This window comes from Methylovulum psychrotolerans (assembly GCF_002923755.1).
Lineage (GTDB): Bacteria > Pseudomonadota > Gammaproteobacteria > Methylococcales > Methylomonadaceae > Methylovulum > Methylovulum psychrotolerans.
In genome coordinates this window covers 382,350-427,264 of the sequence record NZ_PGFZ01000004.1, presented here as the reverse complement: position 1 = coordinate 427,264, position 44,915 = coordinate 382,350, and the positions used below count along the sequence as shown (strand labels likewise).

Annotated in this window: 39 protein-coding genes; 8 read left to right on the top strand and 31 right to left on the bottom strand. The window is 48.5% G+C overall.

Going from position 1 to position 44,915, the window contains the following annotated elements; genetic code table 11:
• Positions 1 to 213, top strand: a 213-nt coding sequence (locus tag AADEFJLK_RS11795; RefSeq protein ID WP_146054568.1) for a transposase, incomplete at its 5' end; no start/stop codon positions are given.
• Between the two features lie 202 nt (positions 214 to 415).
• Here the strand turns inward: AADEFJLK_RS11795 and AADEFJLK_RS11785 are convergent.
• The 3 genes from AADEFJLK_RS11785 to AADEFJLK_RS11775 all read right to left on the bottom strand — a co-directional run bounded on the left by AADEFJLK_RS11785 (position 416) and on the right by AADEFJLK_RS11775 (position 3,915).
• Complete coding sequence (locus AADEFJLK_RS11785) at positions 416 to 1,627, bottom strand: SpoIIE family protein phosphatase (protein WP_103974399.1); 1,212 nt, start codon at positions 1,625 to 1,627, stop codon at positions 416 to 418.
• A 40-nt stretch (positions 1,628 to 1,667) separates the two neighbouring features.
• Positions 1,668 to 2,006, bottom strand: coding sequence for an STAS domain-containing protein (locus AADEFJLK_RS11780; protein ID WP_170065096.1), 339 nt, complete (start codon positions 2,004 to 2,006; stop codon positions 1,668 to 1,670).
• Between the two features lie 343 nt (positions 2,007 to 2,349).
• On the bottom strand, positions 2,350 to 3,915 hold the full coding sequence (locus AADEFJLK_RS11775; RefSeq protein ID WP_249028030.1) for a TolC family protein: 1,566 nt from the start codon (positions 3,913 to 3,915) through the stop codon (positions 2,350 to 2,352).
• Between the two features lie 184 nt (positions 3,916 to 4,099).
• Between AADEFJLK_RS11775 and AADEFJLK_RS11770 the strand changes: the two genes are divergently transcribed.
• The 4 genes from AADEFJLK_RS11770 to AADEFJLK_RS11755 all read left to right on the top strand — a co-directional run bounded on the left by AADEFJLK_RS11770 (position 4,100) and on the right by AADEFJLK_RS11755 (position 8,242).
• Complete coding sequence (locus AADEFJLK_RS11770) at positions 4,100 to 4,369, top strand: YtcA family lipoprotein (RefSeq protein WP_103974397.1); 270 nt, start codon at positions 4,100 to 4,102, stop codon at positions 4,367 to 4,369.
• A 33-nt stretch (positions 4,370 to 4,402) separates the two neighbouring features.
• Positions 4,403 to 5,560, top strand: a complete 1,158-nt coding sequence (locus tag AADEFJLK_RS11765) for an efflux RND transporter periplasmic adaptor subunit (RefSeq protein ID WP_249028029.1) — start codon at positions 4,403 to 4,405, stop codon at positions 5,558 to 5,560.
• Positions 5,557 to 7,794, top strand: a complete 2,238-nt coding sequence (locus AADEFJLK_RS11760; RefSeq protein WP_088618600.1) for an FUSC family protein — start codon at positions 5,557 to 5,559, stop codon at positions 7,792 to 7,794. The genes AADEFJLK_RS11765 and AADEFJLK_RS11760 overlap by 4 nt, the downstream gene beginning before the upstream one ends.
• A gap of 163 nt (positions 7,795 to 7,957) precedes the next feature.
• Positions 7,958 to 8,242 (top strand): hypothetical protein, encoded by a 285-nt coding sequence (locus AADEFJLK_RS11755; protein WP_088618599.1) that lies wholly within the window; start codon positions 7,958 to 7,960, stop codon positions 8,240 to 8,242.
• A 136-nt stretch (positions 8,243 to 8,378) separates the two neighbouring features.
• Here AADEFJLK_RS11755 and AADEFJLK_RS11750 read toward each other — a convergent pair whose 3' ends face one another.
• The 16 genes from AADEFJLK_RS11750 to AADEFJLK_RS11675 form a co-directional block, all read right to left on the bottom strand.
• The gene (locus AADEFJLK_RS11750; protein WP_103974396.1) at positions 8,379 to 9,719 is read right to left on the bottom strand and encodes a L,D-transpeptidase family protein; all 1,341 of its coding nucleotides are present in this window, start codon (positions 9,717 to 9,719) and stop codon (positions 8,379 to 8,381) included.
• Between the two features lie 120 nt (positions 9,720 to 9,839).
• Positions 9,840 to 10,790, bottom strand: coding sequence for a glycosyltransferase family 2 protein (locus tag AADEFJLK_RS11745; protein WP_103974395.1), 951 nt, complete (start codon positions 10,788 to 10,790; stop codon positions 9,840 to 9,842).
• Complete coding sequence (locus AADEFJLK_RS11740; RefSeq protein WP_103974394.1) at positions 10,783 to 11,982, bottom strand: glycosyltransferase family 4 protein; 1,200 nt, start codon at positions 11,980 to 11,982, stop codon at positions 10,783 to 10,785. The genes AADEFJLK_RS11745 and AADEFJLK_RS11740 overlap by 8 nt, the downstream gene beginning before the upstream one ends.
• Before the next feature lie 55 nt (positions 11,983 to 12,037).
• Positions 12,038 to 12,892 carry a glycosyltransferase family 2 protein gene (locus AADEFJLK_RS11735; RefSeq protein WP_088618596.1) on the bottom strand — a complete coding sequence of 285 codons (855 nt, stop codon included), beginning with the start codon at positions 12,890 to 12,892 and terminating at the stop codon, positions 12,038 to 12,040.
• A 2-nt stretch (positions 12,893 to 12,894) separates the two neighbouring features.
• The gene (locus AADEFJLK_RS11730; protein ID WP_103974393.1) at positions 12,895 to 13,680 is read right to left on the bottom strand and encodes a glycosyltransferase family 2 protein; all 786 of its coding nucleotides are present in this window, start codon (positions 13,678 to 13,680) and stop codon (positions 12,895 to 12,897) included.
• Between the two features lie 41 nt (positions 13,681 to 13,721).
• Positions 13,722 to 14,666 (bottom strand): class I SAM-dependent methyltransferase, encoded by a 945-nt coding sequence (locus tag AADEFJLK_RS11725; RefSeq protein WP_103974392.1) that lies wholly within the window; start codon positions 14,664 to 14,666, stop codon positions 13,722 to 13,724.
• Between the two features lie 16 nt (positions 14,667 to 14,682).
• Positions 14,683 to 16,038 (bottom strand): lipopolysaccharide biosynthesis protein, encoded by a 1,356-nt coding sequence (locus AADEFJLK_RS11720; protein ID WP_146054567.1) that lies wholly within the window; start codon positions 16,036 to 16,038, stop codon positions 14,683 to 14,685.
• A gap of 12 nt (positions 16,039 to 16,050) precedes the next feature.
• A complete protein-coding gene (locus AADEFJLK_RS11715) occupies positions 16,051 to 17,310 on the bottom strand; it encodes an O-antigen ligase family protein (protein WP_103974391.1) in 1,260 nt (419 codons plus the stop codon).
• A 3-nt stretch (positions 17,311 to 17,313) separates the two neighbouring features.
• Positions 17,314 to 19,671 carry a polysaccharide biosynthesis tyrosine autokinase gene (locus AADEFJLK_RS11710; protein WP_103974390.1) on the bottom strand — a complete coding sequence of 786 codons (2,358 nt, stop codon included), beginning with the start codon at positions 19,669 to 19,671 and terminating at the stop codon, positions 17,314 to 17,316.
• Between the two features lie 37 nt (positions 19,672 to 19,708).
• Positions 19,709 to 20,818, bottom strand: coding sequence for a polysaccharide biosynthesis/export family protein (locus tag AADEFJLK_RS11705; protein WP_249028028.1), 1,110 nt, complete (start codon positions 20,816 to 20,818; stop codon positions 19,709 to 19,711).
• 12 nt (positions 20,819 to 20,830) lie between these two features.
• Positions 20,831 to 22,252 (bottom strand): undecaprenyl-phosphate glucose phosphotransferase, encoded by a 1,422-nt coding sequence (locus tag AADEFJLK_RS11700; RefSeq protein ID WP_103974389.1) that lies wholly within the window; start codon positions 22,250 to 22,252, stop codon positions 20,831 to 20,833.
• Between the two features lie 368 nt (positions 22,253 to 22,620).
• Entirely contained in the window at positions 22,621 to 24,222 is a 1,602-nt protein-coding gene (locus tag AADEFJLK_RS11695; RefSeq protein WP_088618590.1) for a metallophosphoesterase, read from the bottom strand.
• 29 nt (positions 24,223 to 24,251) lie between these two features.
• A complete protein-coding gene (locus tag AADEFJLK_RS11690; RefSeq protein WP_103974388.1) occupies positions 24,252 to 25,976 on the bottom strand; it encodes a GMC family oxidoreductase N-terminal domain-containing protein in 1,725 nt (574 codons plus the stop codon).
• 125 nt (positions 25,977 to 26,101) lie between these two features.
• Positions 26,102 to 26,710, bottom strand: coding sequence for a hypothetical protein (locus AADEFJLK_RS11685; protein WP_146054566.1), 609 nt, complete (start codon positions 26,708 to 26,710; stop codon positions 26,102 to 26,104).
• A gap of 69 nt (positions 26,711 to 26,779) precedes the next feature.
• Positions 26,780 to 27,652, bottom strand: a complete 873-nt coding sequence (locus AADEFJLK_RS11680; protein ID WP_103974386.1) for an acetoacetate decarboxylase family protein — start codon at positions 27,650 to 27,652, stop codon at positions 26,780 to 26,782.
• 20 nt (positions 27,653 to 27,672) lie between these two features.
• Entirely contained in the window at positions 27,673 to 28,722 is a 1,050-nt protein-coding gene (locus AADEFJLK_RS11675) for an esterase (protein WP_088618586.1), read from the bottom strand.
• A 670-nt stretch (positions 28,723 to 29,392) separates the two neighbouring features.
• Here AADEFJLK_RS11675 and AADEFJLK_RS11670 point away from each other — a divergent pair.
• The 3 genes from AADEFJLK_RS11670 (at position 29,393) to AADEFJLK_RS11660 (ending at position 31,822) form a co-directional block, all read left to right on the top strand.
• Entirely contained in the window at positions 29,393 to 30,118 is a 726-nt protein-coding gene (locus tag AADEFJLK_RS11670; protein ID WP_103974385.1) for a proteasome-type protease, read from the top strand.
• 5 nt (positions 30,119 to 30,123) lie between these two features.
• On the top strand, positions 30,124 to 30,897 hold the full coding sequence (locus tag AADEFJLK_RS11665) for an N-formylglutamate amidohydrolase (RefSeq protein ID WP_249028027.1): 774 nt from the start codon (positions 30,124 to 30,126) through the stop codon (positions 30,895 to 30,897).
• Positions 30,898 to 30,958: 61 nt separating this feature from the next.
• Complete coding sequence (locus tag AADEFJLK_RS11660) at positions 30,959 to 31,822, top strand: transglutaminase-like domain-containing protein (protein WP_103974384.1); 864 nt, start codon at positions 30,959 to 30,961, stop codon at positions 31,820 to 31,822.
• A 226-nt stretch (positions 31,823 to 32,048) separates the two neighbouring features.
• Here AADEFJLK_RS11660 and AADEFJLK_RS11655 read toward each other — a convergent pair whose 3' ends face one another.
• From AADEFJLK_RS11655 to AADEFJLK_RS11600, 12 genes are all read right to left on the bottom strand, one after another.
• Positions 32,049 to 32,801, bottom strand: coding sequence for a glycosyltransferase family 2 protein (locus AADEFJLK_RS11655; protein ID WP_103974383.1), 753 nt, complete (start codon positions 32,799 to 32,801; stop codon positions 32,049 to 32,051).
• Positions 32,802 to 32,955: 154 nt separating this feature from the next.
• A complete protein-coding gene (locus AADEFJLK_RS11650; protein ID WP_103974382.1) occupies positions 32,956 to 33,501 on the bottom strand; it encodes a WcaF family extracellular polysaccharide biosynthesis acetyltransferase in 546 nt (181 codons plus the stop codon).
• Positions 33,502 to 33,829: 328 nt separating this feature from the next.
• Positions 33,830 to 34,903, bottom strand: a complete 1,074-nt coding sequence (locus tag AADEFJLK_RS11645) for a glycosyltransferase (protein ID WP_103974381.1) — start codon at positions 34,901 to 34,903, stop codon at positions 33,830 to 33,832.
• Entirely contained in the window at positions 34,896 to 35,615 is a 720-nt protein-coding gene (locus AADEFJLK_RS11640) for a class I SAM-dependent methyltransferase (RefSeq protein ID WP_211299204.1), read from the bottom strand. The genes AADEFJLK_RS11645 and AADEFJLK_RS11640 overlap by 8 nt, the downstream gene beginning before the upstream one ends.
• A gap of 10 nt (positions 35,616 to 35,625) precedes the next feature.
• Complete coding sequence (locus tag AADEFJLK_RS11635) at positions 35,626 to 36,720, bottom strand: glycosyltransferase family 4 protein (RefSeq protein WP_103974379.1); 1,095 nt, start codon at positions 36,718 to 36,720, stop codon at positions 35,626 to 35,628.
• 120 nt (positions 36,721 to 36,840) lie between these two features.
• Entirely contained in the window at positions 36,841 to 38,214 is a 1,374-nt protein-coding gene (locus AADEFJLK_RS11630) for a hypothetical protein (RefSeq protein ID WP_103974378.1), read from the bottom strand.
• A complete protein-coding gene (locus AADEFJLK_RS11625) occupies positions 38,207 to 39,520 on the bottom strand; it encodes a glycosyltransferase family 4 protein (RefSeq protein ID WP_103974377.1) in 1,314 nt (437 codons plus the stop codon). The genes AADEFJLK_RS11630 and AADEFJLK_RS11625 overlap by 8 nt, the downstream gene beginning before the upstream one ends.
• A 6-nt stretch (positions 39,521 to 39,526) precedes the next feature.
• Complete coding sequence (locus AADEFJLK_RS11620) at positions 39,527 to 40,627, bottom strand: acyltransferase family protein (protein ID WP_170065095.1); 1,101 nt, start codon at positions 40,625 to 40,627, stop codon at positions 39,527 to 39,529.
• A gap of 43 nt (positions 40,628 to 40,670) precedes the next feature.
• Positions 40,671 to 41,900 (bottom strand): glycosyltransferase family 4 protein, encoded by a 1,230-nt coding sequence (locus AADEFJLK_RS11615; protein WP_103974375.1) that lies wholly within the window; start codon positions 41,898 to 41,900, stop codon positions 40,671 to 40,673.
• 6 nt (positions 41,901 to 41,906) lie between these two features.
• Positions 41,907 to 43,055: a glycosyltransferase family 4 protein gene (locus tag AADEFJLK_RS11610; RefSeq protein WP_103974374.1), complete on the bottom strand. Its 1,149-nt coding sequence runs from the start codon at positions 43,053 to 43,055 to the stop codon at positions 41,907 to 41,909.
• A complete protein-coding gene (locus AADEFJLK_RS11605; RefSeq protein WP_170065094.1) occupies positions 43,052 to 43,990 on the bottom strand; it encodes a glycosyltransferase family 2 protein in 939 nt (312 codons plus the stop codon). The genes AADEFJLK_RS11610 and AADEFJLK_RS11605 overlap by 4 nt, the downstream gene beginning before the upstream one ends.
• Positions 43,977 to 44,843, bottom strand: a complete 867-nt coding sequence (locus tag AADEFJLK_RS11600; protein WP_170065093.1) for a polysaccharide pyruvyl transferase family protein — start codon at positions 44,841 to 44,843, stop codon at positions 43,977 to 43,979. The genes AADEFJLK_RS11605 and AADEFJLK_RS11600 overlap by 14 nt, the downstream gene beginning before the upstream one ends.
• Positions 44,844 to 44,915 lie beyond the last annotated feature (72 nt).

Here is a 44,915-nt window from a genome sequence, read left to right as displayed (position 1 = left end):
AATACCATACTGGGCAACCTTAAGACCAGCCTTGGTGGTGCTTACCATGCGTTTGGGTTCGCAAAATATGCCTCGCGTTATCTGGGGGCGTTCGCCTATCGCTTCAACCGCAGGTTCCAGCTCGATAAGCTTCCCATGCGCCTGCTTGTTGCCGCCATCGCCGTTGGGCCTCGCCCAGAGGTTTGGATCCGCTCGGCTGAAGCATCTTGCTAATCAGGAAGTCCTTTCAAAACGGCGTGTTTTGATTGAGCATGTCAACCGCCGCTGCGAGATTTTTAGGATCGTCAAGGACGTTTACCGGGGAAAACACAAAAACTACTCCCTGACATGGAGCCTGGTGGCCGCACTGGTTAACCTGAGGTATGGCAACATTTAGGAAAGATGTCTAATAAAAGCAGTGAACTAAGCCGCTACCTTACATTTCTAAAACTAACAAAGAAATATCATCTTCAAAATCGGCTCCGCCGCGCCATAAATGGATGTCGCTATCTAACAAACGGATCGCTTCTGCTACAGGTAGCCCCCGGGTTTTTTCCACGGCTATCCGCAAACGCTCGCTACCGAACATTTCTCCGGCAGGTGATTCGCATTCGGTTATGCCGTCAGAATACAAAACCAGCCTATCACCAGAACAGTAGTTGAGTACGATGGATTCATAATGGACATCGGCAATAATGCCGACTGCTAAGCCGCCATTAACAATCAATTCTGTCGGTTGTTGTTGGTGCAGATACAGTGCGGGGGGGTGTCCGGCTTGGCATAGTTCGATAGTTTTGGCTTTAGTATCAATCACGCCATAAGTCATCGTAAAGTAGAGGATATTATTGATGTCAGTCTGGAATTGGTGGTTCAACGCAGAGACAACAGCAGGCGCAGTCTGTACAACTTGGCGGTACGGTGCGTTTGGCAGGCTATGTTTTAGATAATTGCTGCCTTGGTGGGTGTCGGGAGACAATAAGCGGCTGAGGGTAAACGAGTGCATGGCGGAAGCAATACCATGTCCCGCCACGTCGATGATATAAAATCCACAATGGTGGTCATCCAACGGAAAAAAATTGAAAATGTCGCCCGATAAATGGGTTGAGGGATGGAATAGCCAGTCGATGGCGATGCCTTGGTTTTGGGTTGCGGCATCGGGCAGTAAGCTACGCTGCATGGCCGCCGCCATTTTCAAATCCCGGTTGATAATATCATTCGCCGCCAATAATTTTTTGCTGGTTTCAGTCAGGCGCAAATTGTTTTCTTGGAGTTCTTGCTCCAGAAGCAAAATTCTCTCCCCGGCGCGGATGCGGGCGTGCAATTCGTCAAACTGGATGGGTTTGCGTATGAAATCATCCGCCCCCGCATCCATGCCCTGTACCACCGACTGGGCATCCTCAAGAGCGGTGATTAAAATAATATAGATATAGAACGGCAATGCCAAGGCGCGTATTTGCTCACACAGCTCTGTACCGTTACCGCCTGGCATCAACCAATCAGTAATGACGAATTGGATATTCCCCTCTAAAACCAAGCTTATTGCCGTATTGATGTTATTGGTGGCAATAATATCGTAGCCACATTTTTTCAAGCTACCTTGGATCATGAGCCGCGTGATCGGGTCATCTTCGACAACTAGAATATGCATAGATTAGGGTTGTGGTTTTTAAAAAAGTGCGTTAGCCAATTCAATCGCCCAGCAATGCCGATAAGGCCGCCACTTGGGTCGGCAGAATTTCAAAAACGGTATGCAGGCGGGTCAGTTCAATTAATGATTGCACCATCGGACTGGTGACCAATATTAAGCGCCCAGATTTTATTTGCATGGCTTTAAATGCCGAAATCAGTACGGCACAAGCACTGGAATCTATAAACGTGACTTGCTCCATGTCAATCACCAGTAGCCCCTGCCCTTCATCAATGAGCGTTTTTAAGCGCTCGCGTACTTCGGATGCCTCCACCATCACAAAGCGGCCAGATAAAGCCACAATATCTATGTCACCCTGTTTTTGTTCGTTGATAATCATATTAAGCATTCCTTTTTTGCCAATTGTTATTGTATCGGTTCACTTCTGAGAGTGTCATTAATGTTAAGCTTTTTAATGTGTTGCCGGGCTATCTGTCCGTGCGCACTGTTGCGGCAGGCGCCAGGGACGCACAGCCGCCTTATTATCCTTAAGTATGCAACGTATTGACGTTGATGTCCAGATACAGAGCCGCCCAAAATTGGCGCATAAAAAATCATTTCCACTTCGGCTTAGGCCGGATGGTGTCTGAGCAGCCGAGGGAGCTTCCGCCCCGCCTATGTTTTACGGTATTGTCCAGCCGTAATTGACTGAACCCGCCTTTCCGTACGGCATGTTACCTTCACTATGGCAGACGGTGGCCAAACGTTTCACTACCCGCATTGCGTTCTTCCTTACCTTGATTGCCGGTCGCATAAACCAAGGTGGCAGCGGACTGTAGCAAGGTGGCGCGGCTGTCGATTTCGGTATAACGCGCATGTGCCAAATCTTTTTGCGCGGACAACAGTTCTATCACCGTGGAAAAGCCATGGTTATAAGATTCTTGGGTGGCGGCGTATGATTCTTCAGCGGCTTTCAACAAGGCTAGCGCAAATTCGCGTTTTTCCAACATAGTCTTGGTGTTGGCGTAAGCTTTCCAGATATCACGGATGATTTCCAGGCGCAAGGCCTCAAGTTCGGCTTTGGAGGCTTGTTTCTTGGCCTCGGCTTCATGGACGGCATTGCTGCGCTCAAAGCCATCGAACAACGTCCATTCTATCGTCAGCAATGCCGTGCCGACCAGATTGCTGGCCGAATAACTCCCATAACCGGGCGGTGTCGTATGCACATCGCCCCAGTATTGATTACCTAAGCTACCGCCGAGAGAGACCTTCGGCCAAAATTCGGCTCTGGCCTTCTTTACTTCCGCTTCGCGGGCACGCAATTGTGCAAGCCGTGCCATCAGATCGGGGCGTTGTTCCAAAGCCTGATCGGCAATTTTTTCAACCGACTGCACCAATTCTGCGGGTAACGGCAATTTGCTCAGGTCTATTAGCCGCAAGGAATAAGAGGGCGAGATGCCCAGGCCCGTTGTCAGATCGGCTTTTGCCTGAATGACCGAACCGCGGGCATCTTGGAGGTCATAGTTGGCTTTGGCTTGCTCCTGGACCGCCAACAGCACGTCGGGGCGCGTCGCCAGACCTTGGTCAAGCTTCGCCCGGACTGACGCGGTACCGGCATTTGCTGCCGCCAATGTTTGCTGCGCCGCCGTTACTTTAGCCAGGACGGCCTGATAAGCAAAAAAACTGTTGGCGACCCGATAGGCAATTTCTTGATGTTTGCGGTTGAAGGTAAAATTAGCGGCGCTCAAACGTTGTACGTCCGCGTCGATCACCGCCTCCCTGCGTCCGAAATCGAACAATGTCCATGCCAAATTTAAACTGCCCAAAGAAGAATAGCCATAGCTAGTCAGCGCCCCGCCGGGGATAGGGAAACTGGTTTTGAAATATTGCCCGAACGCCATTGCCGTTAGAGTCGGGTACCAAGCAGCGCGATTCCTCTCTAGCTTAGCGGCGGCGGCTTTTGCCTCTTCCCAACTAATCCGGGTTTCCGGGTTGCAATTCAGGGCAAGATCGACCAGCGCAGGCAGATCGTAAGTTAGCTTGGTATCGACCGGACTTTCTTCAGGCGGATGGCTGGATATAGCGGTTTGTTGCATACCGGCGGTACTCTCGCCCTGCCAATAAGCGGCAGGGTCAGCCGGAGCCGCCCCATAAGGGTTGCTAAACGGCAGGGGGCCTGGCGACATACAGGCTGTTAATGCCACCGCCAAAGCCATTGCCAAAAACTGGCCGCCCCGTAGCAAGTAGGCTAGGCATAATGGTAAATTGCTGCTTCGGTAACCCAGTAATGCCGCAAAACGTGAAACCATTTTTTCAAATGCCAGATCTGTTGTGGGATAAATAACTGCTTGTCCGCTTAATTGAGTGGCTCAACAGAAAAATTACGCCCATAATATAACAATAAGCATCCGAGTGATACACGACCCAAATCAAAACCAAGCAAATGTTGTTATTAAGATCATCGAAATTGAGTTTTTCGTTTAGTTACAGCTTATGATGTCCAAAGCGATATTGCAAAAATCAGGGGTTCTGGCGGTTTTGGCGGTTTTTTTGCCGGCTTGCGACCCGATACTGAGTATTGAGGGTTCATTCTGGCCCGCTTGGATTATCTGCATCCTTGCTGGCTTGGCGACAAGTATGGTGCTGATGTGGCAATTGGTGCGATACCGGCTGGCCGCGCATCTGGGATCGCCGCTGTTGATTGTGCCGAGCTTATGGGCGTTATGCACTTTTTCCATCTGGTTGTTATTTTACTCGACCTAAATGCCGGAGCCGCCCAATATGGAAAACAAGCCAATGGATAACCATGTTATCAATCTTAAGCGCCGCATCTTGCTAGGACGGCTCATTGGTATCTTAATCGTACTCGGCGCTCTGGTAACTGGGGCTTTGGCGTGGCGCATCAACTATCAGCATCCCCGTACTAACGACGCGATGGTGCGGGCCGACATCGTCGGCATTGCACCGGAAGTGAGTGGCCGTATCGTCGAACTGCATGTTGAAGACAATCAGTATGTTAAACAGGGCGATCTGCTGTACGTTATCGATCCGCGCCCGTACCAGGCCAAACTGGACCAGGCCAAGGCAGAATTGCTGTTGGCGGAAAAAGACGTGGATTCACGGCGTGCCTCCAGCAGATCCGCAGAAATCGCCATCGGACGGCTGGAACACCAACGCACGGCTGCCGAAGCGGAAGTTAAAGGGATTGAGGCGGAAGATGAGTATCTGCATAGCTATTTGGAACGCCTTGAGCCATTAGCGGAGAAGCAATACGTCACGGCAGACCAACTCAAGCAAGCGCGTTCCAAGTACGCCGCTTCACGCGCTGAGTTGGCGGATGCCCGCGCCAAAGTGCTGTCGGCTCAAAGTGCCATTGCCGAGGCCAAAAGCGAGAGCCGTGGCGCGGTATCGTTGATTGCCCAGTCCGGCAACGTCAATGCGCGTACCGAAGTGGCTAAGGCGATTGTCGCTGCCGCCGAACTTGATGTGGAATACTGTTCAGTACGCGCACCTTTCAATGGCTATGTCACAAACCTGAATACCCGTGAGGGCGAATACGCCAAAGCCGGAACGCAAATGTTTGCTCTGGTTGATGACCGCCATTGGTATGCCATTGCCAACTTTAAAGAAACCTATTTGCAATCTATCCACCCAGGCCAGGAAGCGGAAGTATTCTTGGTCGGTTATCCGGGCAAACGCTACCGGGGTGTCGTGACCGGCATAGGCTGGGCGAATTCTCCTGATAATATCAAGCAGCAAGGCGTACTGCCGGAGGTTCAGCGCACGTTGAACTGGGTTATTCTGGCATCCCGTTTCCAAGTTCGGATTGAGATACCCGAACGGGATCCCGATCATCCTTTACGCATGGGTATGACCGCCTTTGTCACCGTTCTAGGTCGCCTCTCCGAACTGCCGGAGCTTACGCCAGTCAGTAAAACCCCTGTTTCGCGATGAGCAACGGCGGCCCGCAGCCCGCTTCGGTGCCGAACGAAAGGCGCGGCGGCCTCTGGTTCGGCACCAGCCTGACACAATTCCTGATAGCTGAACTTAGGGATTTTCCGGGGCGGCGGGTTGCCGCATTGCGTTTGTTCATCGTTTCGCTAATCATTGCTTTGGTCAGCCAAACCCTGCATGTGCCGCCATTGGGGGCGATTGCGTTGCTGATCTGCCTGAGTTACGACGCGTATGCGAATGCCGGCCAATCCCTGGCGTTCGGGATGCGCCAACTGGGATATATTAGCGTCACTACCTTAATATCGGTAGTGACGCTGATGTTTGCCGGTAATGATGCTTGGCTGTTGCTGCCCCTGTCTTTTATCATCTTAGCGGTAGCCCTGTTTCATGCCCGCTTGATCGCTTGGCCTACCGGTATCGCGCTATGGTATTCAGTAGCGGTGTTGTATGGCCCAAGCACGCCCGAACAAGGCATTTACAATGCGTTGTGGAATATCCCTATTATCGGCGTATTGGCTATCGGTTCATGGACAGTGGTGCATCTGACCATTAAACCGCAAGACCCGCTCAAACAACTGAAGGCAAGTATCGCGGCGCAATTGGCGGCCGTGGAAACTATTTTAAGTACACGTCTGGCCGACAGCGGTGTGACGCTTCAGACACAGGCTATGCCAAAGCATACCATCCCAGACAGCTTGGGTAAGATTTTGGTATTGCTGGCCAACACGGAACTGCTACATCCCTCCACACATCAGCAGCACGACACTTATCTTGCCTTATTGCTGGAAATTGATGGCCTGCGGCAGATCGCCATCTGGCTGGATCAGACCTTGACACCAGCGTTTCGTAGGCAACCGATGGATCAGGAGAAGTTAAATGTCTATCTGGCCTTACAAAGTGCCTGCGCAATGTTACGGCAAGGCGTGGAGGAATCACGCGATGTGTCCGGGCAAATCGGTACGCTGCTGACCGACGCGGTGCTGCATAGTTATGCGCCGCAAACCAACCCCTCGATATTAACGGCTATGTGGCGGGCACTGCAACGGATTACCGGACTGCTGCATGACTTGCATCAGCCCGATACGGACGTGCCAACTTTGGCTGGCGAAACGGACGATGACGAAACAGAGGGCCGTTGGTTTCCGGCTTGGTTTGGCTATGCATTTTGGGCCACCCATGCAGATAGCTTACAATTTGGCATTAAATTTTCTTTAGGGGCGATAGTTTGTGCATTGATCGTGGAAAGTTTAGGTTGGCCAGCTATCAATACCGCCATCCCGACTTGTCTGGTTGCCGCGCAGACCAGTCTTGGCGCCGACTACCGTTTATCGCTATTGCGTTTGTCGGGTGCGGTTGTAGGTGGCTTGTGCGCCTATTTTTACGTGCTGGTTTTCCAGTCCCAGCTTGACACGGTAGCGGGCTTTGCGCTGGCAACGGCGCCGTTTTGGGCTTTGGCTGCTTGGATTTCCTCGGGTAGTGAGCGTATCGCTTATCTGGGCAGGCAACTGGGGTTTTCGTTCGCCATGTTCGTGTTACATGATTTTGGCCCGGTTTCCGATCTTTATTTGCCGCGTGACCGCGTTGCCGGCATTTTTCTGGGCATTATCGTGATGGGCGTGCTCGATTACGCGCTATGGCCGCGGCGTTCGATTGTGCTTGCCCGCCACCATAGCATAGCCGCATTGCACACCATAGCCAAGCTGACTGCCCGATTGCCGGATTTAGGCGTGTTACTCACGCATACCCTGCCATTACGTTTGTCGGCAGATAAAGATTTGGCCGCGGCTCAGGATTTGGTGGTTCACGCGATACTGGAACCGGATGCCAAATTAAGCCACAAAATCTATGAAAGGACAACGCTGAGTGCGTTGATTGAAGCCGCCGGAAAGTTGTCTGGCCTGCTACAGATTCGGCGCCGCTATCGTTTGTTGAGCGGGCAGCAATTTAGCCATTTTCCTGATGAGTTGCAACAATATAGCCGCGCTTTCGATAAGGCTTTGGCAAGCGAGTTGGAGAATGCGGCATTGATGCTGCAAGGCGGGCAACAAGAAACTTGGACTGAGGTTGCCGATATCCACGAGTTGCTGAAACAAAGTTATACCAAACATCACCGTATCGACAGCTTACCTGCTGATTTGGCTTTGGAATGGGAACTGCGCTTTAGGCTAGACCAGCAAATCATGGAACTTGTGGAGAAAATCCAAATAACGGCTCGGGATTCTGTTGATCTTTGACAGGCATCTTGGAAAATGCAACTTATCGCCATTTTTGTTATGGGGCATCATTTGCACGTTGCTTTAGCGTATTGCCATAACACATAAACCCGGCCTATGCTTTACAATCTCCCGTATCCGCCAAAAGCCATTAATTAAACTGGCCACCAAATTGAGAAAAAATATGAGTAAATTATCCCCCACACAAAACCGATCAGCCGCGCAACAATTAGGTGTTGCCGAATCCTATACAGCGTTCATGACATCTACGTCATTGGATTTACTGGATGAAGCTTATCGGCAAGATTTGGGTCAGTTACAAGACGACGGCGATTTTTCAGCGGATGATGCGATCCACATTGTTGAACTGCACACTAAAACGGTAGGTTTGCCAACCGGATTTATGTATGTCGGAATGGAAAGTGACAACCAAAAACACCAAGTGTTTGGGATCGTGAATCTGAATTGAGCAGTTTGGCTTATGGTGATGAAAATGACGGTTATATTCTTACGTTTAGCTAAAACTAATAAAGAGACGCATTTTTATCCAAATAAAGGTTGAATTAAAGCCGAAAAATGTCAGTCTCTGGTGATGCCGCAATGGTTTATAACTTCTTTGACAGGCTTGAATTAGGCTGTAAGGGTTTTATGTCAATGGCGAAATCCATGTGGATACGTTTGGCGGCGGCATTGACTTCTTGCTTATTTTTAAAAGGCCCGGCAACTACCAGATAGCTATGGTCTTGCTGAACTTTCCGTGCCGGTATCATAGGGCCTTGGTGATTGAGCATGGCGGCCAGTTTTTGCGCTTCCGTCCCATTATCAAAGCGGCTGACCACCGCCGACCAGTCGCCGTCTGTCAATTCGGCAACCACCGGCTGTTGGTTAAGTTGGTCAGGATGCTTAATCGGCACGGCTGCTTTTGCCAATTCCGCTTCATTAGGGCTGGATAGGCTTACCGGTGTCGGAATGCCATCGGCGCGGGCAATAATACGCTCGACTTTTTCCCAATCAACCGCCGAGTTTTTTTCGGCACTGAGTTGGCGCAGTTGTTTCAATAACTGTTTCTTTTGGTGGCTTTTATCATGCGCCCATTTGGCTAGCGGCTCATTGGCCTCAAGATAGAGCATATTGTTGTGCCATGCCGTCAAATACGGCTGATGGACAATGCGCACAGGTGTACCGACCGCAATATTATTGAATAACGCTTCAATATCCTCCGGGTAAAGCTGTACGCAGCCGTGGCTGACCTGCATACCGATGCCGTAGGGTTTGTTGGTGCCGTGGATCAGATAACGCTCAAAACCCAGGTTCATGGCATAAAGCCCTAAGGGATTGTCAGGGCCTGGCCCTATGACAGTCGGTAAGGAATCGCCTTTTTGGGCATGTTCTTTCTGTATCGAGGCAGGCACATACCAGCTAGGATTGGCTTTTTTAGTGGCGATGCGGGTCAATCCCGTGGGGGTATTCCAGCTTTGTCGGCCAATGCCGATAGGGTAAGTGTAAACCTTGTCAGGTTGGCTTTTAGGATAATAAAACATCCGCATATTGACCAGATTAAGGGTGATGCCCTGATGCGGCGAATCCGGCAGAATAAAGCTTAACGGTAACAGTACCCGGCTGTCCGTGGCGGGTGTCCACGCGGGGATATTGGGGTTAGCCAAGGTAATATCATTGTAGCCTAGGCCAAAATGCCGGGCAATATCAGAGAGCGTATCATTTTCTCGGGTGTTGACCGTCGCCAATGTGCCTATTAACGTTTGACCATCGGTGAGCGCAAATTCATGGGTCGGAATACTGGTTTGGGTAATTTCAGATGCCACCTGTGTGATAGTTTTAGGGTCGGGCGACACACTCAGGCTCTGGCAACCGCTAAGTACAATAGCGGCAAAAATAACCGCTAAGCCTAGCGTCGATGGCAATAGTGATTTTTGGGTATTTGACATAATAATGATCCGTTCATTAACCCAGCAAACGGTTAAGCCGCTTACATGGACAAAAAAAGAGCTTGGTTTAGGTCGTGTTGCCGCCGAACAGACAACCCTACAATTTTTGGAAAAAAGAAGTCAGCGCTTAACGGCTAGGCTAGCTGCTGGTTTTTTGGAGATCCGGGTTTGTAGCCAATAAGTCGGATGTAGGCTAAGGCAGCGGCTGACGGCTCTTGGTAAAGTCCCGCCCATTTTATAGCCCAAGCCTTTAAGTCCTGTCCGCAACAAGGCTGACGGGATGAACCAAGGTGCCCGTCTTAACAAAAAGCGCAGTTCCGAGTACATAAAACGCCAGCCTTCGCCGGATACCCCGCCCAATAGCTCTTGTAGCCAATTGTTCTGGGTGTGGAATACGCCAATATCAAAATAGCGTTTAAACTCGTCCAGAAAGCCATAGTCGTGGGAGTGGAACACTTGCGCATCGGCGCAATAGGCGATTTTCCAGCCGTTAACCAGCATCTTAGCCGCGACAAAAGTGTCTTCGTTCATGATGGTATCAACAGGGAAACCGCCAGCCTGGACTAAGGCGCTACGCCGATAGGCGGCGAAGGAGTTGGAGATAAAAGCCGTTTTAATGCCCCAGCGGCTGCTATCTTCCAGACTGCGCACTTGGCTGGCCACCGGATAATTGAACAGGCGGGCGTGGGCGGCAATCGGTCCGGCATGGCGGTGCGGAAGCTGCCGTCCGTAAGCCGCACCAACCTGGGCATCGGTAAATGCCGCCAAGAGCCGTCCGATGGCATCGGGGCTAGCCAATAAGGCATCTTGGGTTAAGAAGACGATAATCTCCGCTTCCGGCAGCATACCGATTCCCATCTGACGGGTGCCACCGTGGTTAAATTCGGCTTTAGCAATCTGCTGTACGGTGAAGCCGTAGGCTTGAGCCAAAGCCACGGTGTAGTCTTGGGATGAAGAATCGATCAGCAACAGCGTGTCCGGTTTTCGGGTCTGTTGTGCGAAGGCTTTCAGCCAAACTTCCCAAGCCAAGCCCGCATTGAGGGTTGGTACGATAAGGCCGATATTAGTCATGAGTAGTCTCCATTGCCGATTGCGGCCTATTGACCGCGACTGTTTGGGTCAACACCTGCCAGATCCGTTCGCCAAGCGTCACCGGATTTAACTGGGTTTCGACATACTGCCGCCCTTGCCGTGACATCTGCTCCCATTTGCGCTGGTTCACCGCTTGTGCCTTACGCAGCACGTCACACACAGATGCGGCAGACCTTTCGAAAACCCAGCCTACACCCACGGTTTCCAGATGATCCCAAGCCAAGCCTTTGGCGACTAAAACCGGCCTTCCTGCCGCCATCGCTTCGGCCACCACATTGCCGAAGTTTTCACGCATACCGCCAGCGGCTTCCAAACCCGAAGGCAACACTAAAAAATGGCTGTCGGCCAGCACCGTCATAATTTCGTCGCGCGGTAAATACCCCAGATAACGGATAGCCCCTTGCGCCTGCCCGACCAATGTCTGAAATTCTTCAAAATACGCTCCGTCGACACTCCTGCCGGCAATCAGTAAGCTATCCTTCGGATTGCGCACCGTTAACCAAGCGCGGATAAAGGCATTAATCCCTTTTTCCTGTTGGATATGCCCCAGAAAGCAAAGCTTAAGCCCCGTTCCGGTTGGATAATCAGCCACCTTAAAATCCCGGCTGTCTATACCGTTCGGCACTAAGACGATACGGGTATCTGCACCCAATACCTGACGCACTCCTTCGGCTTCCGTCGGACTGGTGCAATGCACGGCAATGGCCTTACGCAAGGTAGGCAAGGTCAGCCATTGATAAAATAGCCATTTGTGGGGTTTTTGCCGTCGGATTAGCCCGACATGTTCGGGCATTAATCCACCATGCACTGCCACCATAAACGGGCGGCGCAACAAGGTGCAAAACACCGCCGCCAAAGTCGACGGCCAAGTGGCAATGCCGTGGATATAAACGACAGGGGCTTGTCGGCAGACGCTGAATATTTTAGGGATGGCTCCCAAGCCAAATCCCCAGCGCCGGAACCCATAGCACTGATAAAGCCTGACTTCCACTTGTTGGCCTAGCCGAACATCCTTAGCCGATAAACGGCCATCCAGCGATTCGTCGGCGGCAATCAACACCTGTTGATAACCGCGTTCCGCCCACGCTTTCGTTAAGACTGCCGCCGTGACTGATACGCCGCCATAGCCTTTGGCGGGTGGGATATGCGTTGCAACAATACCTACATCCATAACATTTCTCCTGGATTTATTTGTAAACCATCTAAGGCCGCATGATGCAGCCTCATCACCTGCGATACGCCAAAAATCCCCGCCAAACCCCCAGTAGATTGTAAAAATCATAAGCCAGCCTTTTGCGGTTAAATAAAATCCCCGCCAGCAGCATCTTAAAAAGGGGCGCGATGAACATTTTGCGGACGATGTAATAGAGCATGAACCTATCACGCTGGTTGGCGAATTTTCTGATGTAAGCGCCCACTCCGGTGGAATACATCAGCATTCTTGCCGTCCCCAAGGTATAGTGATCTTTGTTGGCGTGGAAAATCCGTATCTGTGGGTTATAGAACGCACTGTTTCTGGCCCGCAGCAAGCGGTACATCAGCTCAAAACCTTCACCTCCGGCATATTTCGAACCGATGCCAAAATCATGGTCAAAATAGAACAGCCGCCGATCAATCCTGTCCACAGCAAAAAAGTGCGTAAACTCGACCCCCATCATTTGGAACCGGGAAAAATACCCAGCTTTGTGGCTATTAACGCCAATGCTGAAGCGGGTTGATGAAAAATCGTAGGAACCCGCGACTAAAATGGCGAGGGTGTTCCGCCGCACAAATTCCGCGACAACCGCCTTAAGAACATCCGTGTCATAGATACAATCGTCATCAGGAAAGGCGATGATGTTGCCTTGGGCAAAACCAATGCCGTAATCCCGCGCTCTGGCGTTGCCGACAAAATTGACTTTGATATGCCGCATTGCAAAACAGCCTTTAAATTGCCCGACCACTGCGTCAATTTTGCCGTCTTGGTTTTGGTCGATAATAACCAACTCAAAGTTTGCATAGCTTTGTGCTTGTAAAGACTTTAAAAAATCCAATACTTGGGCATCTCTGCCTAATGTTGCTAAAATAAGTGATACTTTCATCGTTAGCCCCCGGCTTGGACGCCTGCTTTGGCTTGTAAATAAATGCTCGCCTCATACCAAGTAAACATAAGTGCGAACTCCAGCCCCCCTGCCCCGTCCAAAAAACCGCCGCGCAGGACAAAATGGTAGAAAAACCGCGCTAGTATCCTTAGCCATGAACGTCCCAATAACACGCTTAAGCGTCCGCGCGTGGTCATTACCGCCCCGTTGTTAGGATGTAGCTGCACTTCTTGGGCGGCCTTACCGATATGCTTGTGCATCCACGCAGTGATTTCGCCATGATAAAAATAATGCTGGTAGGGAATATCGCCATAACCCATCCGGCAAGTATTGATGACCGCTTCACCATGCCCGGTATGGTTGCGGACAAAGCGGACGGTTTTCCTACGCACCAGGCGGGGGTGATAAATCGGGTAGCCGGGCGCGTGGTTTAGGCGTTTGCCCCGCAGATACAAGAGCGATGGCACCATCAATACATCCACTGAAGCGATTCCAGCCATCCCCGACTCAAACCAAGCGTAAAACGCTTCGGGATAGATTTCGTCGGCATCGATAAACAAGATCCACGGTGTACTGATGGCGCAGTGCTTAATGGCAAAGTTACGCTGCTCGGCAAAACCGGGCCAGGGATTTCTGTAAATTGTGCATCCCCGTTGCTTGGCAATCACCAAGGTGTTATCTGTACTCCCAGAATCGACAATAACAATGGCATAGCGCTCAGGAATTGCCGCCAGACAACGCGGCAAATTCGCTTCCTCGTTTTGGGTCAAAATAACGGCGGTTAACATAAGGCTCCTTTACTATTGTGGGGTTAATGGGGGCGATACTGTCATTGCTTGACCGCATATACATTGAGATAAATACCCCAACCCAGGGCATTCATCAGACGTGCAAACGGGTTTTGCCAACGCTGGGTCAGTGCATCCATTACCGCCGCCGATTTACCCTGTAAGCCTAAGCGTTTAGATAAGGCCTTGGCAGGGATGCGGGTGATTTGCTCCACCTTAACCACGTTAAAGCCATTGCGCTCAAGTAGGGTCGTCAGACCTTTTTCGGTAAAATAATTGACATGTTCGGGGATCCATAAACAGGCGTTATCCTTAGTGCCCAATAGCTTGACCAAAACCGAATGGTAATTAGGCACAGCACAAGCCAACACGCCGTTTTGAGCCAATAAGCCGCCGACCTTAGCGATGGCCTGCTCCGGCTCAAGCAAATGCTCCAAGACCTGCGACAGCATCACGATGCCAAAAGGCTCTGCGGCATGGTAGTCCTCAAACACGACAGGTAGTGGTTCGTCGCCATTCAACTCCCTAAACACCGCATTTTCGTATTGGCCCGGATTAATGCTGACCGTCCGATAGCCCAATTTTCTCAGGGAGTGGGTGCAAAAACCAAAGCCCGAACCAATATCAAGCGCCTGCCGATTGCCTGAGCGGTTAAGTTGGCTGGCCCGTTCAGTCATGCGGCTGGCATCTGCTGTGCAATTGGGAAACTCCGTCTCCCGCGCTAAAACCTCCGCTAAGGTTATCGCTTGAGTTAAGGCTTGGCCTGAATACTGGTAAATGGCCTGTAACCATTGCTTATGGGGTGGCCTATTTAAAAAGCCCGTGCCACAGTTAGCGCAACGGTAAATATGAAATTCCTTCTGGGCTTCACCGTCTGTGTAATGGAAGTTTTTTTTCCGCCAATAACGGATATGCGGATTCCGGCAAGCCACACATTCTTGCAAAATATCGCCATAAACCCCTGAAACAACCGATGTATAAATCATTATCTTTATGCTCCTTTTAACTTTTTATTAGAATTTTTGTTAAATTGATACGCCGCAGCCTGACATCGCATCTGCTGTCTTCGCTTTGGTTGGCCTTTGGGCTAATGGCCCGCCAAGGCTTAGCCAATAACGCCAACACCAAAGCTTCAACGCCAAAATAAAGGGGATTGGCGAGAGCCGCGCCTGCTAAGCCGTCGTACTTGACCAGTAACGGGATACTGATAGCAGCGATAACTGCCCCGCAGATCCGGCCTTTTAATACGGCTTGCGGGCGTTTGTTCGCCAACAGCGGTTGCGCCACCACCGTTCCTAAGGCATGTAACGCCGAGCCGATAGCGATGGCCGGCATCAGCAGCACCGCCGAATGGTAGGCTTTGGCCAGCAGCAAATCCGCCAACCAATCTTTAGTCATCAGCAATACCGCCACACCGCCCACCCCTAAGGCGACAATACCGCCTATCCATGCCCACAACAGTACAGAGCCTTCGCGGCTCTGGTTCTTGGCAACGGTTTGGAAATAGGCGGGTTGGAAAGTCCGCAACAGTACCATTGCGCTTCGGTTAAACGCTTCGTTAATGATGGTGTATGTTGCCGCATATAAACCCACATCCGCCGCCGTCATAAAATAGCCAATGACATATCGGTCCCCTAAGCCGTTGAGCCAAAAAATCACTTCCATAGGAATCAGTGGTAAGGCATAGAGCCATACTTCGCTTCTGAAATCACGGCCTTTACCCGTTTGGGTTTGCGGTTCTGGCTTAGCGGTTTGCAGGCGTTGGACGAAGCCCCATAAGGTATTGGCGGACAGGCTGGCTAAGATATACCCCGACAACACCCACTCCGCCCTACCGCCAAAATACCAAACCAGCACCAGTGCCAAGACAGGCCGTAAAATACTGTCGCTGGTTTGCCAAAAGCTTGCGCCGCGTTGTTTGCGCTCACCGATCAATAACTGGATGCCTAGCTCGCGGCGTACCGTGATCGCCAGTAAGAGGCTGGCCAGTGCGAACAGCCGGATGTCGCTATCGGTAAAATAGCCATAAGCCGCCCCGCCCAGCATGAGAAACGTGATGGCCATAGCGGTTGAACAAACCGTCAGGCTTGCCACAACCGTGTATAAATCCGCCCTTTCCAGGGCATTTTTGCACTCCGAGACAATCCGCATCCCTGCACCGATGAAAGGGTAAGAAAACAGGCTAACGCCTAAGGCGACAAAACCGTTCAACAACGCAACCTTGCCGTACATATCAGGTGTTACCCATTCGGTCAGCATCCGCGTCCCTGCCAGTAAAGCCAGAGCCGAACCGAATTGGCCAAATAACGCCCATAAGGCATCGCCGAATAAACGTTTTTCTCTCAATAGCGTGAACATAGGTGCTTCCCCTTATCGATGGATTTTTAAGAGTGCCGAAAAAGTCGTCCCAGCTATCGGCTTAAGTGGCACCAAGCCCGAATTGGCTTGATAGCCAGTGCCTAACACAATCCCCCATAGCAACATCAGCAGGGCGTTTTGTGGGAAATATTCCCACATATTGAAGGTCAGTCCCGCCACGAAAATAAACAGCATCACCAAGCTTTTGTTGGGGTGGGCAGATGTCCTTAACGTTAATCCTAAAAAGCCAAGGTAAGCCAACAACCCGATCAAGCCATAACCGTTCAGCAAAAACAAATACAGGCTGTCGGAATCGAACTGCCCCCGAAAATGTTCGGCGCCATAGAGGATATTGATCGTGTTGGAGCTTAGCCCCAAACCCCAACCGAACAGCAAATCCTCAGGGCCGTGGATATGGGCGGAAAATACCCGCTGCCAGAGGTCGATACGGCCATCTTCGGTAGGGTCGGCATCGTCACGCCCGCTCAACAAAGGGCTGGATGCCAAAATCAACGCGCCCACCGCCAGTATCGGTGCGGGCATAAGCAAGGCCCAGCGGTCGCGTGGGCGCATCCCTGCGTACACTTGAAAGAACACCACCAATAAGGCGCTGATGAAAGCCGTCCGCGAGCCACTCAGCAACGCCAGAAACACGCTCATTGCCACCCATTTGCGCCGACCTGGCACTAACGCAAATAGTAAGGCGCACGTCGCCATCGTCGCGCCGAACAAATTCGGGCTGACAAACGTGCCAAAAGGCCGCCCACCGCCCAAAAACGATACCCCAAACAGAGGCGGCGCCCATATTGCCTGAGCCAGTGCCAACACCATCTGCAAGGCAATGAAATAACGCAGATAGCTGGCAAAGGTAGCAATGACGTGTGTACCCGCCCCTAAGCGGCTGGTCACGAAGCCGATCAACGCTAAAGGCAAATATTCAAAAACCCGCAGCCCCGCCATCGGCACCACCAACGGTAAATCTAAATACAGGGCGTAGCCGATTTCCAACAGGATATAGGTGGCTAACAGCCCCAGAAACGCCAACACCGGGCTGATAAAAATACCGCCCCGCAAACGTGGTTCCAGCAAGGCATAGCCGCTCAGCACCACCAGCATCAGTTCACGCAGAATGCGCAGGCCGAAATCCTGCTCGCCATACACCTCTTTTATGCCCAGCCAAGCCGATTCGACTTGCGGCAAAGAAGCAAAAACCGACGCGCAGACCAAAGCAAATAGCATAATCGGCAAATCTTTTTCAAAACGTATCGTCATGGCTTACACCTGCACGTCATCGTCGGTCACTAAAGGAGGCAGCACATCGATAGTCCGGTTTTTTCTGAACCAAGCGCCAATAGCTTGATAACCGGGTATCTTGGCAGACGGGTTTTGCTGCACCCTATCGGTATGGCTGTAGGCATAACCGTAATAAGGCGAATACGACGAACCTTCTTTCATATCGTTGATAATAAAACCGTTCGGTTTGATACCGACTTGCTGGAAACGCCTAAAACTGACTTCCAATTCTTGCGCCGTATAGCGGCCTTCCTTAACAACCAAAAAGGTGGCATCGGCGTATTTGCCTAAAATTGCGGCATCCGTCGCCCCCAAAATAGGCGGCGAATCAATCACAATATGATTGTAAAAACTCTTCAACTGGCCGAGCGTTTCTTCCAGATTACCCAACACCAGCAATTCCGCCGGATTTAACACCGTGCCGCCCCTAGGGATAAAATCCACCCCGACATCCGGCAAGCTGACAATCACCTCTCCTAAGGTCGCTCTACCCGCTAATAAATCAGCAAGCCCAGGTTGGCGGGGGACAGAAAAGGCCTCGTGTAATTGGCCATTGCGCATGTCGGCATCAATCACCAACACCCGTTTTTTAATGCTCGCCAACAATGCCGCCAAGTTCGTGCTGACAAAAGATTTGCCCATGCCGGGGGCTGGACTGCTGACCATAATGACCTTGCTCTCGCTGTTAGCGAGGGTCGCCTCCAAGGTTGTCCGAAAGCCGCGCAGTGACTCCACGGAAATATCTTGCGGCGCTTGACTGGCCAAAATGCCGGGTTGGCGTTCCTTGCCTTGGCAAATCAGACGGGCCAAGTGCCGTTGCTTTTTACTATGCGGAATGGCGGCATACAGCGGCAAACCTACCCGATGCTCCAGCAAAGCGGGATAATTGTCATGGCGTTGCAGAGAATGCCTCAGAAATACCAACGCCGAACCCGCACTTAAGCCCAACAAAGTGGCGATAGCCAATAACAGGCTGGGGTTAGGCCAATACGGTTTTTCGGGGATGACGGCAAAATCGACAATACGCGAGTTACCGATTGAGCCGGCGGCAGCGATGCGCTGCTCCTGGGCACTATTGAGCAAAGAGGTATAAAGCTCGGTATTGACTTGTACGTCCCGCGCCAAGCTGACCATATTTTGTTGGGTGCGCGGCAAATCCTTAATGCGTTTGTTCAATGCCGACAACTTAAGGTCAACACGCTTGATTTGCGCCTTGGTGGCGATCATGTCAGGATGTTCGCCTTCTAAATGTTGGTTCTGCTCTTCGTACTTCTGTTTCAACTGAATGCCTAGCGTCTCCATTTCTGACACCTGTTTGAGCAAAATTTCCGCCTCGGTGGAGATGTCGATAGCCCCATGTTTTTGTCGGTACGCACTCAAACCTTGCTCGGCTTTTTCTAAACTGTCCTTGACGATAGGCAATTGGCTTTCCAAAAACGCCAATTTTTGCCCCGCTTCGGCAGACTCCCAATGGACGGTGGCATTAACATAAATAGTGGCGATGTCATTGACCGACTTGGCCAGTTGTTCAGGGTCACGGCCTTTCAGTTCAACACTGAGAATATCTGTGTCTTTGGACACTTCCTTAACAGAGAAGGCCTTTTGTAAGGTTTCGATGGCTGCCAACGAGGTTTTGCGTGTCAATTCAAACTGTGTACCCGGATTGGCCTTCAGTTCGGTCAGCTTAAGGGTGACCTGGCCCGCTTCACCCATATCGGCATTGACCCATTCGCCTACCGTCCCGTCGGCTAATACCTCATCTTTGGGGCTGAGTAAACGGAAGCGTCCTTCTGCCAGAGCAATCAGCGTAAATTCTTTATCCAGATAACGGTCAGGTACGGTAAACGTGGCGACCTTCAGCTTTTCGCCGCCCCAAGCCCACCGGCTCAGCCCCAACCAAGGCGCAGCCAAACCATCATGGGCATCATGCTTACGGGCCAGTGTTTCGCCAATAACCGGAAAATAACTGGGTGAGCTTTCCACCACCAGATTCAAATCATCGACCACCTTGCCCAGCACTGAACGGGAGCGGAGAATTTCCACCTCGCGTTGCGCCCTGGGGCTTTCGGCGGTCGCTGGCGCCGGATTGGCTTCGCTGCGCAAAGTGGCGGCCAGCAAGGCCTTATTGCGGTCGATGCGCAATAATGTGTCCGCCTTGTAAGTACGCGGAGCCAAAACTAAATACACGGCTGTCACCAACACCGCCAACAACACCGCTTTTACAATGGTCGCTTTACCTTCGTGCAACAAGTCAACGTAATCTCGGATACCCACACCATAATCAACCGTGACCTGCGGACTTAAAGGCGGCAATTCTGCCGTTTCGTTTTGTAAATACATAGCGTTCATATCCTAATGGTGTAAAACAAAGCCGCCGCTACATGCCCACATAAGAAGCGCGGGTCATGATCGATGTGAAAGAGCCGGGCAATATTTGGTTAAGCACCCGCGACCACTTGGTAACTCCCGCCGTGCCGACAAAGACGGTATCGTGTGCTTGGAGCGGAAACTGATCCGCCAAAATCAGGGCATCAGGCGACTCGGCGTTCAATTGGAAGATCTCAGGATTTACGGCACTTGTTCGGATCACATAAATCTGTTCCGGCCTGGAAGAATTAAAATCAAGCCCGGACGCTTCCGACAACGCTTGTGCTAGAGATAACCTGCCCTTATGGATGTCTAACGCCTGTTGCCTGCCCACTTCACCCATCACAAATACCTTATTATCTTTACGGTCAGGAATATTCAGGACATCACCGTCTTGGAGCAGTAGGTTTTGCTTAATGCCGCCTGTTTCATACAAGGCCAAAACATCCAGTTTGTAGAGCTTGCCGCCCCGCGCCAAAGCGACATTGCTCAGGTCGGCATTTTCACTAGCACCACCCGCCCGGCTGATGGCTTCGGCAACCGTCAAGGGCGTTTCCGTCATCGCTTGGATACCCGGTGTTTTCACTTCGCCGACCACTGCCGCCCGATGGCTTTGGAACGACAGCACCCGGACATCCAGTTTGACCTTCTTGAAATATTTGGACAGTTCGTGGGTTAACATCATTCTGACTTCCGGCACGGTTTTACCTGCCACAGGCAGATTGCCGATGTAGGGGTAATACAACAGCCCATCGTCATCGACCACCTTACCCGCCAGTTCGGGGAGAATCTTTTCACCACCCGGATCGTTCAGTTCGGGATGCTCCCACACCGTAATCTGCACCCTATCGTGGGGTCCCAGCCGATACACCGTTTTACTGTTATCCACTGGCGGCAACGTGTCGGCTGCTCCCTGCCGGACATTTTCCCGTTCGATGATCAGGTCGGCGGTGATAGGGACAATCTTGAGCTTGGCCTTGGTCATCTTACCGTTGACCGATACGGGTACCAGCACATCCGACAAATTGTCTTCCGCCTTCATCTGCATACCTGGCGTTAAGGAGCAAGCTGGCAACAGCAAGGCCAGTAACAAAGGCATCAATCTATACATGCTATACATGGCAACTACCCCTTAATAAGCGTTCTTGTTAACAAAACCAAACACCACGGTGCGCAAAGCAATTTCCAGATCAAACCAAACCGACCAATGCTGGATGTAATACAAATCGTGTTCGATACGTTGGTTAAGGTCTGTGTCACCCCGCCAACCATTCACTTGCGCCCATCCCGTGATGCCCGCCTTGACCATGTGCTTTTTCATATAATTGGGCACTTGCTCTTTAAACACCTCGACAAAATCAGGCCGTTCAGGACGAGGCCCTACCAACGACATATCGCCCTTAAGCACATTAATCAGTTGCGGCAGTTCATCCAGGCTGGTCTTGCGTAAGATCGCGCCGAAGCGGGTGGCGCGTTGCTCGCCAGGTTTCGCCCACACGGCACCGGTTTTGGCTTCGGCATCTACCGGCATTGAGCGGAATTTTAAGATAATAAATTTGCGGTTGTTCCAACCGACCCGTTCTTGGCGATAAAACACCGGGCCGGGTGAACTTAATTTGACCCCGATAGCAATGCTTAACATCAAAGGGCTAAGCAACAGCAGGATAATGGCCGCCAAGATACGGTCTTCGAGTTCTTTGACATAGCGGTTGACACCATGCAATGGTGAGACCGAGACATCCAAAGTTGGAATGCCCGCGACACTGTTCAGATTTAAAAACTTACTTTGCTTGAAGGCGAAACAATCAATCACTAAGCGGATACTGACGGGTAAGTGGCGCAGTTCATGCTGCACCCGTTCCGCCAGGGCTTCACCCGGAAACGCCACCCAGACTTCATCAATGGCTTGCACGGCCACCAACTCCGCCAAGTCATCCAAGCGGCCAAGATGGGGCAAAGCAATACTAAGACCAGAGGGTAGGCTATCCGGCTTATCATCGACAAAACCGACAACCTGCAAACCCGCCCAAGTGGAATCGTGCAATTGCCGACATACCGCCACCGCCATCTGGTTAAGCCCAACCATCACAATACGCCTCTGTGACCAGCCCCGCGCCCGCAGCCAATGCAACAACCGGGACAGCAACACCCGCGCGGTCAAGACAAATACCAGTCCCAAACCGCCCCAAGTGGCAATCCAGCGGTAACTGGAGCCCAGCCAAAAATGCAGCCTAATTAATGCAACAATGGTGATGACCGACACCAAAGCCGATACCCACGCCCTGACAATACGGGCGATTTCCCCGCGCACCGCATCATTGCGCCAAGGTTGGTAAACTTGCCCCATTTCAAAAAAGATAATGGCCGCCAGCATCCCCAAGGCGATGACAATCCGGTGATCCTGGTCGATAATGGCTTGGCTGTGCCAGTAATAGTAAGCAAGCCAAGCGGCGCACAACAGCATGACTATGTCGATAAAGCGCAGCAACAGAATGACCGTATGCCCATATTGCCTGAAAAGCCCGTTGAAAATAGTTCCTAATCCAAGTGGCATGACACTAACCCTCTGTTTTATCAATACATCATAAGGACTCGGCGACAGCCGACCCAACCGAAGTTCATTGCCATAGCCTGAATAGGGCAGTTACAATGATTTGATGTAAAGGTTACAGAAGCAAGATGAGAAAAAATGGGGCGGTTTGATTAAGATTGGATGAGGATTGGGTTAGATTTTGATGAGGGAACTGAAGCTAGCTTTCAAGTTAAGCTGCTTTGTCTTGTTATTTGACGCATAATAAGTCGTCGGCAAGGCCTGAAGGACATACGCTCCCATTTAACTCAGCGGGATTTTGTCAGAACTAGGTTGTGAGGTATTGGAATGATCGAAGACCCTGCCGCCATTGCGGCAGGGTCGGACAAGTTTTATATTTTCGCCGAGTTTTTACCTACTTCATGCGTATTGTCGTTTAAATCACTCCAAGTAATGGCATCGGAGACAAAATAGTCGAAACTTCTGGGGAATCTGTCTTTGGATTTGGTCAAGTTCTCCAAATCTAAGATAAACAAGCTGCGTAAAGTGCCTCGGCGGCGGTAGCCTTGCTTTTCCCGCAACACAATCTGATCCCGCCACGTCCCAAAGTTGATGTAAGTGCTGGCATATTTTTCATTATCAATATTAGCCTCTCCCTGTAAAGGCACATGAGTATGGCCTTCACCGTGGATTTGGAAACCGTAATGGCGATAAGCGGGTAAGAAGCTCGGAAAGGTCGCCATTTCATTGAAGGTAGGGGGCGTATCATGAACGTTGCCGATTTTAAGCAACTTAATTAAGCCGCCGATAACGCTAATGCGCAGGCTGTGCCCAAATAGGCTCATCAGCTTCAGCAGCCATTTGGCGGCAATCAGGGCAACCCGGCGCAACGGCGGTGACGATTGCAACGTAAAATCCCAACCCAGCCAATCGAGCAGGCACTCATAAAGCTTATCCTCAATAATTTGCACGGCATCCAGATTGGTTTGGGCGGCACGGTTTTTGGCGGCGACTTCCAGAATGCGTTCGATGGCCGCATAAGTGGGGCGGTATAAATCCAATTCATCAAGAATGGAATCAATCACTGGGTCATGGCAATTTTGTTGATCCATGGCAATTTTGGTTTTATAGATAAACGTCGATAACACCCCTGCCGCCACCGTATCGCCAAAACACGGCAATAAAAACGGCGAAAATTTTAATTTTTGCCAAACCGCAAGCGTCCAACCGTCTTTCGCCGACCAACCGGGTAAACCTTTGTCGGGATCAGCGGCGACTACGGCGCTATTGTCCGGGTCGCGCCATTGCCCGTGGGTGGTGAAAAAACGGAAACCAGTGTCACCATAATAAAATGGCAAGTACGGCGCGGTTTTTACACTGTCAAACATCGTTTCGTCGCCGTACATACGTCCCATCATTTGACGGCGTTCCGGTTCTATGTCAGTCAGTTTAATGCCTAGCCCCTGCTCATAAAAATAGGTCAGCGCGGCGTTGTCGCACAGCAGTTCCTTATCATGGTTGCCGACCGTCACGACGATTTTCACTTTTTTAAACGCGGTACGGCGGTCTAATCTGTGGGTATCGGCGGTTAACCTACCTTCCAAGTCCCTTAGCAATTTAAAGAAATTGGCGTGTTGCACATCAATGACATCTTTTAAAATGGCGTTGACGACAGCGGAAAAGCATTCCTTGCGGTCACGCTCCCACGGATAAATGCCTTTTTCGGCCCATTTGCTGCTACGGATCATATCAACAATATCGCCGTCCAAAACCAGCACCAGTTCATGGATGCGGTAAGTCAGGCAACGTTGCAGGATAGTGCTGTAAAAAGCTTCCCAAGCATAATCGCCGAGGTTCTGGAAGCCGACAGTACCGTCGGTAAAATGCAGGTCGCTGACTACCACGCACATACGGTTCGCCCGTTCGGGCTTGGCATGGGTGATCAGTTCAAAATACAAATCCGGCGTAGGGTTTTCTGGTGTGGCTGCTTGCATAAATAAAATCTCCGTTGTAGTAGGGTTGCTTATAGATCGGCATCAGGTGCGATACCGGTAATACCTTCGGCAACCCGTTCCGACAAGGCCGAAATGGTCGCCACCGGGTTAGCCCCAACGGCGGTCGGCAATAACGCCCCATCCGCTACATACAAGCCTTGATAGCCAAATACTTGGCCAAAATTATGCAATGCCGAACTGGTCACGCCTTGGCAAGCATCTTCTGCCAAGCGGCAGCCACCTAGTGAATGGACAGTGATATTATTGCGGATTGGCCAAATCCAATTAGGTAGCGGCAAAAAGAACTTACCGCCCGCCCATGTTTTAAAACGCTCGCCTACCGCTAAAATCGCTTCGTATAAAGGCAGGCTATCCCTATACGGCCATTTCACGTTCAATGCGCCGTGCGCGTCGAGCTGCATGACCCCGTTGCTTTTATCTATACCCATACACAACAAGACAGCGGTGGTAAACGATAAATTATCTTTTAACAAGGCGTTGAAGGCGTAACCGATCTCTCCGGTGGTAATGCCGCGTACAAAACGCAAAAACACCAGCGTCGCGGTTCTGATAAACGCCCGCCAATGCGAGAAGCCGGGACGCAAACCTTCGGTATACCACGCGGCAAAATTGGGGAAACTGGCATCTTCTAAGATAAAAGCGTTTTCGCGGTTGAAATCCTTAAACAAATTATAATCCGTGCCTTGGGTAATGACCGGTCCATAATTGGGGTCGGCGGGTTTGTCACCGTCGATGACAAACGATAAAAAGTCACCGTTGCCGGAAAAATGCTTGCCTAACTGTTGGCTAATGTTCGGTAAGGTTTTATGGACATCGCGGCAGCGCATCAGTAACTCATTGGTGCCTAAAGTACCTGCTGACACGACGACGCGGCGGCTCACGGCAACGCATTCGGTATTGCCATGCAGATTCAGCCAGTACACTTTATAGCCGTATTCGCCATTGGCAGAGCTATCCTCAGCCCCGTCAGCATTCAGCGGGACGATTTTTTGCGCCAGCACTTCGGTCTTAATCTGCGCCCCATAGCGGCGTTCGGCGACAAATAAATAATTCAAGTCTAAGGTGTTCTTGGAATGGGTGTTGCAGCCCACATCGCATTCGGCACAATAGACACAAGAGGTTTGGGTGGCGCCATAACGGTTTTTGTCCTGCTCACCGATATCCAAAGGATTGTCAAAATCATTGCCGAAGAAAACGTTAATGTCCAATAACTTGGAATCGCGCTGTTCGGATTCGGCAAATGCCTTAAATAAGCCGGTACGGATAATCTGCCGACGCGGGTCGTCGTTTTGCGGGATAGGCCGTGCGCCCAATACGGCTTTGCTGACCGCATAATAGGGTTGCAATGCGGCTTTTTTACACGTTTCCGGCCAATTTTCATCAAACACCTCGTCAGGCGGTTGCAAGAACACATTGGCATAAATCAACGAACCGCCACCCAAGCCAGCACAAACCAAAGCATCCATATTGTCAAAATTACGCACATCAAACATGCCGTGGGTTTGGCGCTTAGTGGCAATGTTTTTCGGGCGTTTGCGCTGTTCTAGCGGGACATTCCAGAAGTTGTCCGCCATCGTCTGGGGCGAGCGGGGAAAAGAGCCTTTCGGGTAACGCTTACCGCGTTCCAACAACAGCACTTGCCCCGGCCATTTTTTTGCCAAACGGCAAGTGTTAATGGAACCGCCAAAACCACTGCCGATAACAATGGCTTCGTAGTCATAAGGGATAGACATGGTATTTCCTCCTTTTTTTGTTTGCTACGCCCGTGCCAAGCTATGCGCTTGGGTAGGGCGGGCCATTAAGGCCTATTTTTTATTATTTTTGTTAAGGTGACGATCACGTTAAGTGCTAGGGATGCTTACTTGCCCAGATGTAAGCCGTAAGTGTCCCAAAGCTCGCCTAAGAAGAAACCGCCAAATTGGCTGAGGGTTTTCGCCTTATCGGCGGCACAACTGGCATTGGTCACCGTCATGGTGGAGACCAACTTGATCAGGTCGGTAACACCTAAGGTCAAAATCCCCGCCCCTGCCAGCGGCTCGCTTTTATCCGTGCCTTTATGCAGTTGTGTATAGAGAGTGGTGGTGTCCGACCACAAATCAAAACCCGGATCGTCGCGGACTTCTTTTTTACCCGCCAGATAATATGCTGAGCCGTCATGCTCAAAAGCCAGTTCATACACCATTAGTTTTAATTCTGGATCGTCGGTGGGCGAGAACAGGTTAAACACACCCGTATTGGCGACTATCCCCAAGCCCATAGGCGCAAAGTCGATAGTGCCTGATAAATGCCCAGGATGCTCAGGCTCTTTAATAAAGCGTTCCACATCATCAATCGACACCGTGACATGGATGGCCAACTTGGTATCGAGGCGGTTGCCCTGATGCAGGCCTTCGGCAGGCGTGTCAACGCCCAGGGCAAAACCGCCCGCCATTGTTTCTTTAAATTGGAAACCGCAGGGTGTAGTCATTGTTTCTGTCCTTTTAGTTATAGTGAATGGGAGGGTACAACGTGAATTTGCTCAGGTGACACCGTCGGTTTATGACGGCGGTATAGGCGCATCCGGCGGAGCCAGCCAGGCTTCGCTCAAGCCTAAATTAATCACCGACTCAAAACCTTCGGGAGCTTTTTCGGGCAATTGCGCCAAGTCCAAAAACCAGCTTTCGATATGGTCATCTAACGTGCCGGTAATCGACGGCAAATACACGGTAGCGATGGCGGCACCGATGTCCAGTTCTTTTAACGCTTGCAGGCGGGGATGGTCGCCGATGACAAAACGCGCCTTGGCGGCTTTCAGCAACCTCACCCCGCAGTGGGTGTCGAGCAGGATGTCCGATTTCATTAACATGCCGCGAAACGAACAATAATTGGACGCTCTGGCTTTCACCGGAATTTTTGTGCATTTGGCGGGTTCGATTTCGACATAAGCCACCAATTTGCCGTCCAAATCGTACTGGCTGCTGACTTTGGTCTCGCTAATCTTAAAATCCAGATTGGCCTGATGCTTGGGCATACCCCAAATGCCCTTGCCGCCTTTGACAGAAATTTCCGAAGAGACCGGCAGGTCGACAACATATTGCCCGGCTTTAAAAAAGCGTTGGAACAGCCCGGGCAACAGGCGCGGCGCGGGCTTTTCGCCGTGGGTGCAGGCAATGGCGATGCTGTACTCGATATATTTGCCTATGGTGGTCTCCCGATAATCAATCACCGTGACAATTAACAGGCTCTGTGTCCATAATCGGAGTGGATGGATACCGTGCGGCAAAAACTGCTTGGCTTTTTCGGCATCAATCGGAAACACCGCCATGAGCGCAGGCGAATTGACCGCCGCCACCGGCAGCTTGAAAGGGATACCGTCGACCAACGAATAGCGTCCGGCATAATTTTTAATACGGTTAGAAAAACACAACATGGTCAGCCCCTGAGTGAAAATTATTTGGCAAGTTCTTGCAACATTAACGGAAAGACATCTTGGGCGGCATTTTTGCCCATAAACATATCCAAATGCCCATAGTTAGGCAGGCGGTGCAACGTATGGTAGTTGCTGCGCAAAGCCGAAAAATACGCATGGCTTTTGGTTTGGCTGTCGGGCAAAAAGCACAGATTGTCCTCACCCGCAAAAAAGGCAAAACGGGCGGCGGTTTTTGGCGGTGCGGCGGTAAAGTCGTCGGGCAAGCCTTCAAGGTCTTCAACCGCCACTAAATGGCCTTGCTGGATACAGCGGGTGATTTGGGCAAAAAAGCGCAACGGCACGGCACCAAACTCTTCTTTTAGCCATTCGTGGGTTGCCTCGTTGAGGTTTTCATGGCGCCATAGTGCCGGAAAACCGCTGCCGTAAGTAAAACTGACTTGTTTACAGACGGCGTTATGGCATTCATGATGAGTCAGGTTGACCAGCAGGGTAATAAATTTGGCGATGAGGTTAGGGGCATAGACCCCCCAATGAGGATTAAGGTAGTCGGTCATTAGGCCGACTATCGGCACCAAACATTGCAATTTAAAACGTGACCAACACGGCACAATCGGATGTAACGATACGGCGTTACTGATAATGGTCGTAACATCGGGGACGAGTCCGGCAATGGCGGACATGGTAAAGCTAGTGGAGCCTTGGCAGTGGATGATAGCCTTGATTTCGTCGGCACGGGTTTCCCGCAATAGGGTGTAGACCGCCTGCGGGTGGTCGTACAGCGCGGCTTGGTCTAACGTCCACAAATTTGGCGGGAAGGCAATGCTCGCCCGCCAGTTCTCTAGCCAGACATCATAGCCTTCTTCAATCAGGGCATCGACAATGGTTTTAGTGACTGGGGCGCGGAAAATATTGCCGCGCACCCCTGCCCCATGCACTAACAGCACCGGACATTTATGCGGCTTTCTCTGGCCACGCAGATTAATCAGGTTAAGGGCTAAACCGTCTGCGGCAGTAAACGGTACGACCCGTTCTTCATAGACCGATTCGCCGAACGAAGTGTGTAAAGACATTAAGGTAACTCCTGTAAGCCATTGCAGAAAAAATACGGTATCAAGGCGATTTCCGGTTGCGTATTTTTCTTGGAAATGCCTTAAGGGGTTATTGTTACAATTTTATTAACTCACCATTTCCGAATTAAATCATAATTTATATTTCAGGTAGAGTGAATAGTTCACACTTTTGTAAATATTTTCGGAAATAAATAAAAAAAATTTCGGGAAATATATAATTTTTTGAAAAATAAAGATTATTTATTATATTAGCCAGTAATTAAATAGCCTGTTTTGGTGCTTTTATGACAAAGTCGGGCAATTTTTCGGCAAGCATAGACGTTGCCGCAGGAATAACCTTGTGTTTTTAATGGGATATGATGCCGGAAAGCGGCTTATTATGACGCTATAGCTTATGCTGAGCTCAGCGTCCTACGGGCGCAGCTAATGCCAGATGGGCATAATCAGGCAATAGATGGTTTGCCGTTGTAGGATAAGGCAGATGCGGTAAATTTTGCGACAAAAGCGTTTTTACAAGCCTCCATCTTAAACTCACACAATGTTAGATAGCACACAGACAATCCTTGAGTAAGGGGTAAAATGACAACAAAATCCCAACCGACTCTGCCCATCTTTTTTCTTTAAGGGTTATAGAGCCGATCTCTCAATGACTTAACCGACTAATTTATCCATGACTTACTGTATAGGCATCATGCTCGACACGGGGCTAGTATTTGCATCGGATTCGCGCACTCATGCGGGTGTCGATGATATTGCGAGCTTTTGTAAAATGACAGTGTTTGAACGCGCTGCTGACCGCGTCATTGTGCTATTAAGTTCGGGCAATTTGGCAGGGACACAAGCGGTGGTCAGCGTATTGAAGCAGCGGAATGAAAATAACGACGAACCTAATCTCTGGAGCGCGAAAACACTTTTCGATGTGGCCATACAGGTGTCGGATGCCATGCGTGACATTAACCGTCGTGATGGCCAACATTTGGCCGCAAGTGCGATCAGTTTTAACGCCTCGTTCATATTGGGGGGGCAGGTCAAAGGTGAACCGCCCCGCCTGTTCCGAATTTATACGCAGGGCAACTTTATCGAGGCTAGCGTTGAAACACCTTACTTCCAAACAGGGGAGACCAAATACGGGAAGCCGATTATTGATCGGGTCATTACCCGCTCAACGTCTCTGAACAATGCCGCAAAGTCTGTCCTCGTGTCTTTTGACTCAACAATGAGCAGTAATTTATCTGTCGGTATGCCGATTGATTTAGTTTGTTATCGGCGTGATAGCCTTGAGGTGCAGATGCGCCGCCGCTTTGAGGTGGGGGATGACTACTTCAGTACCTTGGGTAAGCAATGGACTGAAGGTACGCGGGAGGTATTCAACCGCCTGCCCAATTTGGATTGGTGAAAGCCTTGGCTATAAAACCACAAACTGAGGCCATGGATAAATCGGTAACAGACTGTATCAGCCAAGGCTTTGTGGTGACTTGCGAGCATGGCGGCAACTTAATCCCCCTACCGTATCAGGATTTTTTCCATAGCTATCAAGCGCAATTGGCAACCCATTGTGGCTTTGATTTCGGTGCGTTGCTGATGGCAAAAGAACTGGCAACAGCATTATCTGCGCCGCTAGTGGCGGCCACTGTTAGCCGCTTGTTGGTTGACTTGAACCGTTCTGTCGGTCATCCGCGCCTCCATGCAGAGGTGATCCGTCGCCTTTCAGTGGCTGCGCGGCAGGAAATTTTGCAATACTATTACCAACCCTACCGCGAGCAAGTGGAACGTTTGGTCAGGCAGGGGATTGCCTATCATGGGCTGGTGATTCATGTTTCGTCGCATAGCTTTACGCCCGAATTAAACGGCAAAATACGCACCGCCGATATAGGCTTGCTGTACGATCCTGCCCGACCAGGGGAAGCGGATTTGTGCGGGCGTTGGCAGTTCGCGCTCAAGCGATGCGCACCTGATTTAAAAGTCCGCCGCAATTACCCTTATTTAGGAAAAGGCGATGGCTTGACCTCTTGGTTACGCCAACAAATGCCGCCCGGAACCTACCTGGGCATTGAGCTGGAAATCAATCAGAAGCATGTTATCAGGGCAGGTCAAGCTTGGCCAAACCTACGCAAAGTCCTTATCGAATCGTTAGGACAAACCCTTGTGAGCCAATGTTACGGAACATCCTCATAAGCTAATCAATACATTAGAACTTGCCTCAGGCTAGTTTTGCAATCAATTAAGGGCAATCACCATGAAAATCAATATAGGCTATGAAGTAATTTACGACTGTCCGCAGCCGACCCCAATGATCCTGACCTTGAATGTGCATCACACACGCGTCTCAGATTTAATTATTCCTGACAACATGATCACCGACCCACCCATACCAATTACCGCGTATCATGACAGTTATGGCAACTGGTGCAGCCGCATCGTCGCCCCTAAAGGCCAGTTGCGGCTGTCCGCCAATGCGGTTATCCGTGATACAGGGCAAACGGATAGTTTTGTCCCACACGCAAAACAAATGCCAGTAGAAGCTTTGCCAGACGAGACGTTGGTGTTTCTGTTGGGGAGCCGCTATTGCGAAACCGACCGCCTGTCTGAAATAGCGTGGCAATTGTTTGACAAAGCCCCGACGGGATGGATGCGTGTCCAAACCATCTGCGATTATGTTAACCAACATATTGCCTTTGGTTATCAACATGCCCGTCGCACTAAGACGGCTTGGGAAGCCTTTCAGGAAAAAGCCGGCGTTTGCCGTGATTACGCCCATCTTGCCATCACCTTTTGCCGTTGCATGAATATCCCCGCTCGCTACTGCACAGGCTACTTAGGTGATATAGGTATAGCGCCGTTGCCTGGCGTGATGGATTTTGCCGGTTGGTTTGAGGCTTACCTTGATGGCTGTTGGTACACATTCGATGCGCGTAACAATACGCCCAGAATTGGACGGGTATTGATAGCGCGTGGCCGCGATGCCGCCGATGTCGCTATCAGTTCTACCTTTGGTCCTAATACGCTGGTCAAATTCAGGGTCAGAACTGACGAGGCAACCGAGTTAGAAAATTATTTGCAGAATGATAAGCCCAACATTTCGTCGTCATTCTATTATTAGCCTATCGACAATCGAAAATGTCTCATTCATGCCTACCTAACTCCACGAAGTGCTACTCCGTTACAGAACTATACTGGTTGAGCTGATAATGGGACGTTTAAAACCGATATAAAATCTCATTTCTGGCTTAATCTATGGCAATCAGAAACTTTCAAGAGGATAACAACATAGACGTTAACGGTAAGTTAGGGTTTTATCTTAACCCGATATAACGACAGTTTAATTCTTAAGGTTTTTTTATAAAAAATTGTTGTAGCTTTGAAAGGTTTTTGATCAGCAAACTTAATACACTACCTATGTCATTATTTTTCATGACTTGAAGATATTCTGTGCTTTTTAGTAATACATTTTTCCAATTTTTATTGCTTGCCCCACCTAACCGCATTTTGATTAAGACGCTAGGGATATAGTACGTTGAAATTCGGTTTTTACCTAAAAAACGCAAAATCAAATCATAATCGGCGGCAATTTTAAAACTAGTGTCAAACATACCATAGCGTTCGTAGATGTCCCGTTTGACAAAAAAAGTCGGATGGGGCGGCATCCAACCATAGCGCAGCTTCTTCAAGGAAAACAGACCGCTCTGCCAATAGCGGATAATTTTCGTAGGATCATTTTTATCGATATAGGTCAGGTCACCGTATACGGAATCGACAGGATTATCAGTAAAGGCTTGGGCGACTTTTGCAATCACCTTGTTATCTTGATACAAATCATCCGAATGCAAAAAACCGATGACATCCCCCGTCGCCAACCTTATGCCTTTATTGAGGCCGTCGTAAATGCCCCGATCCGGTTCGGAAACAAACGCGGCCAGTTGGTCTTGGTAAGATCTGACAATATTCACCGTACCATCGGTGGAGCCGCCGTCGATAATGATATATTCAATGTTCGGGTACGTCTGTGACAGCACCGAACCGATGGCTTCGGCGATGGTTTCTTGGTTATTATAAACTGAAGTGATGAGGGAAATTTTCAAACTGGACTCCGTTTACTTGTGGCACTGACTGGCTGCAATAAGGGGCTGAAATTGTATATGGCTCCGCTTAAGGATAAGCCATAGGTGTTATCCCTCAATAAACTTGAGTAAAATTGAGAAGGTGAGCCACAATATTTACCCGTGTTGAGTGAAACTATCTTTTCACCATTGACCGCTTTTTGATTTCGATGGCAGGATTGCCACTACAAATTGACCATGGAGCCAGGGCTCGTGTAGCTACACTACCAAACGTTAATACAGTCCCTTCGCCTATAGTCACTCCTGGGCCGACCCGGCTCATGGCACCAATCCAGGAATGTGATGCAACATTAATCGGTTTAACGATCAGATCAAAACTCTGTTTGCCCCAGTCATGACTTCCTGTACAAAAATAGGCTCCTTGTGAGATACATATATGGTCTCCAAGATTTACTTCGGCTAGATTGTCGATCCATACACTTTCACCTAACCAACAGTAATTTCCGATGTTCAGCCGCCAGGGAAATTTCACGCGTAATTTCGGTTTGATTACAACGCCAACACCAATTTTTGCGCCAAATAATCGCAGTAACCCTACCCGCCAAAAAGATCCTGGAAGCGAACCCGCTAAAAACATATCCCCACTTAAAAGCCAGAACACTTCCTTAATACGCGAAGCACCACGTTTAAAATTACTATTTTCGTATAAATCAAGATACATTTTGTTTAGCTAGGTAATAGTTATGTTAATATGTCAAACCATTGCAATGGTTTTCTTAACCCTCTTCCTGATAAAATAAAATAGCCTGCCTTGACGGCGGTTTATAAGTCCATGATAAAAAATTGTTTTCATTAAAAATCAGTAGTTTTTGATCGAAAAATTTATCATTCAAAATCAAATAATTATTAATTTATGCACTAACACCATGTGCCTTTCAAAAAGAGGTCAGAAAATAGAACCTATGATAAGTAAGAGCAACCCGTAAATAGTTTGTACAAACCAATAAAGATGGCACAACACGGAATCAAATCTAAGCACAATAAACCTGTTACTTTCTAATAAGCTGTTCATAGGCATTGATATATGAATCGATAATTGATGGCCAAGAAAATTTCTTGTCTGTCCAATCGGCAAGAGATTCCCGATCAACAGATGACCAGCCTAATTGAAAACTTGCAAATGCCGCTGACAGCGTTTCATGAATACTCGAAACTTCTGGTTTGGCTATAAAAAAACCCTCTTTATCGCGATATTCCACCCATGGTGTTTGTTCGGTAGTCAATACAGGCGTACCTACATGAAGTGCCTCAAGCACCGCCAAGCCAAAATTTTCAGAATGCGTTGGTAAGCAAAACAAATCTGCCCCTTGAAGATAAACCCACCGCGCTTTACCCCAAACCGGCCCTATCCATTCAATGATGGGCATGTTATTTCCCAGGGAGGCCACAGTGGACTTTAGTGACTCTACATAAGCAGGGTCACCGTCACCCACAATCACCAGTCGCCATTTTTCCTTGAACTGGCTAATTGCTATGGCTTGAATAAGCATATCAAGGCCTTTTTTTACATCAATACGGGAAAGAAATAGCAAAATTCGTTCATCTTTTTTCCAATTCAATGCCGTTCTTGCCGCCATATAGTCAGGCCGATGCCGATCTTGACAGCCGATGCGAAGATTTTCAACCTGAGGATGCGAAATCATAGTGACTAAATGCTTAGCCTCCATATCGCTTGTTACAAAAAGGGCTTGCGAACTTTCAAGATATTGCCGTTCTATTAATTTGAAATAAGGCTGTTTTTTCCAACTGCGGTGGCGTAATGCCCATGGTTCCAACATACCGTGCGGCGATACCACATAAGGCCGGCCAAGCCGTCGGAGACGGGTAGCCAACCAGCTATGCGATGGCTGCCACAAGCCATGAAAATGATGTAAAGCTGCCGTATCAGTAATATCCCCACCTTGGTGAACGGCAATCCCTCGCTGTTGAAGGGATTCGAACAAACCGTCTACGGCAAGTTTTATCCCTGCAATATGCTGGGATTTTGGAGGAAGGACAAACCTTATCCTGATCTCATCTGTGAATAGATGAGATGCGTTAAGTGCGGAACGGGTCTTATTCATTTTTTATGCCTAACAATCCTATATGGCTGGCAGTCCGATAAAGATTTGCAGAACCTGTTTTAGTATTCAATATATGAATGTTGTTGCAAGCTTTCTGTATTTGATTGTAGTTATTAAATACTGAATATGAATACGCTAATCCGTCACCTTCTGAAAGAGTATATCCTTTTCCCAAGGTTTTTATAAAGTCAGCAACTTTCCATAATCCTACTTCATTAATAATTTGCTTAACGGTTCTTGACAAAACTGAACCCTGGCCAAAATTGTTTGAGTCTGAAATAAATATCCCCTTTTTAGCGACTCGCAGCATTTCCGATACGGCCAATTCGGGGTATTTAATATGGTGCAACACACCAAACGCACAAACCAAATCGAAGGATGCATCTGAATATGCTAAGTTAGTAGCATCGCCTTCAATTAACTCTTCCTCAGCTATACCCTTTTGATAGCCAATGGAACGAAGCTCTTCTACAGGTTCAATACCAACAATAAGGATATCGGGCGCATGTTGTTTGACATATTTTATGGCTCTTCCGGTACCGGATCCAATGTCCAAAATTGATTTTATGCCTAATAACCCCGATGCCGCCACCATAAATGCTAAAGCTAAAAAGTGCTCATCTTTTTCGTCTATGCTGACGTGCAGTGCATCATAATCATGTGCTGTTTTGCTATAATACTGTTGCAAAATTTTACTTTCTGAATCGATCATATTTAATCCCCTATTCTCGCCAAGGCACTTCAGGCCGAGATTTATCTTCATAAACATGGGCTAATATCTCTTCCAAATATCTGGCAATAGCCCTACCTTCAATGCACTGCGCCCAACGTTTTACCTTTTGCTTCTGTTCGGCATTCATCACCCCTTTTTGGCTCCATGCCAATAAAGCCTCTTTAAGTGACACTTCGTGGTTGGCCGGAAAAACTGTCCCCAGCCATGAATGGCATATTAAATCAGAGGCACCGCAGGCACTGCTACAGATAACAGGAATTCCTGCCATCAAGGCTTCATTGACAACGGCTCCCCAACCATCTTTTCTGCTTGGCAAAACTAGCACATCAGCATCGGCAAGATAGGCGAGAGTTTGCTTATTCTGCATTTGCCCCATCCAGCGAATTTGACTTACGATTTTACATTTAGCCGCCAAATCTTCGAGCGATTTTCTCTCTGGCCCATCACCGATTACCAGTAACTCGACATCAGGAATATTCTTCAGGGCCTTTAATAAAATATCCAAACCTTTCAAGTGGACAAGACGGCCAACAAATATAAATCGGAACCGTCGGTGCGCCTCCTGTGCCGGACTTACGGGTTGCGGCTCCGTAACATATGAATAAGGGAAAATTAGCTCGCTTGGATAGCCACACAGCCTAAACCACTCTACACCTTGCTGCCCCATCGCTAAAATGAAATCAAAATGGCCGCCTATATAAAGCCGCTCCCAACCATACTTCAATCTGCGCAATAGGCCGCCCAGACCGCGCGGATCGGGAGACTCGGTAATAATCCCCATTCTGCGGCCAATTGTATGGCAACTGATTGCAACTTTGGCTCCGAGAGGCACCGCTCTGGCTCCAGCTATGATATGAATAGCATCAGGCGGGCTTTCCCTGACAATGTTATCGACTTGGCTAAGTTTCGGACAAAGAAGGATTCGAGCCGGAGCTAGCAAGGGTATATCCCATCCAAGTTGCCGCCTATCTTCAGACATGTCTTCGAAAGTAACCAAGAGTACATCATGTCCGGCGTTCGCAAGCTCCCTCACAACAGGCGACTGATGTGGGCTGATGATATTGTGCCAAAAAACAAGCTTCATGGTTTTCCGTTAGTTATCATGTATAAAACCTGTCCGATTGAAAGCTATTCTTCAGATCATTCAATGGGCATTTTGCCAACGCATCGGTGATTTTTGCATTTAAATTGCGGTTCTCGGATGCTATAGCATTTTGCGTTTTCTACGCTTATTGACCCACCAGAGAATGATATAACCAAAAACAAACGGATATAGGCTTAGAAACGTAATATCACGGCCAAGATTGAACGTGAGGATTAAGCCTAAGCCGAACAGTGGAAGATATCCGATTTTTCCCCTCATAAGATCAATTCGTGCCAGCAAACAGACCCATAAGCTCATTAGAAGCGCGGCAAATGCAGAACCCCAATAGACTCCAAAGTTCACTACCCCTTGGCCTATTAATCCTTCAGAAAGGGTTGCGGCAACCCCTGCGTCATTACCAGAATCTCCTAGTCCCCGAGCAATTGCATAATCAAGGCCAATGGTAGGTTTTGAGGGCCAGAAATTGCGAGGGATGACGTTTACCAAATTTGCAAAATAATTTTCACCTATTTCAGGATGGAACGTGCCATTTTCAGTTATCTTCACAATCCAAGACAATTCCTCGAACATATTCAACCCCTGATGGTGTTCTTCGCTAGCTTGCATCAATGAAAACTTACCATCCAAAATTGCATTTGTAATCGTACCGTCTACACGGGTGGCGATAATAAAACCAAACCAAGCATTGATAAACATGTAAACAAGCGCAAGCACCACCAACTTCTTTAACAGCCCCCCCCTAAGTCGAAGAAAAACCCACGCCAACACACCAGGGATGACAATTAAAAGAATGTAACTACGGGTTCTGTCAAAGAAATAAAGCGGCCATGATAACAGGATGCCCAACAAAGCAAGCCTCCGAACTCGCTTATCTCTTGACAGAGCCGCAATCACGCCAAAAACTGAGCCTACAAGCATGTGTAAATTGGTTGCCAATGCGAATAAGCTTTGTATGCCCCCTCCAACCCCAGAAATAAGCCAAGGACCCGGATGTTTACCAAGATAGGGGAAAAGGAAAAAGAAAACATTTTCCTGATACCTGAAAATGGCAACGACCAACAACCCCCACCATACCGAAAGCACCAAACGGAACAAAACCGTAAGGTTTAACTGAAACTCAGGGTCATTGCTCTGTGTTTTAAAATACTTAATAATTTGACTTCGGCTCGTCAAATAGCGCCTATTTATTTGAAAATGAAAAATAGGGGCGAAAAATAAAAACACTAAAAGAAATATAATAACCTGCCACCAAGCAACCGCCAAAATTTCTATTGGAAACATCTGCATATAAGTTGTTTCGTAATCGTTATAAATTACATCAACCATGTACCAAACCGATACTGTCGCTAAGACAACAGCCATAGGCACACCTATACCATTTTTGACATTCACAGCACTCCAAAAAAAACCGGCCACGAGCAATATGCAGGCTACCCAGTATTCTAAAGGCAGTACGAATAATGTGTTAAGCATAATACACACCTTTCAAAACATATTGGCCTAAAATAGCCCGCTCCAATGACAGTAAGTCATCGCCGATCCGACTGAGAGAAAATGTTTTGGATTTACAGAGTGCTGCTTCCCGATGATTTTCCAGATTATGGGGTTGCTCCAGATACTGGCAAATTACCCGCACTATTGCTTCAGGATCGCGTGTAGGCACAATAAACCCGTCAATGCCATCCGTAACTACGTCCCCACAGTTTGCCGTAGTGATAACCGGCAAACCATAAGCCATTGCTTCAAGTTGCGTAATAGCAAAACCATCGGAAAGGGTTGGTAAAATAAACGCATCGGCATTACGGTACCATCCACCAATTTCATTTCTGGTAACGCGCCCATGAAAACGAACATTTCTACTTGCCGTTGCCATGGCCTTGTCGGAAATATATAAAGGACCGACAATATCAAAAACGACTGGGTAATTTTTAAGCAATTCGGCCGCTTTCATAAGGTATTGTATGCCCTTCCTTAGCATGATTTGACCAAGAAACAACACACGCAAAGGCCTATTGGTTGAGAAGCCGTGTTTTAATATGTACTGCCTAGATTCAAAATTGATATTTTTCCTTACTTCCGGGTATCCGACCATTTCATAACTGAGCGGAACGACACAAATTTTGTTACGGTTGACTCCCTGCCTGACCAGAGCCTCACGGCTAAAATGTGAATTTACGACAATGCTGTCCGCCAATGCCCATTCATCCTGATGCCGTTGATAAAATTCATCGGGAACTGTCAAATCATAGCTTTGCCAGCCCGGCCATGCCTGTTGTTCGTCATACACCAATTCGATTTCCACTTGGCAGGGATCAATCTGGTCAAGAATACAAACAACACCAGACTTTTTGAGATGCCGCATTATCTCCAAACTACAGGTATCATACCCAAAAAAGAGACTCCCCTTTGGCAAATCCCTGCCGCTATCCATACGGCGAATAACCGCATCACCAAATTGCTTACCCACTTTACAATATCCCAAATAACGCCCTGTAACGCCTCCGGTTAATGTCATCATTTTAATTTTGGCATCCCATGAGATAGCCTGCAAATTCCATGAATGAATAAGCTCACCGGGAATACCGGGATGAAAACGTTGGGCGAGCGAGTTTATCAATTTACTCGGCAAAGCGTTAGCAAGCGAGCGGGTAAGGCCATCTGACCAGTAATCGGTCATCAGCCGACTTAAAGCCCCTTTTGCACTAAGGGAACGCGGAACCGCATAGTGTTCGCGGGCTCCCATCTGCGCGCAAAACCAGTTTGCATGGTTATTATTCATAAGAGTTCACATTTTCTGGTTACCGTATTTGATGCTCATTAAAACATTGCGTACCTGCGGTGTTTGCCTTTCGAATGGCAAATAAAACAACCACCCCAGAATAAGGCAGGACACAATCCTTAGCCCATACCATAAGGCCGATTGGCAATCAATTGCGTCATATCGGCCAGGCATATAGTGTTCCCAAAGATAAAGCGACGGATAGTGTGTCAAGTAGAGCGTATAAGAAAATGCAGCAAACTTCCCTCCCACCGCATTAATCTGCCCGCCAAATTTCGATTTCGGCCTAAGTTGGGTCAAAATAGGGAATACCAAGGCGATCCCTAACGATAGTACCAGCATAGCTACGTTGCTTGAAGGCACATATTGCAGCCATGCGGATAAATCTACCGATACCGATGCAGAGCGGACTTGGGACAGCGCAAACCCTACAACGATTAAAAAACAACCCAGTACCCCAAGTCCCGTATTTGATTTTTCGTGACACATCCAATACGTTGATGCGCCAAGAATCCATGCAAACAAAAATACGACATTCAATTGGGTAAATATCGCCATCCCCACAACAATGCCGAAGCCAGCCAAAATCCGCAGTCTAGAAGCGGAACGGAGCCAAATGGCCAAACAGCCACCTAAAAAATAAAACCATATTTCATAGGCCAGCGACCATAAGGGATAGTTTTCGGCGAAAGCCCTAGTGAATATCCCTTGCAAACCGATAAGGCTTCCGAACAATTCACGCCATGAAAGTGATTTTTCCGCCATGTACGCCACATAAGCCGCCCAAATATGCGCCGGCAACAACGGAACCCAAATTCTGGTAATCCGATCTATCATATAAACCCGTAGATCAAAAGTGTTGTTTTCCAACCGTTCAATCAGCTTTCCACCCACTAAAAATCCGCTTAAGATAAAAAACACCAGCACCCATTCGGTTCCGGCACGGGTAACAGCAAAAAAAATTGCGGAAAGCAATGTCCGCGAACCCGCCTGAAGCCGCCCCCAATCAAGCCATACGCCACCACGCGCATGAATGGCGACAACCATGAACGCGGCAATGAACCTTACCCAATCGAGCCAATAAAAATGACACTGTTTAGCGGTCATGGTTGTAGCCATCTTGTATTCGGTACGGATAACATAGCCCTACTTATCGGCTTAATAGCCAAAATGAAAATTTCGGGTACGAATACACCTGATTGCGCAGCCATAACCGCAAACTTTGGGGTATTCTCTGACGTAAACTTTTTCTCGATACCTGACCTGATTGATTATCTAATGGCTTTCCCTTTTCGCGTAGCGAGGGATAAGCATCGGCATGTAGCTTTACATCTTCGATAAAGCGAATCATGTTTTCCGCCATTACAACTGACGTGAAGTCAGTACGCGCACGCTCAATGGCTCCGGCAGAAAGTTTTTCCAGGTATTTTTGGTCATGATAAAGGTTTTCTATAGCAGCCGCCCAGGCACAATAATCGCCGAGCGGCACTAATAAACCGCTTTTGCCATGCTCGATGATTTCCTTACTTCCGGAAGGTGTGTCATAAGCAATCGGCAAACAGCCCATACTCATAGCTTCCACGGTAACCATTCCAAAAGGTTCCTTACGGCTACACATCATGAAAATATCTGACTCCGCAGCAATTGAATAACACTGATCATGTGGTAGTCGCCCATGCCATTGAACCATTTCATCGATATCTGCATAGATCAAACGCTGACGCAATGCGTTATTTTCCCCGCCAACAATACTCAAAACCACGGGAATTTTGCGTTTTTTCAGTTGCCGCAAGATAGGAATAAAATCAAAAACACCTTTGAGGGCATCCACCCGACCCATGAAAAGCAAACGTATTGGCCCATCATAAAGTCGCCTAGCTTTCAAGGGAGGAAAATTAGCCCCATTGTGGATTGTTCTTAACAAGCCGAGGTAAGATGCGCTATCCAAGCCAGTTCGAAGAGGTTCTTCCATATGCTGTCCCACGCAGATGACACCGTCAATCCATGCCCGATTTCTGATTGCAACTTCGCGGTACTGACGACTTGAATCATGTAGCTGCACGATGTGTTTCGTGGTCGCCGGAAAATAGGGGAAGGCTGGCTCTATATATGATACATCGCTGGTAATCACCATATCTTGTGGCTTAGCAGATAGCCAATCGAGAAAGAGTCCGGCGCAATTTTCTTGCAACCCAAGTGCTTCAAGCCGCAAACCGCTAGCCGCATCAATCTCAGATCCTGAGGGGTCATGTAGGCTAAGCAACGTCACCTCCCAATCGGATAGGCAAGCTATGCTCTCAGCCGCATATCTGCATACTGTACCGATGCCCCCAGCACTGAACGAAGGGATCACAGAAACGAGTTTGAAACGATCTACCATAAGATATTAGCCTTTATTAGCATTCAAAGACCTGTAAATAATGTTTTCAAAAGCTTCGGCGTAGATTTGAGGATTACAGTTTTCGGTGACCCATTTTTTCCCCAGCCGTCCCATCTCTTTAGATAAAAGAGGATTCTCTAGCAACTGTAAGATACACCCTGCAAATTCCTCGTCATCACCAACCTCGGCTAAAAACCCCCCTTTTGATGCTAAAGTAATCTCTCTGCATCCGCTCACATTAGAGGCCACAGTGGGTACTTCACATGCCCAAGCCTCAACCAATACTCGACCGAAAGATTCAGACTCGCTTGGTAAAACACACGCATCACAAACCGACATAATCGCTGGAATATCATTCCTATAACCGAGGAAATCCACCGAGTCTTCTAATCCAAGATGGTTGACAAGGCTTACCATCGACTGAAAATACGCCTCTCCCTCGACCGATTTTTCAGGAGAACCGACAATAAGCAACCGTATAGTAAAATCCGCTAACTTTAATCTTTGTAACGCCCGAATAACTGTATCTACCCGTTTGCCAGGGTGGATGCGGCCTAGAAAAACGATAATTTTCGAAGATCCTTTACTGCCCGTATCATCCTCCAAGCATTGGACGGAGCTATCGATAGCCTGTGGATTATACAATCTCTGCACAATGAGGGAATGATGGCTTGGAACCCAACTTAATACCTGCTGGCAAACGTAGTCTGATGGGCAAATTACCGCCGCACATTTTAACCAAGACAGTTTATCAATCCAGCGCTTGGGCGGGGTAAATTCAAAACGGCTGAATCTTATAACCGGAACCCTCATCAAAAAAGCCGCAAAAACAATCAATGGCGTATTTCCTTCGAGATTTATGACTAAAACATCTGGATTTACTTTTTTTATGATTATAATGATTTTTATTAAAAACATTAAATGCCAAAGCGGCTGTTTTTTGAATGCGTATTTGCCAAACTCAATAGTATAGGTGTTTATTCCCATTGTCTGCAACGTGGTATTCAAGGGGCCGATGGGCGCGCAGATGACATGAGGGATGATTTGTCGGGCTGCCGACAATAGCCCCAACAAACTTTTTTCTGATCCAAACGCTTGCCCAGTCGGAACAACAAACAGCGTTTTCATCCTATGGTAAGGAGCAAAAGATTTCATTTAAAAATAATCCTCAATGACTCGATCATTAATTTTGGAAGAAAAATATAAGCAAGCGTCCTTATAATGACCTTCTTATGGACTATTATCGGCTTAGTAACGTCCCTTAATCCGATGCAAGCCTTAAGACGGAGGCCTTTCTTTGCACAGATAAGGGATCTGTCAAAAACAAACCTTTGATAATATTCAAGGGCGGCTTTTATTTGCTGGGGAGGAATTTTTCCTGCATGTAACCATTCATTGTAGGTTGACACCCAATATGGTACCCATTCTTGAAAATCCATTAATTTTCTGCCGCTGGCATCAGCATGGACTGTCACTAAAACATCAGGCACATGTACTACTTGAGTAATCCATGCTGCCCTCATCCACATATCTGTGTCTTCGCCCAGCTTAATTCCTTCTGGGAAAACGCCTGCAACATCAAATACATCGCGGCGGATCACGGCACAAGAGCTATTCATCTCATCACCATTCGCCAGAACAAATGAGAAATAATCAATCGCCAATGGCTCTTTATTTTTACTTATACGCGAATGAATGATTTTTGATCCCATCATTGTCGCCGTCATCGAGTAAACAACACCACTAGCAGGATATTGTCCAATGGCCGAAAAAATACTGCCTAAAAATCCATTTGCCCATTCATCATCAGCATCTAAAAAAGCTACCCACTGGCCTCTAGACATAGCAATTCCCAGATTCCGAGCGGCACTAACACCTCTATTATCCTGACTAATAAGCCGAATTTTTGTATTATCAAAACCGGTTATTATGGCAAGACTGTTATCTGTCGAACCATCATTTATTACAATCAGTTCAAAGTCCCGAAAAGACTGGCTAAGAACGGAGCTTATACTTCTTTGCAGATAGTTTTCCGCATTGTAAACAGGCATAACAACGGAAAAAAATGGAATGTGGTCAGATATAAGCACCAATATTCCCCCAAATATTCAATATTGAATCTTTTCGCCTCTGGATAATGTCATATCGCTTTGGTTTTACCTGTGCAATTAATTCATGAAGGCTTTCATTACCCAACAGCGTTATTGGGGTATCATAAAACTCAATTGATGAATAATAGTCATGGAACTTGAACTCCCCTCCAACTAATTTAGTTGATGACAACCAACGGTTAGGAATACCCATTGAATCAGCCGCAATTAGACCATGTAGAGAAGATGACAATATGTTTTCGCATCGATCTATTTCATCAAATACCTTTAATGGCTGGTTTTGCGGATCAATGAATAACACGGCATCACCTAAGTTGGCACGAAGTTTCAGATAAACAGCATCATTTTTTTCGGCATAGTGGGCTACTATACCTAAAACATATTGCTTGCTTTGCCGCTTTGGCATTAAGTCACTAGCGATAAGCCCAGAATCACCTAACGCTATATCGGCGGGTAAGCTTAAACGTTTACGGGTTAATTCGCCTCGAACGGATAGAATTTTTGCATGGGGAAATTGCCTGTTATCTCCTTTAGAGATAAAGCCAGAACCGACAATTAACCCAGAATAATCCTCCGTGAGGAATTCAAGGATACTGCCAGTGGCTATCAACCGAGCCTTGTTAGGTTGAGTATAAATAGGAGTATACCCATACTTATTTAATATCAAAGGGGTAATTAAATCACCAAAATTAACCTCCCTCCTAAACCAGAATGCATGAATGCCATTCCCTAATATGGAGGCCCTACATTGCGAAGGGAGTCGTCCAACCCTATAACTTATACTTTTTTCACAAAACCGGACAAAAGCTTTAATTTCTTTTATTGTATACACGTTATCCCCATAGCCCATTCTGATTCAAACTTATACTCTGAACGGTCAAGTTTTCGGTTAATCCTAAAACCG

Excerpts from the sequence above, each read along its gene's own strand:
- AADEFJLK_RS11785 (WP_103974399.1), bottom strand. The coding sequence starts at position 1,627 with ATGCATATTCTAGTTGTCGAAGATGACCCGATCACGCGGCTCATGATC.
- AADEFJLK_RS11780 (WP_170065096.1), bottom strand. The coding sequence starts at position 2,006 with ATGATTATCAACGAACAAAAACAGGGTGACATAGATATTGTGGCTTTA.
- AADEFJLK_RS11775 (WP_249028030.1), bottom strand. The coding sequence starts at position 3,915 with ATGGTTTCACGTTTTGCGGCATTACTGGGTTACCGAAGCAGCAATTTA.
- AADEFJLK_RS11770 (WP_103974397.1), top strand. The coding sequence starts at position 4,100 with ATGATGTCCAAAGCGATATTGCAAAAATCAGGGGTTCTGGCGGTTTTG.
- AADEFJLK_RS11765 (WP_249028029.1), top strand. The coding sequence starts at position 4,403 with ATGGATAACCATGTTATCAATCTTAAGCGCCGCATCTTGCTAGGACGG.
- AADEFJLK_RS11760 (WP_088618600.1), top strand. The coding sequence starts at position 5,557 with ATGAGCAACGGCGGCCCGCAGCCCGCTTCGGTGCCGAACGAAAGGCGC.
- AADEFJLK_RS11755 (WP_088618599.1), top strand. The coding sequence starts at position 7,958 with ATGAGTAAATTATCCCCCACACAAAACCGATCAGCCGCGCAACAATTA.
- AADEFJLK_RS11750 (WP_103974396.1), bottom strand. The coding sequence starts at position 9,719 with ATGTCAAATACCCAAAAATCACTATTGCCATCGACGCTAGGCTTAGCG.
- AADEFJLK_RS11745 (WP_103974395.1), bottom strand. The coding sequence starts at position 10,790 with ATGACTAATATCGGCCTTATCGTACCAACCCTCAATGCGGGCTTGGCT.
- AADEFJLK_RS11740 (WP_103974394.1), bottom strand. The coding sequence starts at position 11,982 with ATGGATGTAGGTATTGTTGCAACGCATATCCCACCCGCCAAAGGCTAT.
- AADEFJLK_RS11735 (WP_088618596.1), bottom strand. The coding sequence starts at position 12,892 with ATGAAAGTATCACTTATTTTAGCAACATTAGGCAGAGATGCCCAAGTA.
- AADEFJLK_RS11730 (WP_103974393.1), bottom strand. The coding sequence starts at position 13,680 with ATGTTAACCGCCGTTATTTTGACCCAAAACGAGGAAGCGAATTTGCCG.
- AADEFJLK_RS11725 (WP_103974392.1), bottom strand. The coding sequence starts at position 14,666 with ATGATTTATACATCGGTTGTTTCAGGGGTTTATGGCGATATTTTGCAA.
- AADEFJLK_RS11720 (WP_146054567.1), bottom strand. The coding sequence starts at position 16,038 with ATGTTCACGCTATTGAGAGAAAAACGTTTATTCGGCGATGCCTTATGG.
- AADEFJLK_RS11715 (WP_103974391.1), bottom strand. The coding sequence starts at position 17,310 with ATGACGATACGTTTTGAAAAAGATTTGCCGATTATGCTATTTGCTTTG.
- AADEFJLK_RS11710 (WP_103974390.1), bottom strand. The coding sequence starts at position 19,671 with ATGTATTTACAAAACGAAACGGCAGAATTGCCGCCTTTAAGTCCGCAG.
- AADEFJLK_RS11705 (WP_249028028.1), bottom strand. The coding sequence starts at position 20,818 with ATGTATAGCATGTATAGATTGATGCCTTTGTTACTGGCCTTGCTGTTG.
- AADEFJLK_RS11700 (WP_103974389.1), bottom strand. The coding sequence starts at position 22,252 with ATGCCACTTGGATTAGGAACTATTTTCAACGGGCTTTTCAGGCAATAT.
- AADEFJLK_RS11695 (WP_088618590.1), bottom strand. The coding sequence starts at position 24,222 with ATGCAAGCAGCCACACCAGAAAACCCTACGCCGGATTTGTATTTTGAA.
- AADEFJLK_RS11690 (WP_103974388.1), bottom strand. The coding sequence starts at position 25,976 with ATGTCTATCCCTTATGACTACGAAGCCATTGTTATCGGCAGTGGTTTT.
- AADEFJLK_RS11685 (WP_146054566.1), bottom strand. The coding sequence starts at position 26,710 with ATGACTACACCCTGCGGTTTCCAATTTAAAGAAACAATGGCGGGCGGT.
- AADEFJLK_RS11680 (WP_103974386.1), bottom strand. The coding sequence starts at position 27,652 with ATGTTGTGTTTTTCTAACCGTATTAAAAATTATGCCGGACGCTATTCG.
- AADEFJLK_RS11675 (WP_088618586.1), bottom strand. The coding sequence starts at position 28,722 with ATGTCTTTACACACTTCGTTCGGCGAATCGGTCTATGAAGAACGGGTC.
- AADEFJLK_RS11670 (WP_103974385.1), top strand. The coding sequence starts at position 29,393 with ATGACTTACTGTATAGGCATCATGCTCGACACGGGGCTAGTATTTGCA.
- AADEFJLK_RS11660 (WP_103974384.1), top strand. The coding sequence starts at position 30,959 with ATGAAAATCAATATAGGCTATGAAGTAATTTACGACTGTCCGCAGCCG.
- AADEFJLK_RS11650 (WP_103974382.1), bottom strand. The coding sequence starts at position 33,501 with ATGTATCTTGATTTATACGAAAATAGTAATTTTAAACGTGGTGCTTCG.
- AADEFJLK_RS11645 (WP_103974381.1), bottom strand. The coding sequence starts at position 34,903 with ATGAATAAGACCCGTTCCGCACTTAACGCATCTCATCTATTCACAGAT.
- AADEFJLK_RS11640 (WP_211299204.1), bottom strand. The coding sequence starts at position 35,615 with ATGATCGATTCAGAAAGTAAAATTTTGCAACAGTATTATAGCAAAACA.
- AADEFJLK_RS11635 (WP_103974379.1), bottom strand. The coding sequence starts at position 36,720 with ATGAAGCTTGTTTTTTGGCACAATATCATCAGCCCACATCAGTCGCCT.
- AADEFJLK_RS11630 (WP_103974378.1), bottom strand. The coding sequence starts at position 38,214 with ATGCTTAACACATTATTCGTACTGCCTTTAGAATACTGGGTAGCCTGC.
- AADEFJLK_RS11625 (WP_103974377.1), bottom strand. The coding sequence starts at position 39,520 with ATGAATAATAACCATGCAAACTGGTTTTGCGCGCAGATGGGAGCCCGC.
- AADEFJLK_RS11620 (WP_170065095.1), bottom strand. The coding sequence starts at position 40,627 with ATGACCGCTAAACAGTGTCATTTTTATTGGCTCGATTGGGTAAGGTTC.
- AADEFJLK_RS11615 (WP_103974375.1), bottom strand. The coding sequence starts at position 41,900 with ATGGTAGATCGTTTCAAACTCGTTTCTGTGATCCCTTCGTTCAGTGCT.
- AADEFJLK_RS11610 (WP_103974374.1), bottom strand. The coding sequence starts at position 43,055 with ATGAAATCTTTTGCTCCTTACCATAGGATGAAAACGCTGTTTGTTGTT.